This is a genomic window from Viridibacillus arenosi, from assembly GCF_001955655.1.
GTDB lineage: Bacteria > Bacillota > Bacilli > Bacillales_A > Planococcaceae > Viridibacillus > Viridibacillus arenosi.
In genome coordinates, this window is sequence record NZ_MSPW01000014.1 from 1 (window position 1) to 57671 (window position 57671).

General features: G+C 33.1%; 60 protein-coding genes (1 of these 60 running past the window's edge). 49 read left to right on the top strand and 11 right to left on the bottom strand.

The window, feature by feature from the left end:
* Positions 1–325 precede the first annotated feature (325 nt).
* The 13 genes from BK137_RS19050 to resA all read left to right on the top strand — a co-directional run bounded on the left by BK137_RS19050 (position 326) and on the right by resA (position 14766).
* Positions 326–1258 (top strand): 3-oxoacyl-[acyl-carrier-protein] synthase III C-terminal domain-containing protein, encoded by a 933-nt coding sequence (locus BK137_RS19050; RefSeq protein ID WP_038182932.1) that lies wholly within the window; start codon positions 326–328, stop codon positions 1256–1258.
* Positions 1259–1270: 12 nt separating this feature from the next.
* Positions 1271–2647, top strand: a complete 1377-nt coding sequence (locus BK137_RS19055; protein ID WP_038182930.1) for an ATP-binding protein — start codon at positions 1271–1273, stop codon at positions 2645–2647.
* Positions 2648–2665: 18 nt separating this feature from the next.
* The gene (lysA, locus tag BK137_RS19060) at positions 2666–3943 is read left to right on the top strand and encodes a diaminopimelate decarboxylase (protein WP_038182929.1); all 1278 of its coding nucleotides are present in this window, start codon (positions 2666–2668) and stop codon (positions 3941–3943) included.
* A gap of 28 nt (positions 3944–3971) precedes the next feature.
* A complete protein-coding gene (locus BK137_RS19065) occupies positions 3972–4226 on the top strand; it encodes a phosphopantetheine-binding protein (protein WP_038182926.1) in 255 nt (84 codons plus the stop codon).
* A 14-nt stretch (positions 4227–4240) separates the two neighbouring features.
* The gene (locus BK137_RS19070; protein ID WP_076035218.1) at positions 4241–5062 is read left to right on the top strand and encodes a hypothetical protein; all 822 of its coding nucleotides are present in this window, start codon (positions 4241–4243) and stop codon (positions 5060–5062) included.
* A gap of 2 nt (positions 5063–5064) precedes the next feature.
* The gene (locus tag BK137_RS19075; protein WP_038182922.1) at positions 5065–5991 is read left to right on the top strand and encodes a 3-oxoacyl-[acyl-carrier-protein] synthase III C-terminal domain-containing protein; all 927 of its coding nucleotides are present in this window, start codon (positions 5065–5067) and stop codon (positions 5989–5991) included.
* 26 nt (positions 5992–6017) lie between these two features.
* Entirely contained in the window at positions 6018–6713 is a 696-nt protein-coding gene (locus tag BK137_RS19080) for a hypothetical protein (RefSeq protein WP_038182918.1), read from the top strand.
* A gap of 5 nt (positions 6714–6718) precedes the next feature.
* Complete coding sequence (locus tag BK137_RS19085) at positions 6719–7876, top strand: acyl-CoA dehydrogenase family protein (protein WP_051448669.1); 1158 nt, start codon at positions 6719–6721, stop codon at positions 7874–7876.
* Positions 7877–7922: 46 nt separating this feature from the next.
* Complete coding sequence (locus BK137_RS19090) at positions 7923–8804, top strand: hypothetical protein (protein WP_143691257.1); 882 nt, start codon at positions 7923–7925, stop codon at positions 8802–8804.
* Positions 8805–8816: 12 nt separating this feature from the next.
* Entirely contained in the window at positions 8817–10208 is a 1392-nt protein-coding gene (locus BK137_RS19095) for an MATE family efflux transporter (protein ID WP_038182910.1), read from the top strand.
* Between the two features lie 212 nt (positions 10209–10420).
* Positions 10421–12646 carry a M16 family metallopeptidase gene (locus BK137_RS19100; protein WP_038182907.1) on the top strand — a complete coding sequence of 742 codons (2226 nt, stop codon included), beginning with the start codon at positions 10421–10423 and terminating at the stop codon, positions 12644–12646.
* Positions 12647–13948, top strand: coding sequence for an EF-P 5-aminopentanol modification-associated protein YfmH (yfmH, locus tag BK137_RS19105; protein WP_038182904.1), 1302 nt, complete (start codon positions 12647–12649; stop codon positions 13946–13948).
* A gap of 296 nt (positions 13949–14244) precedes the next feature.
* Positions 14245–14766 (top strand): thiol-disulfide oxidoreductase ResA, encoded by a 522-nt coding sequence (gene resA / locus BK137_RS19110; protein WP_038182901.1) that lies wholly within the window; start codon positions 14245–14247, stop codon positions 14764–14766.
* A 178-nt stretch (positions 14767–14944) separates the two neighbouring features.
* Here the strand turns inward: resA and BK137_RS19115 are convergent, their stop codons facing one another.
* Positions 14945–15382, bottom strand: coding sequence for a hypothetical protein (locus BK137_RS19115; RefSeq protein ID WP_038182898.1), 438 nt, complete (start codon positions 15380–15382; stop codon positions 14945–14947).
* 389 nt (positions 15383–15771) lie between these two features.
* Between BK137_RS19115 and BK137_RS19120 the strand changes: the two genes are divergently transcribed.
* Positions 15772–16455 carry a response regulator transcription factor gene (locus tag BK137_RS19120; protein ID WP_038182894.1) on the top strand — a complete coding sequence of 228 codons (684 nt, stop codon included), beginning with the start codon at positions 15772–15774 and terminating at the stop codon, positions 16453–16455.
* A gap of 43 nt (positions 16456–16498) precedes the next feature.
* On the opposite strand, the gene BK137_RS19125 is transcribed toward BK137_RS19120, so the two are convergent.
* Both BK137_RS19125 and BK137_RS19130 read right to left on the bottom strand, forming a co-directional pair.
* On the bottom strand, positions 16499–17800 hold the full coding sequence (locus BK137_RS19125) for an ABC transporter permease (protein WP_051448668.1): 1302 nt from the start codon (positions 17798–17800) through the stop codon (positions 16499–16501).
* Positions 17787–18554, bottom strand: coding sequence for an ABC transporter ATP-binding protein (locus BK137_RS19130; protein WP_038182892.1), 768 nt, complete (start codon positions 18552–18554; stop codon positions 17787–17789). The genes BK137_RS19125 and BK137_RS19130 overlap by 14 nt, the downstream gene beginning before the upstream one ends.
* A 288-nt stretch (positions 18555–18842) precedes the next feature.
* On the opposite strand from BK137_RS19130, the gene BK137_RS19135 reads away from it, so the two are divergent.
* The 6 genes from BK137_RS19135 to BK137_RS19160 all read left to right on the top strand — a co-directional run bounded on the left by BK137_RS19135 (position 18843) and on the right by BK137_RS19160 (position 23059).
* Positions 18843–19289, top strand: coding sequence for a GNAT family N-acetyltransferase (locus BK137_RS19135; RefSeq protein WP_038182890.1), 447 nt, complete (start codon positions 18843–18845; stop codon positions 19287–19289).
* Between the two features lie 62 nt (positions 19290–19351).
* Positions 19352–20344: a serine hydrolase domain-containing protein gene (locus tag BK137_RS19140; RefSeq protein WP_038182888.1), complete on the top strand. Its 993-nt coding sequence runs from the start codon at positions 19352–19354 to the stop codon at positions 20342–20344.
* Between the two features lie 439 nt (positions 20345–20783).
* Entirely contained in the window at positions 20784–21221 is a 438-nt protein-coding gene (locus BK137_RS19145) for a HEAT repeat domain-containing protein (protein WP_038182887.1), read from the top strand.
* 188 nt (positions 21222–21409) lie between these two features.
* Positions 21410–21712, top strand: a complete 303-nt coding sequence (locus BK137_RS19150; RefSeq protein ID WP_038182886.1) for a hypothetical protein — start codon at positions 21410–21412, stop codon at positions 21710–21712.
* A gap of 57 nt (positions 21713–21769) precedes the next feature.
* A complete protein-coding gene (locus BK137_RS19155; protein WP_038182885.1) occupies positions 21770–22147 on the top strand; it encodes a hypothetical protein in 378 nt (125 codons plus the stop codon).
* 291 nt (positions 22148–22438) lie between these two features.
* Positions 22439–23059 (top strand): class I SAM-dependent methyltransferase, encoded by a 621-nt coding sequence (locus BK137_RS19160; protein WP_038182884.1) that lies wholly within the window; start codon positions 22439–22441, stop codon positions 23057–23059.
* A 286-nt stretch (positions 23060–23345) separates the two neighbouring features.
* On the opposite strand, the gene BK137_RS19165 is transcribed toward BK137_RS19160, so the two are convergent.
* Positions 23346–25010, bottom strand: a complete 1665-nt coding sequence (locus tag BK137_RS19165) for a ribonuclease J (RefSeq protein WP_038182883.1) — start codon at positions 25008–25010, stop codon at positions 23346–23348.
* 186 nt (positions 25011–25196) lie between these two features.
* Here BK137_RS19165 and BK137_RS19170 point away from each other — a divergent pair, with 186 nt between their 5' ends.
* The 6 genes from BK137_RS19170 to BK137_RS19195 all read left to right on the top strand — a co-directional run bounded on the left by BK137_RS19170 (position 25197) and on the right by BK137_RS19195 (position 29081).
* Positions 25197–25535, top strand: a complete 339-nt coding sequence (locus tag BK137_RS19170) for a hypothetical protein (RefSeq protein ID WP_051448667.1) — start codon at positions 25197–25199, stop codon at positions 25533–25535.
* Between the two features lie 185 nt (positions 25536–25720).
* On the top strand, positions 25721–25975 hold the full coding sequence (locus BK137_RS19175; protein ID WP_038182882.1) for a hypothetical protein: 255 nt from the start codon (positions 25721–25723) through the stop codon (positions 25973–25975).
* A gap of 686 nt (positions 25976–26661) precedes the next feature.
* Positions 26662–26982, top strand: a complete 321-nt coding sequence (locus tag BK137_RS19180) for a PadR family transcriptional regulator (protein WP_038182880.1) — start codon at positions 26662–26664, stop codon at positions 26980–26982.
* Between the two features lie 71 nt (positions 26983–27053).
* Entirely contained in the window at positions 27054–27398 is a 345-nt protein-coding gene (locus BK137_RS19185) for a DUF1048 domain-containing protein (protein ID WP_038182879.1), read from the top strand.
* Between the two features lie 171 nt (positions 27399–27569).
* Positions 27570–28331 (top strand): ABC transporter ATP-binding protein, encoded by a 762-nt coding sequence (locus BK137_RS19190; RefSeq protein ID WP_038182878.1) that lies wholly within the window; start codon positions 27570–27572, stop codon positions 28329–28331.
* Positions 28332–29081: an ABC transporter permease gene (locus BK137_RS19195; protein WP_038182877.1), complete on the top strand. Its 750-nt coding sequence runs from the start codon at positions 28332–28334 to the stop codon at positions 29079–29081.
* Between the two features lie 460 nt (positions 29082–29541).
* Here BK137_RS19195 and BK137_RS19200 read toward each other — a convergent pair whose 3' ends face one another.
* Positions 29542–30393, bottom strand: a complete 852-nt coding sequence (locus BK137_RS19200; protein ID WP_038182876.1) for a DegV family protein — start codon at positions 30391–30393, stop codon at positions 29542–29544.
* Between the two features lie 469 nt (positions 30394–30862).
* Complete coding sequence (locus BK137_RS19205) at positions 30863–31315, bottom strand: hypothetical protein (protein WP_038182875.1); 453 nt, start codon at positions 31313–31315, stop codon at positions 30863–30865.
* Between the two features lie 969 nt (positions 31316–32284).
* Between BK137_RS19205 and BK137_RS19210 the strand changes: the two genes are divergently transcribed.
* The 10 genes from BK137_RS19210 (at position 32285) to BK137_RS19255 (ending at position 40424) form a co-directional block, all read left to right on the top strand.
* Positions 32285–33163, top strand: a complete 879-nt coding sequence (locus BK137_RS19210) for a helix-turn-helix domain-containing protein (protein ID WP_038182874.1) — start codon at positions 32285–32287, stop codon at positions 33161–33163.
* A 207-nt stretch (positions 33164–33370) separates the two neighbouring features.
* The gene (locus BK137_RS19215; RefSeq protein WP_038182872.1) at positions 33371–33664 is read left to right on the top strand and encodes a CD3324 family protein; all 294 of its coding nucleotides are present in this window, start codon (positions 33371–33373) and stop codon (positions 33662–33664) included.
* 101 nt (positions 33665–33765) lie between these two features.
* Positions 33766–34677 (top strand): GNAT family N-acetyltransferase, encoded by a 912-nt coding sequence (locus BK137_RS19220; RefSeq protein ID WP_038182870.1) that lies wholly within the window; start codon positions 33766–33768, stop codon positions 34675–34677.
* A gap of 113 nt (positions 34678–34790) precedes the next feature.
* A complete protein-coding gene (locus BK137_RS19225; protein WP_038182867.1) occupies positions 34791–35354 on the top strand; it encodes a GNAT family N-acetyltransferase in 564 nt (187 codons plus the stop codon).
* 85 nt (positions 35355–35439) lie between these two features.
* Positions 35440–36273, top strand: coding sequence for an MBL fold metallo-hydrolase (locus tag BK137_RS19230; RefSeq protein ID WP_038182864.1), 834 nt, complete (start codon positions 35440–35442; stop codon positions 36271–36273).
* A gap of 244 nt (positions 36274–36517) precedes the next feature.
* On the top strand, positions 36518–37081 hold the full coding sequence (locus BK137_RS19235; RefSeq protein ID WP_038182860.1) for a nucleotidyltransferase family protein: 564 nt from the start codon (positions 36518–36520) through the stop codon (positions 37079–37081).
* Between the two features lie 135 nt (positions 37082–37216).
* A complete protein-coding gene (locus tag BK137_RS19240; protein WP_038182858.1) occupies positions 37217–37663 on the top strand; it encodes an ASCH domain-containing protein in 447 nt (148 codons plus the stop codon).
* A 135-nt stretch (positions 37664–37798) separates the two neighbouring features.
* The gene (locus BK137_RS19245) at positions 37799–38728 is read left to right on the top strand and encodes a GNAT family N-acetyltransferase (protein ID WP_038182857.1); all 930 of its coding nucleotides are present in this window, start codon (positions 37799–37801) and stop codon (positions 38726–38728) included.
* A 304-nt stretch (positions 38729–39032) separates the two neighbouring features.
* Positions 39033–39434, top strand: a complete 402-nt coding sequence (locus BK137_RS22730; RefSeq protein WP_038182856.1) for a hypothetical protein — start codon at positions 39033–39035, stop codon at positions 39432–39434.
* 153 nt (positions 39435–39587) lie between these two features.
* Positions 39588–40424 (top strand): DUF6612 family protein, encoded by an 837-nt coding sequence (locus BK137_RS19255; protein ID WP_038182855.1) that lies wholly within the window; start codon positions 39588–39590, stop codon positions 40422–40424.
* Between the two features lie 70 nt (positions 40425–40494).
* On the opposite strand, the gene BK137_RS19260 is transcribed toward BK137_RS19255, so the two are convergent.
* On the bottom strand, positions 40495–40872 hold the full coding sequence (locus BK137_RS19260) for an NUDIX hydrolase (protein WP_051448666.1): 378 nt from the start codon (positions 40870–40872) through the stop codon (positions 40495–40497).
* A gap of 237 nt (positions 40873–41109) precedes the next feature.
* Here BK137_RS19260 and BK137_RS19265 point away from each other — a divergent pair, with 237 nt between their 5' ends.
* The 3 genes from BK137_RS19265 (at position 41110) to BK137_RS19275 (ending at position 43328) form a co-directional block, all read left to right on the top strand.
* Positions 41110–41652 (top strand): DJ-1/PfpI family protein, encoded by a 543-nt coding sequence (locus tag BK137_RS19265; RefSeq protein WP_038182854.1) that lies wholly within the window; start codon positions 41110–41112, stop codon positions 41650–41652.
* Between the two features lie 57 nt (positions 41653–41709).
* On the top strand, positions 41710–42744 hold the full coding sequence (locus BK137_RS19270) for a phosphotransferase family protein (protein WP_038182851.1): 1035 nt from the start codon (positions 41710–41712) through the stop codon (positions 42742–42744).
* A 257-nt stretch (positions 42745–43001) separates the two neighbouring features.
* Positions 43002–43328, top strand: a complete 327-nt coding sequence (locus BK137_RS19275) for a YnfA family protein (RefSeq protein ID WP_038182847.1) — start codon at positions 43002–43004, stop codon at positions 43326–43328.
* 169 nt (positions 43329–43497) lie between these two features.
* On the opposite strand, the gene BK137_RS19280 is transcribed toward BK137_RS19275, so the two are convergent.
* Positions 43498–44133 carry a DUF4352 domain-containing protein gene (locus BK137_RS19280; protein WP_038182844.1) on the bottom strand — a complete coding sequence of 212 codons (636 nt, stop codon included), beginning with the start codon at positions 44131–44133 and terminating at the stop codon, positions 43498–43500.
* Positions 44134–44200: 67 nt separating this feature from the next.
* Positions 44201–45589, bottom strand: coding sequence for an alkaline phosphatase (locus tag BK137_RS19285; RefSeq protein WP_038182843.1), 1389 nt, complete (start codon positions 45587–45589; stop codon positions 44201–44203).
* A gap of 583 nt (positions 45590–46172) precedes the next feature.
* Between BK137_RS19285 and BK137_RS19290 the strand changes: the two genes are divergently transcribed.
* The 8 genes from BK137_RS19290 (at position 46173) to BK137_RS19325 (ending at position 53130) form a co-directional block, all read left to right on the top strand.
* Positions 46173–46688, top strand: coding sequence for a GNAT family N-acetyltransferase (locus BK137_RS19290; RefSeq protein ID WP_038183267.1), 516 nt, complete (start codon positions 46173–46175; stop codon positions 46686–46688).
* Between the two features lie 66 nt (positions 46689–46754).
* Complete coding sequence (locus BK137_RS19295; RefSeq protein WP_038182842.1) at positions 46755–47180, top strand: HIT family protein; 426 nt, start codon at positions 46755–46757, stop codon at positions 47178–47180.
* Between the two features lie 395 nt (positions 47181–47575).
* Positions 47576–47962: a hypothetical protein gene (locus BK137_RS19300; protein WP_038182840.1), complete on the top strand. Its 387-nt coding sequence runs from the start codon at positions 47576–47578 to the stop codon at positions 47960–47962.
* Positions 47963–48205: 243 nt separating this feature from the next.
* On the top strand, positions 48206–48625 hold the full coding sequence (locus tag BK137_RS19305; protein ID WP_038182837.1) for a hypothetical protein: 420 nt from the start codon (positions 48206–48208) through the stop codon (positions 48623–48625).
* A 212-nt stretch (positions 48626–48837) separates the two neighbouring features.
* On the top strand, positions 48838–49821 hold the full coding sequence (locus BK137_RS19310; protein WP_038182829.1) for a glycerophosphodiester phosphodiesterase family protein: 984 nt from the start codon (positions 48838–48840) through the stop codon (positions 49819–49821).
* A gap of 188 nt (positions 49822–50009) precedes the next feature.
* Complete coding sequence (locus BK137_RS19315; protein ID WP_051448665.1) at positions 50010–51020, top strand: hypothetical protein; 1011 nt, start codon at positions 50010–50012, stop codon at positions 51018–51020.
* Between the two features lie 226 nt (positions 51021–51246).
* The gene (locus BK137_RS19320; RefSeq protein WP_038182827.1) at positions 51247–52032 is read left to right on the top strand and encodes a GNAT family N-acetyltransferase; all 786 of its coding nucleotides are present in this window, start codon (positions 51247–51249) and stop codon (positions 52030–52032) included.
* A 441-nt stretch (positions 52033–52473) separates the two neighbouring features.
* Positions 52474–53130 carry a uridine kinase family protein gene (locus tag BK137_RS19325; RefSeq protein WP_038182824.1) on the top strand — a complete coding sequence of 219 codons (657 nt, stop codon included), beginning with the start codon at positions 52474–52476 and terminating at the stop codon, positions 53128–53130.
* An 86-nt stretch (positions 53131–53216) separates the two neighbouring features.
* Here BK137_RS19325 and BK137_RS19330 read toward each other — a convergent pair whose 3' ends face one another.
* Positions 53217–54692: a response regulator transcription factor gene (locus BK137_RS19330; RefSeq protein ID WP_038182821.1), complete on the bottom strand. Its 1476-nt coding sequence runs from the start codon at positions 54690–54692 to the stop codon at positions 53217–53219.
* A 657-nt stretch (positions 54693–55349) separates the two neighbouring features.
* Between BK137_RS19330 and BK137_RS19335 the strand changes: the two genes are divergently transcribed.
* On the top strand, positions 55350–56558 hold the full coding sequence (locus tag BK137_RS19335; RefSeq protein ID WP_051448664.1) for a pyocin knob domain-containing protein: 1209 nt from the start codon (positions 55350–55352) through the stop codon (positions 56556–56558).
* The gene (locus BK137_RS19340) at positions 56559–57236 is read left to right on the top strand and encodes a hypothetical protein (protein WP_038182820.1); all 678 of its coding nucleotides are present in this window, start codon (positions 56559–56561) and stop codon (positions 57234–57236) included.
* Between the two features lie 254 nt (positions 57237–57490).
* On the opposite strand, the gene BK137_RS19345 is transcribed toward BK137_RS19340, so the two are convergent.
* Positions 57491–57671, bottom strand: the final stretch of a protein-coding gene (locus BK137_RS19345; RefSeq protein ID WP_051448663.1) for a sigma-54 interaction domain-containing protein. It continues 1508 nt past the right edge of the window; the window shows 181 of its 1689 coding nt (coding positions 1509–1689); its start codon lies off the right edge, out of view; its stop codon occupies positions 57491–57493.

Genomic DNA, 57671 nt, shown 5'->3' on the forward strand with positions numbered 1-57671 from the left:
ATTAAAAGGAGGTGAAAACAAATGAAAATTAAAGCGAAACCAATGCAAATTAAGAATCTTAAAAATGTAGCACGTTACGGCGGTTCATGTAAATGCTAAATCGATTGGTAGTTAACATGTCGAAAACTAATGAATAGTTTTCGACATGTTAAAAGGAGGTGAAAACAAATGAAAATTAAAGCGAAACCAATGCAAATTAAGAATCTTAAAAATATAGTTCGTTACGGCGGTGCATGCGGTAAATGCTAAAAGTGGATATAAAAGAAATTCCCCTTCCCTAGATGGGGTTTCTTTTATAACTTAAAATAAAAGGGTGACCAATACATTGATATACATTGATTATATTGAAAACTATATTCCTGAAAAAGTAATAGACATATCAGAATTACAGGATTACTTAAATTTAAAAAATTATCAAATTAAAGTTTTTAAAAAAATCCACGGATTAAAAGAAATCAGGAAAGAAGAAGGTTCATTAACAAAATTATTAAGTACGCCAATATTAAATATATTTGAGCGAAACAGTAGTTTTAGACAGGAAATTAAATACATTATTTATTGTCATACTATTCAGAATGTTCACCCATTTCCGTTGGATATGTTTAAAGAAATAAGTGAAATTTGCAATATACATAATACGATAAATTTTTCAATAAATCAACAAAATTGCGCTTCAAGTCTAGTCGCATTAGAAATTGCAGACAGCTTATTAAATAGTACAGATAAAAATGATAAGGTGCTCTTGTTAATGGGGGAAAAGGTTTTCAATCCAATTATGCAATTAATTAATAATACCACTATTTTAGGAGAGGCATCAACAGCAGTCATCTTATCTAGAAATAGTAATAAAAATATTAAGTTTATTAAAACAAAAACTAAAATATTAGGGAAATATGCTGAAGGAATCGGCATTAGTCAGGAAGAACAAAAACAATTCGAAAAAAATTATGTACCAACCTTGTCAGCATTAATAATAGAAACGGTTAATGATCTTGATTTAGAATTGTCAAAAATATCTCTAATCTTACCGCATAATGTGAATGTATCTTCTTGGAAACAGATATCTAAATCCTTAGAGTTTCCTATCCAAAAAATATATTTAAAAAATGTGGAGAAATATGGACATTGCTTTTGCTCTGATCCATTTTTAAATTTAGATTGTGCAATCAGTGATGGCCTGTTAAAAAAAGGTGATTATTTCTTGATGGTTTCAGTTGGCTTAGGTGCAACGTTTGCTGTGAGCCTATTTCAATTTTAATGGAGGTGTGAGATGGAAAATATAGGTTGTAATTTAAGTGCTCATCTAAAAAAAGCACTAGTAGACGACGAAAAAGCAAAATTTATATATATTAATAACTTTGAAGTTGAACAGTATTGGAAACCGCCAGAAACGGTAGGTATTCCTTCGGTTTCCATTGGTAATGCAAGGTTGATGGTCAATAGATTGGAAGAACAAGGTGTATTACTTGCCAGCCCAACAGATATTGTAATTCTAAAACGACCTGTCAGTACTCACTTCTTGCAGTATTTACAAAGTTTACTAGAGTGTCCGGGTATTATCTATGTTGAGAACAGTAATCCAAACTTAAATATTACGAAGGACATTCTAAATTGCCAAAAAACAATTCAACATCTAAAAGAACTGAAAAATACGAATAATAACATTTACTTTATGCCTTATGGATGTTCTGAGTACGAAGAACAGCTCTCAGAATTAACAGGTATTCCTCTTGCAGTGCCAAGTAGTCATGTTTTTAGCAAAGTAAACACTAAAGTATATAGTCGTGTTCTGAATCAAAAAGTAAATATCAGGCAGATTCCTGGAGGGGAGTGTGATTCCGTAGATAGTTTGTTAGAGACATATCAAAACTTGAAGCATTATCTAATAAGTGGAGAAAGATTAGTCTTAAAGGAATCTCTGGGTGTGTCAGGAAAAGGATTAATTATTATTGATTCGGAAGAAAAATTTAATAAAGCAATTAAGATGATAGAAAAAGGGCTTAATAAAAAAAACAATGGAAAAGTGAGCTTTGTTTTAGAAAAATGGATTAGGAAAACAGCTGATATTAATTATCAAATACTAATTGAAAGAAACGGCAAAGTTATTTATTACGGTGCAAAGGAATGCATTGTAGAAGATGGAGTTCATCGTGGACATCTTTATCCAACTTACATCACAAGAAAGCTGGATGAAGAACTGCGTAAAGCTGGAGAAAAAATAGGTAGACAATTATATCAAGACGGTTATTACGGAATAGTTGGAATCGATGCGATATATGATCAGGAGGATATGCTTTGGCCAAACCTTGAAATCAATGCACGATTTAATATGGCCTCCTACCAAATGAGAATACAAGAAAATTTTTTACAAAATCAAGGGCACGCATTAGCAAAATATTATGAATTAAAGTTGAGTCGTCAAATATCATTTAATGAAATATTTACTTTACTTGAAAACTTTATGATTACTACCAATGGACAAGAAGGTTTCTTAATTAACAATTTTGCGACTGTTAACTCCGGTTTCAGTAAAGAAGGTAAGTTTTTCAAGGGGAGATTGTACGGAGTTTTAATGGCAAGTAATATGGGTTCACTGTTTGATTTGGATCGTAGAATACAGATTCAATTAAATAAAATTCAAGAATGAGGGGAGGAAACAAGATAAATGGTATATGAAATACAAGGAATACCTATAAGTGATTTAGCAGAAAAATATGGTACACCTCTTTATATATATGACGGGCAAGAAATTTCTAATATATTTTTAGAGTTGAAAAGCAATATTACAAAGCATCTTGAAGTATTTTTTTCTTTAAAATCGAACCCTAATATTTCTGTCTATAACTTGCTAAAATCATTGGGAGCAAAAGCTGAAGTTTCTTCATTGACAGAATTAAAAACGGTCCTAATGGCAAATACAGATCCAGAAAATATTATTTTTTTAGGGCCGGGAAAAAGTGAAGAAGAAATTACAAGTTGTATCGATCATTCTATTTATGCAATCGTATGCGAATCTTTTCAAGAATTAGAATTAATCAATAAAATTGCTTCTATTCGCAAAAAGAGAGCACGTGTGGCAATTAGAGTGAATCCAACATTTTCAATTAAAGGTTCTAGGCTTGCAATGGGAGGAAAGCCTCGGCAATTCGGAATAGATGAAGAAATAGTATTTCAAAATTTAGCCTTGCTAAAGTCATATGAAAATGTGGATATTATTGGAATTCAAGTATACATGGGGACAAGAATTTTAGATGAGAATGTGATCTGCCAAAACACAATTAACATTTTAAAGTTGGCAGTACGGTTTAGTGAACAAACGGGTCTAGCATTACAATTTGTCGATATTGGTGGAGGATTAGGCGTACCTTATTTTAGTAATGAAGAGGATCTTAATATACAAAAATTAGGTGAACAACTATCTCCTATTATTAATGATTTTAAAGACTCTTTTCCGAATACAAAGCTGGCGATGGAAGTAGGAAGATATCTCGTTGCTAAATCTGGCATGTTTGTATCCAAAGTCAATTATATAAAAAAATCTAGAGAAGAAAATTTCATTATAACAGATGGTGGAACAAATTGTCATATGGCTGCAGTCGGAATAGGTAGTTTTGTTAAAAGAAATTTTCCTATGAAGAATTTAACGAATTTAGATGAGGCGGACATTGATACTTATAATGTAACGGGTCCACTATGTACTCCAAATGATGTGGTTGGAAAAAATGTTGAACTCTCAAAGGTCCAAAGAGGGGATCTTATTGGGATTTTACAATCAGGTGCATACGGTCCAAGTGCATCACCTGGTCTGTTTTTAAGTCATGGTTTTCCTGCTGAAGTGTTGATTCATAGTGGGAAACACTATCTGGTTAGAAGACGTGATAATTCAGAGGATATTATAGGCAAACAAATACTAGTTAATGAAAAGATATTTCATTTAGTTTAATACAATAATAGAAAGGAATTGATAAATAATGAGTAAGAATACTTTTGAGGTGGCTATAGCAGCATTAAGAGAAGTGTTGGATATTGATGAGATGGAGGAAATACTACCTGAAACAACATTAGAATCATTAAGTCTTGATTCTACATCGATTTTTGAACTTTTAATGGTTTTGGAAGACAATATTGAGGGATTATCTATAGATCCCGAAGACATTGAACCGGAATATTTTGAATCCGTAGAGACAATTGTTGATTATATTGATAAATCTTTAGTAAATGCATGAATGAATGAATGAGTATGATAAAAATTAATTCGTATGTATGTAAACGGTTCTTGGAAAAGAGGTCATATACTCATAGTATTGGGGAAATTCAATTTCAAACAGATTTAGCAGATATGTATGGACTTAAGGTGGATGAATCTCTATTGAATTCGGGGTTGAATAATTCATTTAGTTTTATGGGAACTAGCTTAATAGATCAATTATTAAAAACCGGGAATAAAATCGATGATGTAGATTTAGTCGTTTTAGTTTATTGTATCCCTGATATCAATCCGTCCATTTCAACTGTCAATTACTTAATTGAAAAATATAATCTAAATGCAAAAGGTTTTGCTGTTTCAGCAGTAGATACTTATGCTCCTTTTGCAGCAGTAAAAATCATCAAAGAGTTATTTTTTACAAAGAAGTGTAAAAAGGCACTTTTGTTAATGCTCGATCAATCTACATTATCATATTATGCTCCAGGTGTTAAAGATATTGAAGATACAGCAATTGCTTGTCTATTTGAAAAAAATGGAACTGGTCCTTGTCTTGAACTGAATGAGTGGGGTTATGAATCCAATACTAATCTGCATGAATGGATGAAAAAAATGAATCTAAATCAAAGTGATGATCAGTATATTATTTCGTCCAATCTAGAAGAGAAATATACAGAAATGCCATCCGAAATCACCTTTATTGCTTCCTCTAAGCAATTATGCACGTCCTTGTTTGCAAAGTTATTAAAATTAATACAAAAGGGCAAGATTCAGGGAGATTCATCTATTTATTTGTTAGATGGAAGCTTAAAGGAAAATGAACTGTATTATATGAAATTTAGCATACTTGGAGGTTGAATGTGAGTTTTGGAATTGCAAAAATTGGCACATATATCCCGAGCCTAAGGCAAAAGATTGATGAAGTATTAGAGTACTCTGGCTGCAATGAAAGAGAAATAAAATTAATGAAAAGATTACACAATATCCATCAAGTTCCCATTGTTGAAAATGGACAAAGATTGGAAGAGACCCTTCGTTATGCATTACTAGACCTTCATTTAGATATAAAAGTTGATTTAGTCTTGTATGCTCATTCGTTACTGGCGCAAGTTCCACATGATTATGGGTTGTTAAATAAAGTCTTAATGCCATTTGATTTATTAAGCACAAAAAAATTCGGGATTGCTCAAGAGGCATGTGCTTCTTCCTTTTATGCAATGGAGCTCGCAGACTTGTATTTTGCAAAGAAAAAAAATGTAAATACGATTCTATTAATCTTGGGAGACCAATCCAATATGACTACTAGATTAAGATATATAGAAAATTCTACCGTTATTGGAGATTCGGCAGTGGCAGTTCTGTTACAGAAAAAAAACGAAACAAATAAAGTACTGTCCATCGGTGTTTATAGGGATACTCGTTTTAATCAAGGGTTTTACGAAAATCCCCAAAAAACAGCTTTATTTAACGAAGAATACGTTTCCATTATTATTAAGGCGATACATGAAACATTGACAAAGGCGAATGTAGTTCTCGATGAAATTCAATATATTCTTCCCTACAATGTGAATAAAATGACTTGGAGAAAGTTTTCAAAACTTACCCATTTTCCTTTAGAAAACATCATTTTGGATTTACTTCCCGAGATTGGCCATACGTATACAACAGATTGCTTTATAAATTTAGATTATTTACAATCTCAAAATAGATTAAAAAAGGGAGATAAGATTTTAATGGTAAGTGTAGGATTAGGTTGTTTTGTGGGATCTGCTGTCATTGAACATTAAGAATTTATTATAAAAGGAGATAAATAATGTCAACACTTTTATCATCAAAAAATGAGAATTTATTGAACTATATAAATCGATTTTTAGAAGAGACCCGTGGTTTGAGCCTTTTTGAAGCTTTTGAATGGATTTTCAAAGCCTTTGAAAATCCAATTATTATATCATCCAATAATTATTTTCTTGCTCCTCACTCTGTTCTAGAGAATCCGAATACGCATATTCTTAGAGGTAATAATCTCTATCAATTGACCGAACTAAAATTTAATAAGGTTAATAATCATTTCATGGAACATGAAATGATTAGCTTATTTAAAATGGATGACATACCTGAGAAGGGGTCCAACCAGATAGAAAATATTCCTTTAACAAAAAATGACTTTGCTTTATTCATACGGACGTGGATTGCATTGGAATGCCTTGCTTATGATAAAAAGCTTTTGAGCAACCGTTATTCAGGAAAATTACCGATTATTCAATACCAAATGGTGAAAGGGCAGTTTTCGGAGGCCATTATTAAAATATATTCAATTATTAACAACTATATCAATGGAAATAGCACATTAGAGAATAAGTCTTTCAATGTATTTATTCACAATGAAATAGATGATTGTATGAATACTCTGATTAACCTAACTGGTGGTCATGGTGTCCTGACGGAAACAGTGAGCAGAAAAATTTATTTGTCTTTTGTCATCAAAAACCTGTTTGTAGAATCGGAGTGAATATTTTGAATATAGAAAAATTAAATGCTTTTGAAGAAGCTATTAAATCGTACTCGCAAGAATTTCGGGATATTGGACTAATCATAGATGAACAGCCTGATCGGCTACATGAATTTACGGATTTGGCCAGTGTTCAATTGTTATCACGAATGATGATTCCTTCTGAATATAATGATCATCCATTTATCATTAATAATACAAAATTTTATGGTTTAACTTGCATTGAGAGAGTCATTGGGACTGAATGGCTTTCCTATGGGGATGCGGGAGTCGTTGTGGGGTGTCCAGGGCCTTCATTATCTGGAATCATTATTCAAGATTTTGCCGATGGGCAGCAAAAGGAACAGTATTACAGCAAATTGCTATCCAAACCTTGTTGGACTTTTTTTGCCTTAACTGAGCCTAATAAGGGATCGGATGCCATGCATATTGAAACAAATATGAAGAAAGTAAATGCATGCGATGGGCAAAGGTTATTAAACGGTGAGAAATATTTCATTGGGAACGGTACTCGGGCGGAAATCGGAGTTGTCTTTGCGCGTACCACAACCGGTCCAATAGGAATTGAAATGTGCTTGATTGAAAAGGACTCAGATGGTTTTTCTGCCGAAGCACTTGATACATTAGGTCTTCGCGCTCCGAAACTTAGTAGATTAACGTTCCAAAATGTTCGCATAAATGAAGAACAGATTATTGGAAGGCATTTAAGCCCTTTAAAAAGAGGAATGCATGGAGCCATTACTGTTTTTAATAAAATGCGTCCTACAGTAGCTGCTATGGCACTGGGTGTTTCACAAGCAACTTATGATTACATGATTACCAATAAGAAGAATTTATCCTTAGATCAACAACAGAAACTGGAGAATTTTCAAAATGAGCTAATAACTACTAGGAATCTCATTCGTCAAGCTGCATTGGAAGTGGATATTAATCCGCGGAATGGTTATGTCGGATCAATTGCAAAAGTGAGAGCTACCTCATTAGTGAAGCAGATCACTCAATATGCGCTAGATTTATTTGGTGAAGGAGCCTTTTTTGAACATCCATATTTAAACAAATGGTTCAGAGATGCATTTGCGTTTGAAAACATGGAAGGTACTTCAAATATATTAAAATTAAATATTTTTCAAAGCTACATGAATGGAAAGATTTCGTATGTATAACCTATGTGATTTAAATGTATCATTATCATCTTTGGCAATTCTACATATGGATCGAAAAAATTATTATTTAGATGGAAAAGAGCCTTCTGATTTTTTTAGGTTAGAACCACATTTGGAAATAGATGCATATTATCATAACATTCCAATAGAAACGGTCGAGTCCTATTCTATCAAAATTGACAATCAGCAAGTGACCTTGTCGGAAATGTTACACAAATGCCATACGGAACTATTACCAGTAGTGAACAACTATCAGTGTTTATTAATTTCAAATTCGTTTTCAGATCGCCAGCCGGAAATACAGCCGCTGCCAAGAATTTTAGAATGGTCCGATAAGAAACCAAAAAATTATTTTGGTGTTTCTCATTTAGGCTCATTAGCTTCTATAGATTGTCTAGAAATTCTGGAACTTTGTTTAAATGAAGGAGAAGAAGGAATTCTTCTATTAGGAGAACAATTATTTATTGAGCAAAACCGGTACAGGACAGGCTATCTTCCCTTATCAGATTTTGCAATGGGCATGCATTTTTCTAAAGGACACGGATCGATTCAAATTCTTCAAATTGGAAATTATCCCTTAGCTGAATATCAATCAAATATAGAAAGTAGTAAAATTCACTTTTCTAATATCATTAAGCAAATCTATGAATTGGTGTCACATCAACATCAACCGAAGTGGGTTATTGTCCAAAATTTATTTGGTCGAATGGATTTCCTGGAATCCGATTTGTTTTTTATCCGAAAGACAAATGTTGCTCAGAATTATCAAAGTAGTGATGTCTGGTACACGTTTACCGAATTACTGTTATCAGGAAAATTGAAAAAAGAAGAGAAGATACTTATAATATCGGCAAACCGGGATTTGAGTACTTCATTTGCAGTTCTTCAGTTTAATGGGATGCCTCTAGTTTCCAGTTTTAAGTGGTAAGGAGGAGAAATTTTGCCAAGAAATATAGATTATTTAAATGATCGAATTATTCCGTTGATTTATAAAACCTTTATTCCAATGGTATTGGCTTCTTCAGTTTCGATTGTTACGCAACTGGCCAATACTTTTTTTATGGGGCATGAGCATAAGGAAGCTCTGTATATTGTTGGTTTATATATTCCGTTTTCTTTTTTTATGACTGCATTGATTGAAGGTTTTCAAATTTCGAATGCCTCTTCCGTTGCATTTGAAAAAGGAAGGGAAAATACCGAGCAAATACCTAAGTTGATTAATAATTACCTTCTATATGGAATCTTAACCAGTTTAATTATTGCGATTTTCATTAGTTTATTAACACCGATGTTCGCCGATTATTTTAACGTTCGTAATGAATCAATCAATTTATTTAGGAAGTATACTCGGTTAATGGTCTTTCTTACAATATTCTCAGTAGTAAATGCCATACTGTTATCCAGTATAAGGGGATATGGCCTTGTAAAGATTTCTTCAGGAATAAGTACGTTTACCTCAGTGTCCAATATCTTATTAGTTTATATTTTTGTAGAATATTACCTTCTTGGCGTTTATAGTATTGTCCTTGCTAATTTTATTGTAAGTAGTATCTCAATAATCATCAGTCTATTTTTCCTATTAAAATATAAAATTGTAAAATTTCAAATTTTACCTTTTTCATTGAAAAGATTTAAATTAGAGGAAATTGCCAAACGTAAAATCTTGAATATTGGTATTCCAGTGGCTATTTCGTATATTTTAATCTTTATTAGTACATTTTTCTTCAATAAAATCCTAATGCCATTTGGAAATGAGGTGGTAGCGGGTTTTGGAGCTGCATATCGATTACAAACAATAGTCCTTCTAATCGCGATATCTTCTGGTAATACATTAGGTCTTCTTATGAATCAGAATATGGGTGGCAATAATTTAGAACGTTCCTTTGAAATCTATAAGAAAGGAATGATCAATATAGTAGGAATCTACATTATCATTGGCACGGCCATTTTTTTAGGTAAAGACCTAATCGCTTCTTTTTTAATTGCTGACGGGGAAGTGAGCGTACATACAGCAAATTATTTAAAGATTGTTGCTTTATCCTATATTATCATGGGACCCATGATGTCATCATTATTGGTGCTTGAACAAATTGGCAAAGGATTTCAGGCGTTCTTTTTAAACTTTTTATATTTCTTTTTTATCGTTGTAATCGGATGGTTTTTAACAAACCATTACCAGGAAGAGAGTTTATTCTACTGGACAATCAGCTTATTGAATGTTTTCGCCATAACCGGTATTTTATATAGTTATTTTGTCATCAGGAATAGTTTTCAATTGAAACAAACACAATTGAATAAAGAAATAAAAAGGGCAGTTGAAATGAATGGATAAAAACCAATCTTTTTATATCGTTGAACCGTATTTTGACGAGTATTTAGAGACAGACTTGTATTTCCCCAGTTTTATTAAATTTTAAATAATGAGTATTTAGCGCCGAGGTATCTAATTTTACTGTTATTAATAATTTGTTTAGCTAAATGTATAGTCGATTTAGATGGCAGTAATTTTTTAAGATTTCTATTTATGAAAGCGAGGAAAAATGATTGAATAATTTTTCAAAACAATACGAGGAATTTATATCGGAAGAAGAAATGCTAAGAAGCTACTATAAGGAGCATGGCCTAACAACGGACCAGTTTTTTCCGTTAATGAATATGGTTATGGAACTATCTCCTCTTAAAATAAATGAATCATACGAGAAAATATGGATGAAGTATTTGGCTCATAACAGAATGATTAATCGAGAAAGGGTAAATCCAAATTTTGAAATCGACAACTACGATGAAATCATCGGCGAAGAATACATGATGGAAACACTCAATGAAGGAGGCGCTTTTCTCTCCTGGCATTTTGGTGATTATCGGCATAATGTTGACCAAATCATCAAAGCTTTAAGATTTAAATTTCAAAATAAGAATCGGAAATTTTATGTTGTCGTAGACCAAGAATCCTTTGAATCAGAAGGGAAACTGGATTCTTGGGAAAAAATTAGGGAAGAAGCGGGAGTAAAGCTATTAGTCGCAGAATCAAATCTAATAGCTATCAAATTATTTTATATTTTAAAAGAAAATGACTCCTTCCTATTGTTTCTGGATGGACAAGCAGGATTTAATGAAGATAATACAGATATACGGACGAACTTTTTGTCTTCAGAAATAAAAGTGAGAAGCGGTATCTTTAGGATTCTTGAAAGGGCAAAGAAAAAAATATGTATTCTGCTTACGACTCTGTCCGAAGATGGAAAAAAGCAAATTATCTTTCATAAGCCTTTTGCAGTAGAACCCAACAAGATAGATGAAGCAGTTAACAAAGCTTTCTCCATTTTCACATCAGAACTGATGAAAAAGCCTGAATTATGGAGATTGTGGTATAGGCACGATGAACAAGTTGTAGAATGGCATCCATCTGTAAATATTCAAGATGGGAAGCCAATTCAAATTGATTGGAAAACAAAAAGTCAAAATAGTAGTCAAATATTAGGTCTGGATACCAATCATGCTCGGTTATATGAGCTTGAAACTGAAGCATTATCATTTGATATTCAGCGAAATTCTGGCATCAATTTTTTTGTTCATACTAATGATAAATACATGAATACAAGTATTAGATTAACCTTTTTATATCCATTAAGAAAAGAAATGGCATGTTCTATTGCTATCTTTTCAGAATTATTAATACCCGTCAATATACAGACGAAGTTAGATCATTTGTATGGGGCAATTTTAAAAAGCAACGTATCGAGAAAAGGGGATTATCATGTCTTAGAATTTGAAATGTCGATTATGCAAAATAATCAACTTGATTCGGATATGATTTCAAAATCTTTAAAACTATTATCAGAAATCATTAATAGTCCACTGGAAAAAGGATTTGAGTATGAGCGGATAGAAAAAGAATTTACCAGTCACTATTATCGCATTAAAGAAATGAATGAAAATGTGGAATATGCCGCCCAAGAAATTTGCTTGGCTACTATGACGGAAGGGGAACCATTCAGTATTCCGATTTATGGTGATTTGGACACTCTGGAGGAATTAAACGAAGAAATATTGTTACAACATTATCAAGAATTCATATCATCCTCTAAAAAATACATTCATGTAATTGGTCCAAACATTGATGAAGATAAGATACAAAATGATGCTTGTAGTTATTTTCAACAGGAAGAAGAAAATAATCTTTGTCCACATGGCGACATGCTTTCTCCAGTTCATCAAGAGATTAAGTATATCGAGCAAGATTTACATGCCAATCAAGGAAGATTGTTGATAGGATTTAAAACAGGTATCAACTTCTCATCATTGGAATATATTCCTTTACTTGTCTTCAATACTATATTCGGAAATTTACCCGAATCAAAATTACAAACTGAAATCAGACATAATAGAGGAATGGCCTATTATCTAAGTTCTGAAATAGATGATTTAAAGGGAATATTATTAGTTCATGTTGCTTTACAAGAAGAAAATTATGAAACAGTGACTGAGATTATCTTAAATGAACTAAACAAAATTCAAGATGGGCAAGTGAGCGAAGAAGAAATTCAAACCGGTATAAATGCAGTGAAACATTATGTGAAAACTGGCTTAGAAACTCCAGCTATCTTAATAGATATTAGCTTAACAGGGGATTTATTGGGTTTTCAAGATGATGAAGAGAAGGTTTTTTCTGTGCTGGAAAATATTTCGAAACGTGATATCGTCGATATTGCAAAAAAGATAACGTTAGATACGGTATTCAAATCGGTTAAAAAGGTGGCGAAAATATAAATGGAATGTCTTCAAAATGAAAAATTAGGCCACTCCGTTTTTTGTGAAACCTTTAGTAATGGGATGGAAGTACATATGATTCCTCTCAAAGGAATGTCGCAAACATTTGCTGTGTTAAATGTGGATTTTGGTGCTAATGATACAGCTTTTATCAGTACTACTACAAAGGAAAAGATGGAATTGCCGTATGGGACAGCTCACTTTATGGAACATTTAATTTTCAATCAGAGAAATATGCATGACATGAAAAAAGTCTTTTCTGAAAACGGGGCATCTATTTCTGCCAAAACTGGCTATAATAATACGGATTTTCTAGTTTCTAGTTCTGGTAATATGGCAGAACTTATTTCCAAATTGCTTGCCTCCATTTTAAGTCAAGAATTTACAACAATTGAAATTGAAAATGAAAAAAAAGTGATTAGAGAAGAAATATTAATGTATCAAGATAAACCAAACTGGGTAGTTTACAGAAACCTATTAATGCAAATGTATCCTGATCTGCCAATTTGTACAGATGTGGCCGGTACGATAGAAAGTATTAACAGGATAGACAAAGGATTATTGGTGCAGGCTCATGACATTTATTATAGACCTAACAATATGAAATTGGTGGTTGTAGGTGATGTTCATCCAATTGAACTGTGTGAAAGTATCTATCATACAGTAGTCCGTGATGAAAATTATGCTGAAAAGAAAAGACATGAATTTGAACTATTTTATCCCAATGCTAAAAATCAATCCTATAAAAATATATCAATTATGAAAAATTGCTCCCATGATTTATTTTCGATTGGTTTAAGGCATGAAAAACAAGATGGGAATTATTATGAAAATCATTTAGCAAAACTCGCAATTACTGAGGCCCTTTTTGGGTTGGGATCTACATTAACAATGGATTTGTATAGGGAGAACTTAATCAATAATCAATGGGGTTATTCTAATTACAATGGTCCAAATTATGACTTTACTGTTGTCAGTGGTTCAACGGTGAATATACTTCCGGTAAAAGAAAAGCTATATGAAAAACTTCAAGAGGTAAGAAGGAGCGGTTTGAACCCATTTGAAATTGAACGTGTAACAAAAAAAATGATTGGTCAGAAAATGATGCAGATGGAAAATATGAAGGAATTCGCTTTAGCTTATTCCGAAGACTTATCCAATGGCTTGAATTACTTTAAAACCTTTGAACATTTATTAAAGATGGACGCCCATCTCGTAAATAGCAGATTAGAATCTATTATTAATTTTGATAACTTCTTAAAAACTGATCTTTCTTCGCTACCAATGATTGTGAAGAGATGAGTTTATCGTAGAATTTAGACAGTGAGTTTATAGGTATAGAAAAAGTTGCAATCATCTCATTAATTTGATTTTTATATAAATATGTATTTATCACTACATATGTATTAATTATGGAATGGTGACTTTTTTGAGTCATAGGCAACATTTCAATCCATTTTTTCAGACCTATGATTTTGAAATGGGCAGTATTGTTTTGATGATTGTTGGAGTAGTCTTATCTTTTGATTCAATGAACATTTTAAACAGAATTTCAATACCCTTTTGAGGATATCATTGGATTTAAAGGAGGACAATAGATGAAAAAAAGAATGATTGTGCGAACTTTATTTTTAGTAATTATCTTTAGTGCCATTACTTACACCGTCTATAGTAACTTCATAAAAGAAACATATGAAATGGTGAAAATAGGAGATGTTGCACCTGATTTTATTCTTGAGGATTTAAATGGGGAGAAGCATAAATTATCAGACTATAAAGGTAAAGGAGTTGTACTAAATTTTTGGGCAACTTATTGTGATCCATGTAAAGAAGAAATGCCTGATTTAGAAGAAAACTATATTAAATATAAATCTAAGGGAGTGGAAATCCTTGCAATTAATAATGCACAAACAACTTTTGAAGTTAAAAAGTTCACTAAAAACATTAGTTTTCCGATATTGATAGATCACTCAATAGTTGTTTTTAAAAGTTATAATATAGATGCTATACCAACATCGATATTCATCGACTCCGAGGGCACAGTAAAAAAAATATCAGTGGGTGGTTTGACCAATAAAGCAATTCAGGAAGATATAGAATTGATTATACCTAATATATAATCATAAGGCTGAATTTTATGAATCAAGATTAACCTAGTTAAAATCACATTTTTAAAAAGTAATAGTGCATCTATTATACTGAAGAACAGATAGCCCATTCCCCCAAAAATAGAATGGGCTAATTTATTAATTTTTATGGACTTTCAATGGCCATCTTAAAGAACGGTCTGTTAGGTATCTATGGATCAATGACTATTTCATTTTCACGATCTTTTATTAAACTATCTAATAATACGTAGCCGAAAATAATTCCACCAATTGTTATCAATAATGTACTTTGTGAAACAATTAATTCATTTGCAAAGTAAAAATACTGGCCTATAAATGTGTAAGTCAAGAATGGGGACACAGCTATAAATAATGCTGGTAAAGCAATTACTACAATCTTAATCCAATCAAAAGTCCATTGTTTCTTTTCTTTAATTTCAATAATTAATTTAGGTAAACGAAGTAATATGCCTATAATAATAGGGAATGCGAAAGAAAACCTTATCAAGGGAAGAATAATATATGTTGTGGAAGCTTCCTTTTCTAAATGTAATTTATAACTAAGTCCAAGGTAAATCATCACACCTATAATTATTAACGAAATGAAATAACGTGAAAAGCGTTTCACCCTCAACTCCTCCTTAGAAATTTTGATATTCTCCAATTGTCTAATTATACACTTTTATAACAATATATCCCTTTTAATTGTAGTGGAAAGAAAATATATCTTTCATTACATACGGTTAAAGTGGATAACCCATTATGGACAGTATATTAACATATGCTCCGAGTTGTTATTCATGACCAAGAATACACTTGAAACAATTAATTTATTAATTAAATGAAATTCTTGTAGAGACTCGTTTATCTCAGAACAAGAAAAGGATGGTTGTTAGAACAATGAGCTTGGAAGATAATACTTAATCAACTTTAACGTGGTTCAAATCTTCTATAGGAATGGTTATAATAATTGCATAGAGTGGATAAAAATCAATTAATTGGTAGGAGTAATGAAAGATGGATGACAAATTTAACATTATGATTGTCGAAGATGAACAAAAGATTGCTCAAATGATTGAAGAAAACTTAATCAAATGGGGATATGATGTATTTTCGATAAAGGATTTTCAAAAAGTAGAAGAAGAATTCTTGTCAGTAAAACCTCATTTAGTGTTGTTAGATATTAATTTACCTTATTATGATGGATTTTATTGGTGCGAGAAAATTAGGAAGTACTCTAATGTGCCCATTGTATTTGTGTCGTCTCGTAATGAGAAGATGGATGTTATGATGGCCATAAATATGGGCGGGGATGATTTTATCCAGAAGCCATTCTCAATGGATATACTCGTGACGAAGATTAATGCGATAGTGCGTAGAACGTATACATATCTTTCACCTAGTTTAGATGTTCTCAAACATAATGATTTGACTTTAAACTTAAAGAATTCAACAGTTAAGTTTGGCGAGCAAGAAAGTGAGCTCACTAAAAATGAATTTAAAATATTGACTGTTCTTTTTGAAAATAAGAATGAAATTATTAGTCGTGATGAGCTAATGCGTGCATTATGGGAGGATGAGAGTTTTATTGATGATAATACATTGACGGTTAATATAAATCGATTACGTCGTAAACTAACAGATATGGGTGTGGAAGATTATATCCAAACGAAGAAAGGGCAAGGGTATATGCTAATATGAGTATTTGGAAGCATTTGTTCTTTCAGAGGCGACTAATCTTAACCTATAACGAAACCGATTTGTTTATATTTGATTGCTGGTCTTGTGATCCAATGAAATTGTTGATAATTGTTAGACCTTCTGTTTTCTTTAAAGGTGCAATTGTATCTAAATCTAATTTATCAGCTAGCTGATTGAAAGTTGTATTGGATATAACAGCAAATGATTCGTCAAAGTATAAGTACCCCCCAGGAACTTTCTTAAGCTCTGAAGCATCGCCTTTTACCATTGTGTACTCCCAGTCATGTTCAAAGATAAGGGAATGATCATTGTCCGTGGCAATTAATTCACGAATTTTTGCATCTACTTCAGAAGAAGTACTTTCATATTGATAACTATATGGAACAAAACTTTTCACCTGATCCAGAGTATTGTAATAAATACTATAACCAAATCCAAAAGCGATAAGTGTTACTGCGTTCAGTATAGAAATAATAGTGAACATAAAGGCGTTGCTCTTTAATCGATTTGTTAATTGCGTAAAAGTTAAAAGATTAGACCACTTAAAATAGAATGACTTATTCTTCTGTAATAATACAAAGATAAAGGCACTTAAGGAGTGGAATAACAAAAACGAACCAACAAGCATGGAGATAATTATAATAATGATAGTACGGTTAAAGTTCTGATCCCAATTTCTCGATTCTGGAGACAGTTGTAATAACCAGTAGCTACCTCCAATCATTGCAATGGCAAGAAGTGCTAACAACAAAGAAGGTTTATTTATTTTCTCGCCTTTTTTAGTGGCTTGGAATAGCTCGATTAATTTAAAACGATAAATAATAAAGTAACCTTGTAATGATGTAAGAAAAATTATTACACTGAATACAAGTAAAGTCTGTATGATTGCTCTTGAATTAAACGTAAATGTAATAGCAATAGAAAAGCCCATTAATTTCACCAAAATCATACTGAAGAAAACAGAGAATAATTCCCCGATTCCAAGCCCTATTAAGAGTGCAAGTATGCCCATAATAAAGTTCTCATAAAATAGCATTCTGCCAATTTGTTTTTTCTCGACGCCTAGTAACGAATATAAACCAATATCTTTTTTACGTCTTTTAACAAAGAAGTTATTCGAATACCAGATGAAGATGGATACAAATAGTAGTAAAAGAATAGAAGAAGCACCAAAAGCTGATGCGAGTTTTTCTGTATCCGTTAGAGCTTGGCTAATTTGTTTATTGTACTGTAGTGATGAAAAAGTAAAGTAAATCGTAATACTGAGTGTCATTGATGCAATATAAAGAAAGTACTGATAGAAATTGTGTTTGATATTTTTCCTTACAATATTAAACATGTTCATAGGTTCCACCCCCTATAGTAGAAAGCGTGTTTAATAATAGGTTAAGGAATTCTTTTCTGTCTTTGTCTCCCCGTACAATTTCTGTGAAAAGGCGTCCATCTTTCATAAATAATACTCGGTTACAATAACTAGCCGCGAAAGCATCATGTGTGACCATTAAGATAGTCGAACCGTAGTCCTTGTTCAATACATTGAATGTATTTAGAAGATCTGTCGATGATTTAGAATCTAATGCCCCAGTTGGCTCGTCTGCTAACACTAAACTTGGATTTGTAATAATTGCTCTTGCAACAGCAGCACGTTGCTTTTGTCCTCCAGAAACTTGGTAAGGGTAAGAGTTTAAGATTGTTTCAATTCCAAGAATGTTAGCAATTTCTAGAACTTTAACTTCCATCTTCTGAGCTGGCCAATTGGCTAGTGAGAGTGGTAGTAGAATATTTTCTTGTATTGTTAAGGAATCAAGCAAATTATAGTCTTGAAAGATAAAGCCCAAATGCTTTCTGCGGAATTTAGCTAAATCCTTCTCCTTCATTGAGTCTACTGATTCACCCCCAATGACAATACTGCCTGATGTTGGTTTATCAATTGTTGAAAGGATATTCAGTAATGTAGTTTTACCAGCTCCAGATGGTCCCATAATGCCAACGAATTCCCCTTTATTAATCGTTACATCTACATGTTGTAGAGCAGTATATATATTATTTTTTGCTCCAAAAACTTTATGTATCGAATTTCCTTTTAAAATTGCTTCCATGTTAAAACTCCTTTCAAGAGTTAGTTTGTACTTTAACAATACGTTGAAATCTAAGGCTACTCCATCGATTTTTCAAACAAATAGTTCCTATAACTTACATTTTTGTCACAATAGCAGCATTTAATATAGATTGACTTTGCGAGACTACATATTTATATAATAATTAGAAAGTGGAGTTAAAAATAGGTGTATGTTGAAATTAATGGTGTTATTTGAAGAATTAATACATCTACAATCCTATAGAATAGATTATAAATAATTCAAATTACAAATAAAGGCGGGGGAAATATGAAACTAATAGAAATAGATAAATCAAATTGGCTGAAAGTTATTTATTTAACAACAAATAAAGAGAGTATGCCAACAATATGCGAAGAATTCGTCGCATCAAATGCATTATCAATTGTGCAAGCGCTATTCGAGAAAACATGGATTACAAAGGCAATTGAAGTGGAAGACCAATTAATTGGTTTTACTATGTATGGTTTCTCTGAAGAGCAGAACTTTTTTGAATTATGCAGAATAATGATTGATCGAAAGTTTCAAGGAAGCGGCTATGGTCCTAAAGCAATTTTACTTGTAATAGAAGAGATGAAGAAACTAGAAGGATGCAACGAAATCTACTTATCAACTGAACCCAACAATAAGCGCGGGAAGAAAATATATGAGAAATTAGGCTTTAAGAATACGGGGCGCATTGTTGATGGTGAGGAATTGTATTGTTTGAAGCTTTGATTAAATAGTTCTAAGTTGTACTTAAAGAGAGTGTGTTACTATCAAAAAGTGAGGGGAATTGAATGAATCAATTTACACCAGTTTGGGAAAACGTTTTGAATACTTTTCAACAAGTAGATGCTTCGGGTGCTGCCTTAATAGTTATGAAAGAAGGCCAAGTTGTTGCAGAATCTTACACTGGTTTTCAAAGTAAAACCTTTGGAGCAAGAACTATGCAAAAGGATACATTCTTTCATCTAGCTTCAGTTCGAAAGACATTTATCGGTTTTTCCGCAGCTTACTTAATCCAGGAGGGGGCAATTAAATCACTTGAGCAACAGATTGCACCGATATTCCCTGAAATAGATAGTGGTATATTAAAGGGTGTAAGCATTCGCCATTTAATCACTCATACGCATGGGTTAAGACTAGTAAATGGAGAACTTGAAAAAGAGTTTCAAGCAGGGACAAGTTGGGCTTATCGAAATATTGGTGTAGAATTATTGTCTGAAATCATTAAGAAGGTTTCAGGTAGAACGATTGCTAATATTGTTGAAACTGAAGTGTTAGTTCCTTGTGGTCTGACAGAGATTGGTTGGTATGGTGAACTGGATTCTAGACATGTTGAAGTGATTCGAAAAGAAAACGATCCACATTGGTATACAAGTAACAATGTAGATGGCAGTCAAATGAATATGTATGCTTCTGTTAGAGATTTAGTTAGATGGGGAGCACTACATTTATCTAAAGGAAAAGTAGACGGTAAACAATTAATACCTCAAGAGATATTTGAGTACTGTACTTCTGTTCAAAGCCCAAATACTCTACCTTTGGACTATCCAAGGAACGGTTTCTTTTGGTTTGTCCAAGGAGCCTCTTGTGGTCGAACAGAAATAGGTGAAGTCGTATCTAATGATGCTTATCAAATTCTCGGCTATACAAATGTTACTTTGTTAGTCATTCCAGAGCATGAGATAGTTGCGGTACGTGCTTTTAATAACTTCGGTTCACCAGTTGGATATGATTACTTAAAAGACGTTCGTGGTTTTGGAAATTGTGTGATGGAATGTTTGTAATAGTGACATGATGACTAAATAGCTACTATCAAGAAAAGCAGTAATTTCTTGATAGTGACTATTTTATTCCAGAAAATCTCGAATCTATAATTAAGATTTTTCTGATTTGATCTATTCAGCTCTTTATTTGACGCACTCAGAGAATGATTTAACCTACTGAGGGGAGCATTTAACTTACTCGAGTAATGATTTAACCGATTCAAATAGTATAGGAATTTAATCTGATCAATTCATAACCGAATTTGACTCACTTAGTACGTGATTGTATTCTTATTTAGTGATAAAATAACTATTTTTAAAATTAAAGTTCTAATAAGTAAGAGCTAGCCGTCGATTTCGTATATAATGGTAAGATAGAGAAGAATTGATATTCCACAGACCAATTGTCGAAGAAAGCTTGAATCATCTCAATTATAATTTTAAAGGAGTTTGACATAACTTGAGTAAAAAGTTTGAAACAGAATTACCAGAAGACTATGCAGAACTAAAAAAAGAAGCGAATTACACGTCTAGCTGGAGAGATCGTCTTTCAGCGGTAAATGAGTTAAGCACTTGTAAACACCCTAAAGTAATCGATCTTCTTAAAAACCGTATGGAAAATGATACAGTATACAAAGTACAAGAGGCTGCTTACAAAGCACTAATTGCATTTGGTGAAAATATAGAGCCACCTAAAGTACAAAAATTTGATATTATCAAAGGTACTGATAAAATCCTAATCCGTGTGAAGAAAAGCTTACCAGCTGATCACACATTTGAAGACTTCGCTGGAAAACTTGAACGTATGCGCTTAGATGTATACGATGCATACGAAGGTCATAAAGGTAAAGAATTCAAAACATGGCTTGAACAAAAATGGACAAGCTTAAATAAATAATTTATTTAAAACCAACTAGTTGCGTAGTACATGGAAAAACTAACGCAACGAAAATTTCATACAAAAAGGCGACATGGCGTTCATTTCTAGCCATGTCGCTTTTATTGTTTTACTGCAAATTCACCATCAGCCTATAGCTCCTTCATCTTTTTGCAAAATCATAATAAAGCATAAGGTTTTTCTGTAAAATGATGATTTCCTCCCTACAAAAAACCTATAATACGGTAAATAGTTTGACTGATGCAACAACAATTGCCTCTAACATTTCTGCGGGTATTCAAACATATGTTGATAACGTTTTTCCAAGTAGCGCTATTCTTGTATATTACTACTTTATTGAAGCTACAAACGGTACCCAAATTGTCTCTTCGAATAGTATTGAGGTAAAAACTGTACCTGATATAAAGAATGCTTTTAGTGAGAATTACCGCACAGATAATACAAATAGTTTCTTGTACAATGTTGTCACGGATTCATATGAATTGGTTTGAAATTAATCCGTGAAAAGTCTAATTAATTTTGGGTTTATTAGTTGAAGAGGTGAAGATATGTTTGAAGTTTTGGAAGTAAATCATTTTAATTTTTATAGTTTTAATAAGCTTTTACTACCAGCATATTTTAAACAACTAGAAAAATTCGGAAATGATATTATGGGTGTAGGGGCCATTTCTCATACTGAACCAGTTGGTTTATTATTGGTGAATTTAGATACTAGCTCAAAAATTGCAAGCATCATTCACTTTGTAGTAAATGCGGAAAACAATGAAATAGATATTATAGAATTGTTACTGGACAAAGTAGAAGAGCTTTTAGAAGTAGGGGGTTTTTATACAACTGATTTGACGATATCCATTAATCAATCAGTAGAAGGGGTTCAAAAAATACTTTTACAAAGAGCAGAATACAAGTTCGGCAATTACCCATAAATATGTTGCTAAAACACAACGGGTACAACACAAAGATTGGACAACTCTCTTTAATAGGCAAGATAATCTAAAAGTTGTACATTATAGAAAAGATTAATTATACAATATATTAGAACCTTGTGCTAGCGGGCTGCGTTACTTCAATAATGTATAGAGCATATTTCCGCTCCAAGAAACGTGGCAGAATAGTCAATTGAAAATATTAATATGTCGGAAAATATGAAAGTGATTTAAAAAATTTAAGAATGTTATTGATTGATAGAATTAAAAATGAACTGGGAGTGTAGGGGTTTGAATAATTCTTGGAACAAATTTATTTATAAAATCGGATCGCCAATTTATGATAAGATTTTTAATTCGGGTATATTCTTAAATGCTCGAAAACAAATATTCCAATCGATACCATTCGATAGCAAACACAAAATTTTGTTTGTTGGTGTAGGGACGGGTGCTGATTTAGAGTTAATCAATTGCTCTGACGTAGATATCACTGCAATTGATTATTCACCTTATATGCTTGGAAAGGCAAAAACAAAATTCAAGGATACTAGGATTAGATTTTTAGAAATGGATGCTCAAAATATGGTTTTTGAGGATGAAACTTTCGACTATGTAGTAGCAAGTCTAATACTTTCAGTTGTACCAGATGCCAATAAATGTTTTCAAGAAATATCGAGAGTTTTAAAGCACGAAGGAAAAGTAATTATTTTTGATAAATTTGCTCCTAAAAATAAAAAGCTCTCGTTACCAAAATTACTATTAAGACCAATTATTAGCGCATTAGGAACTGATATTGGCAGAAGTTTTGAAGAATTAATTCCAAAAAATAATAAACATTTAAAAATAGAAGAAGATACACCAATTATGATGAATGGAATGTATAGGAAGATAATAATTGCTAAAATTCATTAATGTTCATCAACTAGGGGGACATTAGTTGATGATAGAATGTAGAGAACTTTATCAAAATAAATTTCTCTCTATTTATTCGCAAAAATCTTTGAGTTAATAGCTTTTAAAACAAAAAACCTTCTTGAGCATCCATTAAAAACAGGTAGAAAGAAAATAAGATAGTACATAATAAAAAGCCCATAAACGTTATTAGATAACATTTATGAGCGATGATTCCTTTAATTTTCGAATCCGCGGACTCTAACTCTATCTTGTCGAGATAAATCATATTGAAAAATTCTTTTGCTTAAACCTCAATAATAACAGGCAAAATCATCGGCTTTCTTTTTGTCTCAGTATTTATATACTGTCCTACAGATTTTTTTATCTTTTTCTTCATTTTATTAATGCTACCATCTAAAGATTCATTTACTGTTGTTTTAACAATGTCATTTACGTTTCTAATAAGCTCTGCGGAATCTTTTGCATAAACGAATCCGCGGGAAATGGTGTTAGGTTCATAAACAAGTGTACCTTCTGTTTTAATAATTGTTACAACAATGACAAGCATACCGTCTTCAGATAGTTGTTTTCGATCTCGTAATACAATGTCCTCTACTTCGCCAATACCGATTCCATCAACGTAAGTATCGCCAGCAGGGACTTTTCTAGTTTGACGTGCTAGTGCGTTTTCAATATCGACCACATCTCCGTTTTTAATGATGAAGGTATTGTCTTTTTCAATGCCAACGGATTCAGCTAACAAGCGATGTAGGTATAACATCCTATATTCACCGTGAATAGGAATAAAATATTTTGGTTTCATTAATGTTAACATAAGTTTTAGGTCCTCTTGATAGCCGTGTCCCGATACGTGCATTCCCGTTTTGCTAGCGGATCCATAAATAACTTTGGCTCCCATTTGAAAGAAGCTATCTACTATCCGCGATACATCTTTTTCATTCCCAGGAATAGGGGATGCTGCAAAAATAACCGTGTCATCAGGTAACACTTTTACTTCCCGGTGATTCGAAGTCGATAAGCGAGAAAGGACCGCTAGTGGTTCTCCTTGACTGCCTGTACATAAAATCACGACATCTTCAGGAGGTAAATACTTTACGTCTCGTGACTCAATTAGCAAGCCATCTGGTAAATCTAAATATCCGCGTTCTACAGCAACTGATACGACATTCACCATGCTACGACCAAGCAATGCAAGCTTTCGATTGGTTTTTAAGGTTGCATGGACTATTTGCTGAATACGATTTACATTTGAAGCAAAGGTCGAAATAATAATCTTACGCTTAGCTTTCATAAAGGCGGCTTCAATATGTTCACCTACCAATTGCTCAGAAGGAGTAGAGCCAGGGCGTTCTGCATTTGTACTTTCGGATATGAGGAGTAATACCCCCTGTGTACCAATCTCACTCATTTTATGAATATCAGAATATTGATCATTCATTGGTGTTAGATCGAATTTAAAGTCTCCTGTATGAACGACCTTTCCTTCAGGTGTGTCAAAGACAATGCCTAAACAATCGGGTATACTGTGGCTTGTTCTAAAAAAACTTACAGCGATTTCACCAAAATCTAAATTTGAATCCGAGTTGATTTGTACCAATTCTGTAGTCCTAAATAGTTTATGTTCTTTTAATTTTAGTTCAATTAATCCGAGTGTAAAACGAGTAGCATATATCGGAACATTTAATTTCTTCAAAAAGTATGGAATTCCACCAATATGGTCTTCATGGCCATGTGTTACCACTAAAGCCCTGATTTTTTCCTTGTTTTCTTGTAAATAATCGATATCAGGGATGATAAGATCAATCCCTAATAAACTTTCATCCGGAAATTTAGCTCCACAATCGACGATTATAATATCATCTGCGTATTGTATAACATACATATTTTTACCTATTTCATTGATACCACCTAAGGCGAAAATAGATAATGTTTTATTACTTAGAGTCAAAATAATGTCCTCCTACTCGACTATTCTTTTTTATTATTGCAATGCAATTTAGGCTGTTTTGAATTCATTCTTCAGTATTGCTTTTGAGTCATCGTTCTATACGAAATCACTGAATATTGAAGGTTCTAGTAGTAGCATTAAGAAATTTACATCTGAAAGAGCAGTTTAAATAGTGGGGAGAATACTATGAAACGATTAGTACTATTGATAGTTGCTCTTGCTCTCTTAGTAGGAGTAGGTAGCTTTTATTATGCAAATGTAGATAAAAATTATTTTGAGTTACAAAAATTCTATGATTTCCCTGTTCCTAATAGTGCTACATTAGAAAGTGAAAATCAGAATGCTAAAAATTATATATGGGAACCATCGACAGGTACTGATGTTCCACTTACTTATCAGTTAATGATTAAAAAGAGTGGGTGGAAACAAGTGGAAATTGATGGGCATAGTGTTATTTACAAAAAAGGTGACGAGTTTATACAACTCGTTCTTGCACCAGATTATATTGGTATCTTAAAAGAATAGAAATAAACTTACTTAGTATTAATTAATGTAAATATAAAGTGACAAGAGATTTGTTCAATTTACAATAAAGTTGTTTAAAAAGGGTAATATAACTGGGATTAATTTCAATTTCTTTATATAATAAAAAATGAATATTTCCATATTCGATTCGTTAGAAAAAAAGCAGTTAGTTAGGATGTGAAAAAATGAAATTAAAACTGAAAGGCTTTTTTGTGGGGGTTATGAGTTTTATAGTTTTAACTATTGCTTTAGTTTTTATTGGGCATGAGTTTTCGATTTCGTGGCTAACTTTAGCTTATACTCATCAAAATAGCGAAAGTGGAATTTATGTATCTATTGAACCGCTGATGCCCGTTATGATTGCTTTGTTAGCATCTTTAATTTTGGAATACGTGTATGTTAGACATAATTCTAAAAAGATAAGTAATAAAGGATTTTAGGCTTAAGGGAGGAAACACTGCATATTTCATGAGTATAAGTGGTGCAAACTTATTGGTTTTTGAAAAAGATAATTTGCAATATAGGGTTGGTGTAGATAGTTGAAGAAGAAAAATTTTTGATTCGATGCAATAATCAATAGAATTAGCTATTTGAACTAAAATTTCTGAAGTAATCTTTTCGAATGTAATACTAATGAACAGCAAATTTCTAAATCTATTCGGTGTGTTCATTGAAACAGAAGTCGGCTTTTTACTAAAAAAATTAATGAGCAAGTAGTGAATAAGATAATCGAAAAATAATGAAGGGATAGAATTTCCATATTCTCATGTACAGCTGCTGGATGGGAATGATCCAGGGTGTAATCATTGTGAAAGAAGCATAGGAGGAAGTAAAAGCAATGGTTATAGAAATATTTAGAAAATCCAGTTGAAATTCCCTCTGCTAGGTATTACGATATACCTGTAATAAGTAACACTGGATACCAACACCATAGAATAGTGAGGTCACAAAAATAATTTAAGAAAAACAGTTGACAGCCTCGCTACTCGGTGTTACGATGTACCTGTAATAAGTAATACTTAATAGCTCGATTTCCTAAAAGCTATTAAGTAAAAAATTTTACTTAGTACTAAGTTATACTGAATATAAGTCAGACAAAATAGAGGAGGTAAAGGAGGCTTTGAACATGGAAAATTTAACTGAAATGCTTAAGGGTTCGCTGGAAGGCTGCGTGTTGGAAATCATCAGCCGCCATGAAACCTATGGATACGAGATTACCCGCCGCCTGAACGAGCTTGGGTTTACCGAAGTCGTAGAAGGGACGGTCTACACCATCCTAGTGCGATTAGAAAAGAAAAAACTGGTGAACATAGAAAAGAAACCGTCAGATATGGGACCGCCCCGCAAGTTTTACTCACTTAATGAGGCTGGTCGCCAGGAACTTGAATTGTTTTGGGAAAAATGGGATTTTGTATCATCAAAAATCAATGTCTTGAAGTCAACTTAGCATCATAAGATATTCTATCCGATATTTTTGGAGTGCCTTGTTCAGCTTTATAAAAAAGGAGGAAAAATAACATGATGGAAATGTTCAAAAAAATGATTGGTGATAAAAAAGAATACAAGATGATGATGGCACGGGTTGAAGCCCTGCCAGAGGACTACCAGTTTGTATTTAAGAAAATTCAAAACTACATGTGGAATTTCTCAGCGGGAGGCAGCGGGATGGATATGCTGCACATACAGTATGAATTAATCGAGTTGTTCGAATCTAGTGCGGCGGAAGGCAGACAAGTGCTGGAAATCACTGGGGACGACGTGGCGTCATTTGCTGACGAACTAGTGGCAAACGCTAAAACCTATGTCGCCAAGTATCGTGAAGATTTGAATCAGAGTATCTTGAATCGATTAGGAAAAAAATAAATTCAATAGATAATACCGACTGAATAGCTGATTACAAATGTGAAATTCCACCTTCGTTATTCAGTTTTATTTTATACCCGGTAGTAAGTAATACTTATTATCAGTCATACTATATAGAAGGGTATATGCAATCTAGCTCCGCAAGACGCTTATTAAAAGGAGGATAAAAGTATGAGCAATGCAACGATATCTGTAAAAGGGTTAAAAAAATCCTTTAAAGACAAGGAAGTCTTAATGGGGGTGGATTTTGAGGTGCGTCGTGGCGAAATTTTCGCACTGCTTGGTTCAAATGGAGCGGGCAAGACGACGACGGTCAACATCCTCTCGACACTGATGAAGGCCGATGGCGGTGAAGTAGGTATTTGCGGCTTTGACGTCAAGCGACAACCGGATCATGTTCGCCAGAGCATCAGCCTGACAGGGCAGTTCTCAGCTTTAGATGGCATGCTCACCGGGCGGGAAAACCTGATGATGATCGCCAAGTTGCGGGGAGTTCCCAATCCTGCTCAAGTCGCCGACAATCTGCTTGCAAGATTCAGCCTGACCGATGCGGCCAACCGCCGGGCCGACAAATATTCCGGCGGGATGAAGCGCCGGCTTGACATCGCCATGAGCCTGATCGGTACGCCAGCAGTTATTTTTCTCGACGAACCGACGACAGGGCTTGACCCCGAAGCGCGGATTGAAGTCTGGGATACTGTCAAGGAGCTTGCCGGCGGCGGCACGACCATCTTGCTGACGACACAGTACCTGGAGGAAGCCGAACAACTGGCGGATCGTATCGCCATCCTGCATGGTGGAAAAATCATCACGACCGGTACCCTTACCGAACTTAAAGAGATGTTCCCGCCAGCGAAAGTGGAATACTTCGAGAAGCAACCGACATTGGAGGAAGTTTTCCTCGCGATCATTGGCAAAAAGGAGGAGATGTAAATGAAAAGCAAAACAGGGGTATTACTAGGGCGTTTAATGCGCAACATCATGCGCAGCCCGGATACGATTATCACGGTGGCGATTACGCCGATTATGATGATGCTGCTGTTTGTCTACGTATTTGGAGGTGCAATAGAGACAGGTACGGACAACTACGTCAATTATTTATTGCCGGGAATCTTGCTGATGGCTATCGCATCCGGCGTTGCTTACACTTCCGTGCGGCTGTTTACGGATGTAAAGAGCGGGCTGATGGCGCGTTTCATTACCATGCCCATCAAGCGCTCGTCTGTATTATGGGCTCACGTTTTGACCTCGCTTGTTTCCAATGCGCTTACTGTCGTGGTGGTTATCCTCTTCGCGATCTTGATGGGCTTTCGGTCCAGCGCTGATATCCTGGATTGGCTCGCCGTAGCTGGGATCCTCGCGATGTTTACGCTAGCGCTGACATGGCTGGCTGTCATTCCAGGATTGACAGCGAAATCTATGGAAGGGGCAACAGCCTACTCGTACCCGTTGATTTTCTTACCGTTTATTAGTTCGGCCTTTGTTCCCACAGAAACCATGCCTAAAATTGTCCGTGCGTTCGCTGAGAACCAGCCCGTGACTTCAATTGTGAATGCGATTCGTGCCCTTTTGTATGAAGGGTCTGTTGGCAACGGAATCTGGATCGCGCTTGCCTGGTGCGTCGGCATCACGGTTATCTCTTACTTCTTCGCCAGTAATGCATTTAAACGTCAGTTAGGATAAGTACACCATCGGTTCGGTGTCTCGTAGCAACTAAATCTTCCGAATTAAAATATATGTTTGGAAAATGCAAGGAAAAATTTTCCATTATTTAATTATTTGTCATGTTCTCATGGTAACTATTGTCTATAAAACACCTTCATGTTATTCAACAATCGGGCGCAATTCTGGAATAAGAATTGTGCTTTTATTTTTATATTTGACCATTTCATGAAATAGGACTTTAAAAAAAGGACTTAAAAAGGTTTATTAGTGTGAGATTGTGAAGAAATGTACTTAAACTAACGGGGGCTTTAGTTGAACAAGGAACTGACAGAGGTAGGTACTTTTTGTTGGTTGAAACTTCCTTATTAATGTAAATCCGCATTTTCATGACGCTATGCCTAAAAAAAATGGTATAAAACAAAAGGCTTCTTCTTATCGATGAAGCCTTTTTAGATTTTCAATATACTGTATACAAGATTTAAACTTCTAATCCTGCAATCCCAAATCCTCCAGGACCAGAATGAGTAGAAATCATAGCACCGGCTTGAATCCAAGTTGTATTTTTGAATCCAGTTTCATTTGCAATTTCATTTATCCGTTGCTTGATATTTCCACTGAGTCCGATTGAGTATATAAAATAAATTTGTTGTCTATCAATGTCATATTGATTTAAATAATCACGCATTAATTTTTCAGCAACATTGCTCATATTTCCACGATATTTTTTAGTTGAAACAAGCTTTCCTTCTACTAATTCAATGCATGGTTTTATTTTCAACAAAGCACCTCCGAGATAAGCTAAATTACTTACTCGTCCACCTGCTCTTAAAAAATCTAAGCTACCAGGAATGAAAGCAAGCCTTGATTTAGGAACCTTTGATTCAATTTTTTCTATTAAGTGAACAGGATCAATCCTAGGTTCTTTCTCTAGCAAAGTAACAGCATACATCACAACTGCAGTTAATCCACCTGTAACGTTCAAAGCATCAATTAAAAAAAGATCCTTTAAATCTTCCGCTGCTATTAACGCATTTTGAAAGGAAGCAGATGCCTTTGACGTATAACCAATATGAATAATGACACTATCAGGAAAATCCTTTCTAATTTTCTTGAAAAACTCATGATACTCATGGACATTAGTGGCAGATGTAGATGGTATCTTTTTTGTGCGATCATAAAAATCATAAATTTCATTTACGGATAGATGACCGTCTAAATAATCCTGACCATCCATGATTACATGCATCGGTATCACTTGTACATCATGTTTGTCCGCTAAAACTTCCGGTAAATCGGCCCCGCTCTCAGTCGATAAAATAATTCTTCTCACTGTACATCTCCTCCAACTTATATTCTATTAGTGCTTAGCTTTTAAAATTCACTCTAACTATACATTAAAAATGTAGGATATATGTTGAAATGATTTAAACTTGTAAAGTAATTGTAGATTTGAAATAATGATGCGATGGTTTTAAATAATGATTGATAATTTATATTAAAGTTTGAGTAAAACTTAAGGTTGAAATTGGCGAATACAGTATTATCAGTGGTTTGATTCGCCTTTTTAATCAATCTTTTTTATAAAGGTAAAATTTAGGTGAGTTATTAAATCAAGCTTTGCAGAATACTTTTGATCAATCTTTATTTCAAACCAACAGATAAAATTAGTAAGTGAATTAGAACGATAAAAGCCTACATCCCGATTAAGGATGTAGGCTTTTATTGAAATAAATATTATTGAATTACTTTAAATGTATAAGTTATTTTTTATCACTCGATTGAGTGGTTTAAAACATCTATTATTTATATCCCCATGGTGCCCATGACAAATCATAGGTAATTTTCTTTTTTGTTCCTTGATTCACCAGGTGAAATCTATATCCATCATTATCCGAGAATTTTGGAGACTCAAACTTGGTAGTTCCGTTTTTCTTAGCGTTAATAGTTTTGATTGTCTTCCAACTTCCCTTATTATTTTTCTTAATTTGTATGTATACTTTGTAAGTTCCACTTGCGGAGCTACTAGATTTAATAGAACCATTAAGTAAAGCAATTTTTGAAGTGCTACTCCACTTCTCGTAGTAATTTTTTGAATCTACATAGTTAGTAAAATAGCCACTTTTATATTTAAATACCTCAAAGCCAGCAGCTTCCGTTTGTTTTGGCGCTACACTTGCAGTAGTGACCCCACCTACAAGTAATACTGAAGCCATTCCCAATGACACTAGTACTTTTTTGATTCTTTTTTTCATATGTATTCCCTACCTTTCTAATTTTAGACATTATTATTCTAACACAACTGCACAATATAATATATATTTCATATCTATTATAATTATTTGATGGATACGAATATTTATAAATAGTTTTTTATTGTTTTTCATAGATTTTCACAAAGTAAAAAAAGCCTCTATATAGGACGACCTTTTTGACTCCATTCGATGAGTTTCTTCAATTTCATTTGTGTAATTTAGTTTAATAAACTCTTTTACATCTTAAATAATCCATCACACGGCCTTAGTTAGCTATTGATATAGGAAAAAACTTAAGCTTCACTTCTCCCTTCACTGCATTTTTGAAATAAAGCCAAACCGCTTGTTTAAAAAAGATAGTTTGAATTGGATTTTCATACCATCTTTTCTTTGTATCCTATATAATATATGTAAGAATATACCAATGTCCGTATAGTTAAGAAAGGGTGAAAGTTAAATAGTATTTTTCAAAAAAATTTATATATATATACTGTCAACAATTATTGCTTTGTTTGGAATTTTAGTGAATTACGAAACAACATGGGCTGTTGCTCTCTTAGGAATTAGTTTCGTAGGCTACTTATTTTTAATCTATGTGGATAGAGGGAAAGCTAAACATAATAATTAAAAGGGGGCGAATCTTCATTATTCGCTAACCGAATTAAACAACATTATTATTTGTTAAAGTAACAATTCTAAAGCAACTAACCGATTTTTCATAAACTATAATATCCTCCTAGCGTTTAAGAACACCGAATAATCAAATGGAAATTATTTAAGGGGAAGATAATGTTTTTATCGAATTTAGGTGTAACGGAATAATAAATTCGATAAAAACAGTCTTAATGATTTTTAAATACTGTACAATTTTTTGCTGAACAGTATTTAAACAAACGGGCAGTAAACTTTAGCAAGATTTATCAAAAAAATATTCTCTATATTCGGTATGATAATTTTGAGGTGAGCAAGATGTATTACAGCGAAGTAACGCAAAAAACAATTTCTTATATTGAAAGCAATCTGACGGAAGAGATTCAACTTGATACTTTCCCATCAGTTATCGGATATTCGAAGTATCATTTACTTCGGATTTTTAAACAAGAAACAGGGAAATCAATTGGCGAATATATCCGTTTACGTAGGACTGCGATGGCTGCATTGATACTATTGCACTCAGATGAATCAATTTTAACGATTGCTTTCCTATTTCAATTTCAATCTCAAGAGGCGTTTACAAGAGCATTTAAAGATGTTTACTCCTTGCCACCAGGGAAATATCGAAAGCTTATGCAGGCTGTACGAATGATGGAGGAGGAGAAAAAAATGAATAAAAGTGAACAAATTACAGGCTGGAGCTTAAGCGGATCTAATCCAGAGTTGTATGATTTCGTAGTGGACGGAGATGTATTTCACACAGGAACAAAATCAGGTTTACTCTTTGCAATAGGGGAAGCAAACGCTCAGCAGTTTGCCACAATTATGCAAGGTTTCCAAGCAAATAATTATAAAGGGAAACGTCTAAAGCTTTCATGTTATTTAAAAACAGAAAGCGTTTTAAAATGCGGTGCATGGCTTCGGATTGATAACACTACTGGCGATACTATTCAATTTGATAATATGGATAACCGCTCCATTCAAGGCACAACAGATTGGAATCACTATTCAATTATTCTAGATGTTCCAGAAGAAAGTGCTTCTATTCACTTTGGTGTATTACTTATTGGAACGGGGAAAGTATGGGCTGATGGATTTTGTTTTGAAGAAGTGAATGAAAAAGTAGCTACGACAAATATGCTTACACAGGAGCATTTGCCAAAACAACCGAGTAATTTGGATTTTAGTGAGTAGTTCATGTTCAGCTTTTTCACTGTAAAATGTGGTATGATATGACATATACTTGAAACAGTAATGTAAGCAATACAACATAAGGAGGGATGCAGTTTATGAGAAGAGGTACTATTAATTTTGCATAGTAAAGGCTATTGCAAAATATTATAAACAAAATAATAGCCTTTGCTATTCCTAAAAGAACTATTAAAATTTAGGAGTGCAAAAATGAGCTATAAAAGAGCAAATAATCTTCTGCCAGCAGAGCTAGTAGAGTTAATACAGAAATATGTCGATGGTGAATATATTTATATCCCAAGAAGAGAAGAAAATAAAAAGTCTTGGGGATCAGGTACTGCTACAAGGAGAGAATTGGATTTAAGGAATTCTAATATTTACAACGATTTCTTATCGGGAATAGATACAACTACTTTAGCAGAAAAATATTATTTATCTTCAAAAAGTATCCAAAGAATCATACTAAAAGAAAAGAAAGCAAATAATAAGTCAATGTGGTTATAAACTACATTGGCTTATTTTCATTTATGAAAAAAGGATGAGGTATTTTCCAGTTATGTAGTTAAGTTATACTTTACTTAGATAGAAATCAGGAGGAAATTCAAATGAAGAACGTAATGATTAACGGCAAAAACTATAAATTGATTTCCCGCTACCAGGATGATAATGAACTACGAAACAGTTTTAATTTGCTAACTAAACAAACTTATAATTTCGATTTTGAAAAGTGGTATAAAAGTGGTTATTGGAAAGAGAATTGTATTTTGTATTCACTGTTAGACAACGATAAAATGGTTTCTCATATTACAGTCAGTGTCATTGATTTTATCGTCTTAGGGGAGAAAAAACGATTTGTTCAGTTGGGTACAGTAATGACAGATGAACAATACCGCAACCAAGGCCTAAGCCGAGTGCTAATGGATACGGTTATAGAGGAGTGGGAAAATAAATGTGATATGTTCTATCTTTTCGCTAATGACAGTGTTCTTGATTTTTATCCTAAGTTCGGATTTATATCTGTTGATGAATATCAAGCTTCAAAACAAATTTCAATAATTGAAAGTCCTTATTCTGTCCGAAAAATGGACATCGATAATGTTATCGATCTTAATCTGCTTTATGAAACAGCAAAGAATGCTGCAGCACAATTTGCACTTTCAATGGTGGATAACGCTGGGCTAGTCATGTTCTATTGTAACTATTTTGAATTGTTCAGTTTTAAGTATAATCTTTTCTATATACAAGACTTAAATGCAATTGCTGTAGCAGATTATGAAGAAGATACATTGATTCTATATGATATTTTGGCAACCAAGAAAATAGAAATTGAAAATGTACTAAATGCCTTGGCAACAGAACAGACAAAGAGAGCTATACTGAATTTTATGCCTATCAACAGTGAAAACTATGAAGTAAGTCTTTATAAAGAAGAGGATTCTACACTTATGGTAATGGGGGATAAAGAAAAACTATTTAAAAATAACAAGTTGATGTTTCCAATGTTATCACATACATGAAAAAATGATTTGATCTACTCGGCCCTTGATTTAACGCATTCAGAAGATGATTTAACCTATTCGAACATATAGCACAAAGTTTTAACCAATTAGCATTTTATGGGGGAATAAAAATGGATTTTGCAAAAATATTAAAAGAGTTTCCAGTAATAGAAACTCAAAAAATTCGTTTAAGGAAATTAAGATTGGAAGATGCTCCTGCATTATTAAAATATTATTCAAATGAAAATGTATATCGAAATCTTGATTGGAATGGACCAGAAACAATAGAAAGAAGTTATGAAGTTATCAAACTATGGAACAAAGGTTATGATGCAGGTTGGATTATTCGTTTTGCAATTGCAGACAAAGTCACAGATGAAATTATAGGAACAATATTTTTAAGTGAATTTGAAGGGAAAAGGGCTGAAATTGGTTATGAACTATCAGAGCAATATTGGCGTCGTGGAATAATGGCCGAAGCAGTACATGAGGTTTTATCAATAGGATTTGACCATTTAGGCTTAGTAAGAATTCAAGCCTTTGTTAGTGATGAAAATATAGCATCAAAGGTGTTATTAAAAAAATTCAACTTCAAAGAAGAAGGTTACTTAAGGAAGTTTGAATGCCATAGTGTTACTGGAGAATGTAAAAACATGTGGTTATATAGTTTGTTAAATACAGAGTTTCAGAACTGAGAGGTGATTGTATATACATCTCAGCATATTTCGACTGAATTTGTTACGCAAAGACTTCAATAAAAAATTAGGAGTAGTGATAATAATGTTAGAAAAAATAACTGATAGAATCTATTATATGAAAAATAGTGATGAAACGGATAGACCCGTGTTAGGACTTGTGATAGGTGACGACTTTTGTTTAATTGTTGATGCAGGAAATTCTCCCAAACATGCAAATGAATTTAAAATAGAAATAGATAAAATGGGCCTGCCATCGGTGAAGTTTTTGGTGTTAACACATCATCACTGGGATCATACTTTTGGTTTAAAAGAATGGGATTTGATTTCAATTGCAAATATCAAAACAAGTAATTATTTGAAAATGTATCAAGGTATTAAATATGATGAAAAATCATTAGAATTAGCAAAAGCTAAAGGTGTTTTTAATGATTTTTCAATAGAATGTATTAAGGCAGAAATTACGGATAGAGAGAATTTTTCACCTAAAAATGTGAATCTATCTTTTGATGGTGAAATGAAAATTGACTTAGGTGGGGTTACATGTGAGATACGCCAAATTGTAAGTCCACATACTGATGATTCAACAATTTTATATATACCTGAAGAGAAGACTTTATTTTTAGGTGACTGTATTTATGGGCGAACAATACAGGGAAGCAACCATTTTGATGCTAAACAACTATTTCCGATGATACAAATAATCGAAGAGTATGACGCTGACTACTATATATGTTCTCATGAGTCAGTTTGCAGTAGAGAAGAAATAGTATCCTATTGGGAGCAATTAAATATTAGTTTTGCTATTTCTGAAAAATGTTCAAGCTTAGAAGAGGGAGTAGTAGCATACAAAAAGCAGTTTGATATAGAACCTTCAAATGATATGGTCTTTTTCATGAAAAGCTTCGGACTTAGATAAATCCATGTTTTCATTTACCTTTTTCCAAAACGCTTTTTTACTAACGTTTATATAGATAATTTAATCATGTTTTAAAATTTTGAATCTCTCATTATATTTCTGTATTTGACATAGAAGGATTTTATTAGCAATAATTAACTGTGTATTTCAACTGATGAAACATTCAATTAACTCATTGAAAAACTGCAATTACTAGAATAGAATATTTCCGATTATTAAAATATAGAAAGGTAGTGTATTCTCATTGGTTTTACATAATGAACTTGGTCTTATAGAAGCGATAAAAAAAGATAAATGGATGATGGAGATTTTACAAGCTGTAGAACAGTTGAATTTGCCAGACTGTTGGGTTTGTGCTGGCTTTGTTCGGAGTAAGGCTTGGGATCTACTGCATAACTATGGTGAAAGAACGCCATTAGCAGATATTGATGTCATTTACTTCAATGCTGAAGAGGTAGATGAACAAATAGAAAAAAGTCTCGAGCAGCAATTATTAAGTATGAAGCCTGACGAGCCTTGGTCGGTGAAAAATCAAGCAAGAATGCATGTGATAAATGGAGTTGCACCTTACATTTCTTCTAAAGATGGAATCGCTCACTTTTCAGAAATTCCAACTGCTATTGGTATACGCTTAAATAATTCTAAAGTTGAGTTATGTGCTCCATACGGAGTAGAGGATTTGTTATCTTGTGTAGTAAAACCAACTCCAGAATTCAAGAAAGGCATGCCTATGCATGATATTTATGTAAGAAGAATTGAGACAAAGAACTGGGATAAGATTTGGCCTAAATTGAAGTTGAAATTCTGAATCCAACTACTTTATGAAGAATAAATATTTTATTAACGATTCCCATATTATACTGCTTCGAGCATAAGTAAAGAGTCTTCACACTATAGATGAAAATAAAATCAGATCAATAAAGAAGGTATAGGAGGTTCTAAAATGAATAAAGAAGCACAAACATATTGGAACGAATATTGGGGAGAACAGAATAAGCCAACATCAGTAAGTACTTGGAAGTTCGGTGACACGGCTGATAGGCTAGCCGAACAAGTAGTTAGTGGAGAGAAAACAGCAACATGTTCTGGTCATGCTTTCTATGAGTTGAAAAATATGCCGTTACCTATGATTAATGACTACGGGGTTATTTTGAATAGCGAAGAGCAACCTGTTGCAATTGTCAAAACAGTTGAAGTTTCATTAGTACCTATGAATGAGGTAACTGAAGAATTTGCAATTGCTGAAGGTGATGGTACATATGAGAAATGGAAAGATATACATGTAAATTTCTTCAGTTCAGAATTACAAAAATACGGTTTAACATTTACAGAGGATATGCTTCTTGTATGTGAGAGATTTAAACTCATCGATATAAAAAATAGATTATGATGCTTCGATTTATTAGAATTTTAGATTTCGAATAAGATGTTTGGAATAGAAATTATGGTGATTCATTATTACTTTCATAATTCTTTCTATCTTTCTAAAATAAAAATGGTTATTTTCAAAAAGGAGCACATTTATATGTCCACATTAACGATAGAAAAAGCAACAATGAATGATGCAAAGATTTTAACTGAAATTATGAAGAAAACTTTTGACAGAGAAGCGAAAAAGTGGTTGTCAGAAGAGGAAGCCTATGCAGATTATAATATTCAACCTCCAGGATATGCATCTATAGAAATGAACAAATATATGATTAAAGAGTTGAATTATTATAAGGTTATTATAGATGAAATCATTGTTGGAGGTATTATTGTTACAGTATCGGGGAGATCTTTTGGGAGAATTGACCGTATATTCATAGACCCTATTTATCAAGGTAAAGGATTTGGTTCAAGAGCGATAAGTTTAGTGGAAAAAGAGTTTTATGATGTAAGGAAATGGGAATTTGAAACGTCTAGCCGGCAAATCAATAATCATTACTTTTACAAAAAGAAGGGGTATGAAAAAACCTTCGAAACGAAAGATGAATACTATTATACAAAGCAAATAAAAATACCTGTTGAAGAAGAAAATATAGTTGAAAATAAAGAACTTTCAAGAATACAGTACGACAATTGTGATATGTCTAAAGCCGAATATTATCAAGTAAATTTAAAAGGCAGTTCATTTAGTAATAGTAATTTGATGAATAGCTATATTAGCAATTGCAATCTTAGCCATTCAAAATTTCAAAATATAAATTTTAGAAATTCACTTATTGCGGATTTAAATCTTGCAAACAGCGAAATCCTTTTGGCTTCTTTAGGAGGAGTTCATTTTAAAGACACAGATCTTGGAAAAGAAAATAATCCTATATTATTTGAGAGATGTGATTTGAAAGGAAGCAAATTGAGTCATTGCAATCTCAAAGATGTAGAAATACAGAATAGCGAAATCACAGGTATGAAAATAGATAACATCCTAGTCGAAGAACTGCTCGAAGCTTACTATCAAGTGATTAAAGGGTAATTATCAAATGGTATTGATGAAATTAAAACGAACATTTTTTAACTAATTCACATATAATGCAAAATGTGTTTTTTATAGCTGATTAAAGTGTTTTGAATTTAATACCCTTTTGTATATACACTATGTTGTAAAAAAATGAAGTTAGGCAAATAAATACTAAATTTCCAGAAGAATTTCTTTCGGTGTATGATAAACTTAATCTAACTAATGTAGAAAATTAGGCAAAATCACTCTAGAGTATGTGCCGTTTCATTAGACATTGTATTGAGTTATTTGAATATATGTCTGAAAGGAATTGATCATGATGTTGTCACAAAAACTATTCGTAGCGACTTTAACTGCCTTGTTCACTTTTTTTATTCTTCCATTATTTTTTATTGAAGTAAATGCTAATGACTATTTCATCATTGGATTTGTTGTCAGTTCAGTAACAATTCCATTCATTTTCACATTTGGATTACTTTCCTCAATGTTTATTGAAAATTTTTGTTACAAATATCATCTAAAGAAAATCATAAGTTTTCTGCTTCACATCGTTAGTGGCGTAATATGTTTAATGATTTTCGCAGTCTATAATTTCATTGCAGGTGGTTCACCTGAAGGATATATTCAAACGGGATTAATGATTGCATTGTTATGTGTAACAGTTTTCTTTTGTATTGATATTGTCATGAAGAAAATATCAAAAAGAGCGGATTCACTATAATTATACTAAAATATTCTTATATACATAAAATAGTAAAATATGAAACTTTTTATTCTTAGATTCGTACTATACTATTAATAGATAAATTTAACAAAATTTCCTTTAAGGATTAAAGTTAATATCTATTTAAAAGTTAAAAGGTGGGGTTTATTAATGAAAAAATGGTTTTTGCCATTCGTCATGCTTCTAGTAGTGGGCGTACTTGGCGCATGTAATGCAAATGAAAAGGTCGGAGATTCAGATGTAACTGCGAAAGAACTTTATGAGAAAACTTTAAAACAGCAAGAATCTCTAAAAAGCTATTCTGCAAATGGTGATATCAAGCAAAGCATGGTATTTAAAGACGGTGAAGAAGAAATGTCGATTGATCTGGTTAGTGATATGAAAATGGATATCATTGCTGATCCACTAAGTTCATATTTTACTTCAACAACTAAGATGCAAGATGTTGGTGCGGAAGAAGCAATGGATATTAAAATGGAAGGGTATATGACAGATAAAGGCTTCTATATGAAAGAATCAACAGTGAATCAATGGATGAAGATGCCAAAAGAGCAATATGATCTAGTTTTAGGTTCTTATAAAGAGCAATCTGATCCTTCAGAACAACTGAAAAAACTTAGTGAATTTGTAGAGGACTTTAAAGTTGATACGGAAGGTGACAAATACGTGTTAACTTTAAAAGCTGAAGGTGAGAAATTTACAAAGTTCATTAAAACTGAAGTAGAAGCTCAACTTGAGCAAATGGCACAAGGTGCTGAAAAACCAGCAATTGATGACATGAAATTTGATGATGTTGAGTATGTAATCTACATTAACAAAGATGACTACAATATCGAGCATATGAAAACAATTATGAATATGACGATGAAAGTAGAAGGCAATGAAATGAAGATGAAAACAGACACTGACTTAAAACTGAGCAACTTCAATAGTGTTAAACCGATTACAGTACCAAAAGAAGTAACTGAAAAAGCACAAGAAATGTAATAGAAACCGGTTGTAGCTGAAAAGCTATGACCGGTTTTTTTGTCCATAGTGTCTCAATGTTAAGAATGATTTAGACAGTTCTGTTCAATTTGATTTCAAACTCAGGATCTGTGATATATTCCATATATTTAATATTTCCATCGAAATTCAAATAAGCTTCATAACGAGTTCGAAAAGCAGTTTTCGTAAAATACTCCAGTACTGTATCCTTAGCAACCCAGCAGCTTTCTGATGTTTCTTCTGAAATAGCTAACTCCCCACCAACTGGTTTGCACCTATAATCTAGCATTAATTTTGTAGGAACGTCAGTGATACCGTCGTACCATTTATGAGTGCTTGTATTTGAATAAACACCGATTAAGTTTGATACAGTAATGTCAATTCCACTTTCTTCTTTTACTACTCTAATTAATGCATCCACAGCAACAATATGAGTTGGCATTTCCATTTTTTTCGCCTCCATATGTAATAAATATAATACTTATAAATTCTACATTTTGAGTATATATGAACGTTTACATATGTGTAAAATTTTATAAAAAGTTATAAATTAGATAATATGATAAAATTATGTATAAAGCTTAAGTAATACTTCTGTTATTCTCCTTTTATATTAGTAATATCATTTAGTGAAAAACAAGATTTTAGAACTTTTAGAGAAACTTGAAAAAGAGGTGAATATTCTATGAAAAAAACGGCGGTTTTATTATATCCACAATTTAGCGAGTATGAATTGACGACTGCTTTATCCATTCTAATGCAAGGTGGAAAATCAATTTCTGTAATTGCACTAACAAAGGAAGGAGTAAAAGGGGAGGCAGGTCTAACTTGTGTTGCTGATGAAACAATAGATCAAGTAAACTACCAAGAATTTGATAGTCTATTACTTACTGGATGTATGGACATTGCAAGTGTTGTTGAAAATGAAAAATATATAGAGTTTGTTCAAAAGATTGCTAACCAAGCAAACTTTGTTATTGCAAGTATTTCAAGTTCCCCGATGTTACTAGCAAAAGCAGGATTATTAAAAGGAAAAAAATACACAGTTGGATTGTTGGCAGAACATAGAGAACAATGCGGATTATTTGATGATGCGAACTATGTAGAAGATCTAGTGGTTCAAGATGGAAATGTAATAACAGCTTGGGGTTCTGGATTTATTCAGTGGGGAGCACTATTTGGTAAGGTGGTTAAAGTTGAATTTGAAGAGGCATGGTATAGAGATTAAAATATTTTTTCAGAATATTAATTTCACATCCAATTCAAATACTATGGGGGCTAATTTATGACAACAAAAATTCTTTTCGCTTCAAATAAATTAGGTGTTATTACGAATGAGCAATTACAACAAATGCTTAATCAACACAATTTAGGTAAACTTATTTCCTCTAAAAAAACTGATAATGGTGCAATGGGTCAGACAATGTTTGTTCATTCCTCTAAAGGTGAGTTTGTTTTAAAAGGGAATCCACTATTTCCTGGGCAATTTGAGGAGGAACATTTTTTTGTGAATAACATTTCGGGAATTAGTGATGTACCTGTTCCCACGCCGTATTTCATTGGTGCAACTAATTCGTATTTTAGTTGGAGTTATGCTATTATGCCACGACTAAAAGGTAAGCATTTGAACGATATAGAAGTAGCGGATAAGTTAATGAGTGAAGATAAAATACAGATTGCAGAAAGTATGGCGAACACGCTATTGCAATTACATAGTTGGAAAGTAGATGTATGCGGAGAATTTAATCCTAACACGAAGAACTTAAGTGAATTTAAAGAGGGTTTTACAATTTGGCTTTTTAATAGAATTCGTTATTGGGTGGAGGATGCAAAAAAATATTCTAAAATAACACTAGGTGATGTGAACTGGGTAGAAAACGTCCTACAAGAATCTCTTGATGCTTTTGATCAATTTGATACACCAACATTTGTTATGGGTGATTTTAAGCCTGGTAATTTTTTGATTCTGTATGAAGGGCACGAGTGGAAAATAAGTGGAGTATTTGATTTTACCAATGCCTATTTTGGTGACCCTTTAGCTGATTTGATAAAAATGTTAACAATGTATATAGATCATAACGAATTAGATGTGGCGAAGCATTTTTTTAAGATATATATGACTAGAACTGATGAAAAAGAGCAAATCATACAACGTTTAAAAGTACATATGCTTATGCAAAGAACATTAGATTGGGGCTGTGCAAAAGCTATCGGTGCAGTTACTTGGGATGAGGATATGTCATTTTCTGTTTGGGTAGAACATTATTTGAAAACGATGGAGGAGCTTATTAGAGAGATTGAACAATGGGAGTTTATATAATCAGTATTACCAGTTACTTTTCATTGTTAGGAAGTATGATGAAAAAATTAAGAACGACGCCAAATAGCAGCAATAGTCCAATTAATAAAGTCTGCTGCTATGACAGCTTTTCTTGTTCAATTGCCGAAGGCTTTTTAGGAAAAGATCTTTAAGCTGTTCAGACGGCCCCTTTTTTTTCTACAACAAATGGGACAGGCAATTGAATAAGTATAAGTTATAATTTGTTTTATAGAATACTTTTTTAGGAAGTGGTCTAAATTTTTTATGCAATTGTTTTGTTTATACTTGCAGGTATAGCTGAAATTGGCGGAGGATATTTGATATGGCTATGGTTAAGAGAAGGTAAACCATATTATTGGGGTATAGGTGGAGGAATAGCCTTAGCCTTATACGGTGTTATTGCTACATTTCAATCGTTTCCATCGTTCGGTAGAGTATATGCTGCATACGGAGGAGTATTTATCGTTCTTTCTGTCCTGTGGGGATGGGGGATTGATAAAAAAGCACCCGATTTGTACGATTGGGTAGGTGCAGGAATTTGCTTAGTTGGTGTAGCCGTAATGTTATTAGCACCGCGTCAATAGTAATAGTAACTGTACATGGCATATTCAAGTATTGGAGGCTTTAGTTTAATAAAAAGGAAAGGGCATTACATATTAGGTAGATATAATATGTAATGCCCTTTTATTTATCCTTTTTAAATTTAAGTCTGGATAATTTAAAGGTTTAAATTTCTTTTAAATAGCTTTTTTATCAAAAATAAATTCTAAACTTTTTAGCGTTAGCAACCTTTGCTTCATTTCCATCAAATACATCACTTGTTGTAATTTCAATCCATTCAAGGTTCGTTTTTGTATCAACGATGAATCCCAAATTGCCTTTCTTAGATGCACTACCTTCAATTTCTTCGTTTAAGTTTTCTAAGTAAATGTCTTGATCCCAAGTGATTTTCTGACCAGTATTTGTTTCAATCATAGCGATTGGTGCGAAGTTTACTTTTTGGGTGGAACTGTTTTTGATTTCCACAAAGAGTTTCACATAATCAAATTCTTCGTCATGGGTGAGGCTGTGGAAATAGTCGGTTAGACTGTAATCGGGGAACAGGTGAATTAGCTTTGTATCTTTCACTGTTAATTTAATATCCCCGACTTTAACTGTTTGTTCTTTTAAGTTTATTTTCTGTAATGTTGCTTCGCCTTTCGCATCTTTGATGGATTGTCCGACAGTGAGTAATGTGCGGTCATCAGGTACTTGTGGATTTGCTCCATACCCATCGAGGTAATTGCTTTCTATTTCTTGAGCCAAAGCAGGGGAGCTAGTACTGAAATCTTTGTCGGAGCAGCCAAATAATAAGGATGGTAAAAGTAAAAAGCCGAGTGATTTTTTCATTTATTAACCTCCATTTAATAGAATAAAGGGCTAACGGTAGGAGTGTCAGCCCTTTATTAAAATTATGTTATTTATCTTTGATGACTGTTTTGTTTTTCTTTTTATTTTGCTCTAAAATTTTGAAGATGATTTTAGCGTTGTCAGTGTTGTCAATTTGGCCAGCAAATTTGCTTGATGACGGACCGTAAGCGTATACAGGAACATCTTCTCCAGTATGACCACCTGTTGTCCAACCTGTGTTTGAACGCGTATCGAAGATTTTCTCGATTGCATTGTCGATATCAATTTCTTTTTTAGCTGTTGCATCTTTTACCGATTGAATTTCTTCAGCTGTTAAATCAAGATTAATATATTGTTTTAAAGTTTGTTCAACATCGGCACCATTCGCAATTTTGTTTGCCATGAAATCGGGTGTGCGTTTAGCAGCTTTGATTGGAGTGGCAAACCAGTTGTAATCGCCATTTGCACCAATTGTGAAACCGCCAGTAGAGTGGTCAGCTGTTGCAACGACTAATGTATGCTTGTCTTTTTTAGCAAAGTCGATGGCTGCTTTGAATGCCTTTTCGAAATCTTCCATTTCACTCATTGCTCCAACGATGTCGTTGTCATGACCTGCCCAATCGATTTGGCTACCTTCAACCATTAAGAAAAATCCGTTTTTATTTTGTTTTAAGCTAGAGATGGCAGAGTTCGTCATATCTGCTAGGGAAGGTGTCTCAGCTTTGCGGTCAATCATTTTATCCATACCACCAGTTGCGAATAAGCCAAGAACCTGTTTATTTTTATTTTTATGTAACTCTTTTTTTGTTGTCACATAGTTAAAGCCATCTTTTTTAAATTCTTTCACAAGGTCTCGGTCCTCGCGGATAAATAGTGATGAACCGCCACCAAGCAGAACATCGACTTTGTGCTTGCCGTTAATGAGTTCATCGTAATAGTCATCTGCAATGCCGTTCATGTTTTTTCGACTTGGATCGTGAGCGCCAAATGCAGCTGGCGTTGCATGTGTAATCTCAGATGTTGCTACAAGTCCTGTAGCTTTGCCCATTTCTTTTGCAGATTCTAGGACAGTCTTCACTTCTGATTCATCATTATCTACTGCTATAGCATTGTTATATGTTTTAATACCTGCTGACATTGCTGTTGCAGCAGATGCAGAGTCTGTTACGTTTTCTTTTGTGTCTTCTGGATACGTCATTTGTTGCCCAACTAGATATTTATCAAACACTGTAGGACTGACAAATTTTGAGTTAGGGCTGCTTTTTAAGTAGCGATAGGCTGAAGTGTAAGAAACACCCATGCCATCTCCAATAAGGAAGATAATATTTTTAATTTCGGGTTCTTTTGGTGCTGTTGATTTTGCTTGCGCCTCAGAAAAAGGTACTCCTAGGCTACTAATCGCCAGAGTAGATACAGCTGCAAACGCAAGTAATTTCTTCTTGAAATTCTTGTTCATCAATATAATTCCTCCTAAACTTTGGTATATCTAAAATATACAGAAACAGTTTTATGGAAGTGTTATCGCCATGTAAGAGATATGTAAATCATTGTAAAGAAAAGATTAACTATCATCGCAAAACTGTTAATTTTTTTTATAGTATGTTCAAAATCGGGTTATTTATTTTTAGAAATTCAATTGTAATATCAGTGCCACATCTATTTTTAGCGTTTTTATTTTGAGAATCAACGCATAATAAAGAAATTAAATGTTAGTTTTGTAGTTGGTGCGGCAATAGCTGGCGGATTAGCGTTATACTTTGGCTGTGAATCACAAGCTCCTCATGGTGGAATGTAGTTTCACTTCTAATTGGTTGTATTGTAACAGCGTTAATGGTTGGATTCTGGAAATAACCAATTGAAGAAAAAATGTAAAGTATTACAGGGCTGCCTTATTTTGTTGAACGGTCAATCGGTCAATTTAAAAGAATTAAACAACTGGTAATTACAAATTAGAGTTATGTTGTATAATTAAGGAAGTTAGTGTGGTCTGAAGGAAGATATTTGATGCAATTTAGAATTGGAGGATGATGACAATGGAAGTGTTGATAAATACTGAAAGACTACTAATCAGAAATTTTAAAGAAGATGATTGGTTAAATTTATATGCATATACATCTAACCCAAACGTAATGGAGTATATGCCATCAGGAGTGTTAAATGAAGATGAAGCAAAGCAGTTAGTGAATAATAATTTGCACGATAAAGCTGAGAAATTCGCAATTATACTAAAAGAAGAAAATCTCCTGATAGGTCATATTGAATTTTTTAAATACTTTGGTGAACATACTTATGAAATAGGTTGGGTGTTTAATCCGGACTATTGTAATAAGGGTTTTGCTACTGAAGCGGCCAAAGCATTTGTAGACTATGGATTTATAGATTTAAAGTTACATAGAATAATTGCCACTTGTCAGCCCGAGAATATTCCATCCTATCGAGTTATGGAGAAAATAGGTATGAGAAGAGAAGGATACTTCAAAAAATGTATACCTCATGGAGATACATGGTGGGATGAATATTACTATGCAGTGTTAAGAGAAGAATATTTAAAATGAAAAATAATAGATAATTTATATGTAAATTACTTCTCAAATTTAATGTACTAATGGAGGAAGTTTAAAATGGACTGTTTAGGATGTAGTCTAGCTAATAAAAATGATCAAGTTCATGTTGTTTTCGAGGATGATTACGTATGTTGTTTCTTGGACCATGATCCATACAACGAAGGCCACGTTTTAATATTGCCTAAAAAGCACATTTATGATGTTGAAGATCTTGATGAAAATACTGCTAATGCAATAATGAAGGCATCTATGCTTTTATCTAAAGCAATAAAAAGACTGTTTAACCCTGATGGTATTACCATTTGCCAAAACGGTGGCATTTTCAATGAATTAACTCATTATCATATGCATGTTGTACCTAGATACAAAGATCAATCATTCGCCACTTTCTATTCAGGTGAGGATAATTATATAGAAGAAGATATTAATTTAGTGGAGACAAAAAGAAAACTTATCGATGTAGTTAATGAAATAATTAACTAAATAATAGTGAATGTAAAAGGAACTTCCGGTCACGTGGAGTTCCTTTATTTTTTTAAAAAACATTTTGAAAGCTTGATTAAAAAGTAAATGACTCATTTGGCACAAAAATGCTACTCAGGCATAGACTAGTGTACGGTGTAGAAAGCGTGTATGAATTAACAATGCTACATACTAAAATTCTGATTAGCAGCATTTTTTCACAATTCTAATATCAAACAAGTATTGAATGTAATATTGGGCATTTGTGAAAGGAGTAGTTCTGCAATTGCCGTTTTTTACACTGTTATTTAAGTTAATAGAAAAAGGTAAAGTACAGTTTCAAAGAAGATGATATATGCTCAATTTTTGTGAAGGCGCCGTAATATAATAATAAATTTTCTGGAAAGGATGAAAAGATGAATTTCGTAAAGCAAATTGTGAGTTCAGCGTTTATAGGATTCGTCTTATTTTATTTAGCGTATGTTATAGATATGGGCAGCTTTAAAATGGAAAGTGAATTTGTCATGGTAGCTGCTATTATAAGTATTGTATTTTTAATCTTATTTATATTAGATGGAATAGTGTTCACCGATGAGACTAGTAGAATCATTCCGTATCAAACTGTATTTGGAAGCGTTTTATTTTTCCCGATTTATATAAATATCATGGATAATTTAGCGGATTCTGAAGCAAATTATGCTGTTCGTTTTATTATCAGTATGAGTGCTGTTTTTTTCATCCTCATTGTAGCTGTCTCATGCTCAATTCGCCATCATTATAATAAGAAGAAACTTATTGGTTAGAAAAAATATAGTAGCTTTGAAAAATTATATTTCATTTAAAAGAACTACCACTTCAAATGTGAAGCAGCAGTTCTTTTTTTGTTTGCTTATTATCTATCATTAATTTTAGTAATAAAAAAGTTCATAGTTGTTGAGCTTTTCTATATCAATCAGTAATATCTACAAATCTGGTGAATATTAATGGAAAGAGGTAGTAGACAAGTTTAAGGAATTTGAAACTTAATCTAGAAGGAGATGAACAGGATGAAATATATACTAGGCTTAATTTTGATCGTTTTTCCAGGCATCTATGGATACTTAGCTCATCAATCAATGATTCCATTTTATCCTCTGATCGCGCAAATTGTTTTTTTAGTATATTGGTTATGGGTTGGTTACATAATCGGGCGATTTAGTAAGAGCTCTATGAAAGGATTGATTTTAGGGAATAGTGTATGGCTGATTTCGTTGGTATTATTCATCTGGCAATTTGTCCTAACAGATGAAGTGGGAAGATTTGGAAACGTCGCTGCCATCCCACAGTACTATATTCTTCCGTTTGTATGGTTAGCGAGTAAATTAGCAGGACTATTAACTATGATTGATGGTTCAACAATTATCATTCTTACTTTTATTTGTATGTTAGTTGTATTTGTTTCCGGATTTAGACTAGGGAAAAAGTGATGTACGGTTTTCTTAGATATTATATACAATATATAGCCATTTGCTAATTGGATTTGCCACATCTACCATTCTCCTGAAAATTTACTTTATTATTAGAGTATTAAATATGATCCATTGAATATGTATTACTTTTTTCGGATAATAATAAATATTGTATCTTCCGTTTATAAGTATTAAACAACTTCCAAATGGATCATCAGAAGGAGAGACAAATGAAAAAAATTAAGAGGCTATTTAAACGTAAATCAATTTGGTTCCTTCTTGTCCTTTTTGTATTTATATATGTAAACAATAGTTCTTTGTTTGCAAAACGGGGAGAGGGAGCTCCACTACTTCTCGCGCATAGAGGACTTGCCCAAACGTTTTCGATGGAAGGTATAGAAAACGATACTTGTACAGCAGAGCGTATTAACCAACCAGAATATCCTTATTTGGAAAATACGATTCCTTCTATGGAAGCGGCAATTAAAGCTGGAGCAGATTTGGTGGAGATTGATGTGCAACCTACGAAAGATCATAATTTTGTGATTTTCCATGATTGGACACTAGATTGTCGGACAAATGGACAAGGTGTGACAAGAGATTATACAACTAGTGAATTACAGGCATTAGACATCGGATACGGTTATACGGCAGATGAAGGAAAAACATTTCCTTTCCGAGGTAAAGGAATAGATCTAATGCCAACACTTGATGAAGTATTGAATTACTTTCCAAAGACTTCTTTCCTGATTCACATCAAAAGTGATGATGAAAATGAAGGAATACAAATGGCGAATTATCTAGAAAAGCTGCCAGCGAATCGCCTCGAACAATTAACTGTGTATGGCGGCGATCAACCAATAGCTACACTAAGAGAGCGTTTACCAAGTTTACGTACAATGTCAAAAGCTACATTAAAAAAAGACCTTATAATATATATGGCTATAGGGTGGACAGGTTATTTGCCTACAAATCTTAAGCACGGTCAATTACATATTCCAGAAAAAGTAGCACCGTGGCTTTGGGGATGGCCAAACCGTTTTCTAAAACGAATGGATAATGCAGATACGAGGGTTATTGTTGTTGGAGGCAATGGGTCCGGCTTTTCAAGTGGTTTTGATACGCCAGCAGATATCAAACGTCTTCCTGAAGATTATTCAGGGGGTATTTGGACGAATCGTATTGATAAAATTGCACCTTTATATAACAAGTAAAGCTTAGTAAGCAAAAAGACAAACCTGGTTCCATAGAAAAATAGGACACAGGGTTGTTTTTTAGTTTAGAATTACTATTTTTGAACACCATTTCATTAGCGAATGGTGTTTTTTGTCAGTGAATTTTTAAATTTAGAAGGAAAAGAATAGAAATTAATAGAATAGAGTTAGAGAGTGGAGAAAATGTGATGAAAAAGCATAGTTTTTTCTTAATTATAGAAGATAAATATCAATTTGGACTGTATAGGACAGAGGTGAGCGAATTGAAAGTAACGGAAGAAATGAAGCAAAGAATACAAGAAGTATTAATTCATGATCCATTATTTACGGTCGTACGTGATACACCTATGGAAGAGATATTATACAGCGATTCTTATTTAGCAGAAATAATTGAAAAGAAGTTCTATTCAATTACGGAAGTCGCTGTGTGGTTTGGCATATCGGATGCGAAGCTAAGATACTATATCAAACCATTTAAGGAATATATTTTTCTCGACCAAGAATTGACCCCCTCCACGTCAACGGTAATACGTTTATCATTCTTAGCCATATTAAAGCTGAGAATGATTATGTTGTTAAAAGATGAGTATCGAGTGAAAGGTTTAAAAGAACTTTTAGGCATAGATGATGTAGGCCGTGTAAATCCACGACCACATTTTTCTGAAGAAACAGCAGTCACAGTTCCAGACCATTTAGGTGAGAAAGTAGATATTCTTAGTAATGTACTAAATCAAATGCTTCAAACAGGCTTATTTGAATTTAAAAAGAAGGATGAATCAGAAACTCAAATAGTAGTGAATGAAGATTTCTTCAAGCAAAGATTGGTTGCTTTTCCTAATGATTCGAATGAACAGATGGAAGAGATAAAAGCACAAACAGAGAAGTTGATAAAGGACAATGAGATATTAAAAGATCAAATTCAAGACATTACGGCTCATAAAGTGAAGGATATTGCTGTGAAGTTGAGAGAACGCCACATTGAGAATGTGGTTGTTTCTGAGTTACGAGCTGAAGCATTAAGTCAGTTTGAAAGTCAAAATAAAATTGGGCTTTTCAAAAAACTCTTTTATTCATCAACAATTGAAAAAGAGAAAGAACAATTTGTATCTAATTATCTGAAAGTACATTTGTATGACAGATTAGAATTGGAGCTAGCCGATTATTATCAGGCCAATCAGCTGCAAAAAGTGCAAAAATAACATCTTGAACTTTTTAAAAGTTATCTATTTTAGAATTGATTATACTAAAGAAAACCAAAACATAAGAGAAGTAATTAATGAATCTATAAGAAATTGGCACATTGATATGTATCAAACTTCATAGCCGACACTTTAGGTTTGGACTCTGTATTGCACAGGATTCAATCCTTTTGTTTGTGACTGAATGTTTTCAATGGAGGGGGAGTTAGGGGAAGGTTTAAATAGGATGATAACACTAAGTGTTAAAGATTTTGATAAAGCGATAAAAGTAATAGAAAGTAATTTGAAAACTGTACCAACTTTTGTCTATTCAATATTAAATAATTATATTAATGGAATTGTTTATGTAGACTCAAAAAATGTTGAGACATTGCTCATTGGAACAGAATCCGGTATTTATTTCATTGCTGGGGAAGAAGATAATCATCAGTTTAATGATTTTCTTTTTGAATTGTATTGTAATAGAAAAAGTGAGGGACTACGATTTACTTTATTTTCTGCATCTGAAAACTGGGATTGTGTAATTAACGTACTTTTTAAAGACAAATTAAAGCAGAGAGGCTGGTATACTTTTACGTATGACCATAAGAAACAGTTTCAAGATGAAAGTCCTCTTGCCAGTGAATATTCTATAAAAAGAATAGATGAAGAGTTAATTAATAGTAGCTCTGAATATAATGGAAATTACTATAAAGAATATTGGGGTTCTGTGTCAAACTTTATTGAAAAGGGTTTCGGTTATTGTATTCTACATAAAGGGAGAGTGGTTAGTGAATGTACTTCGATTTTTTCCTCACTTCAATTCTCAGAAATGGATATTGAAACACACGAAGATTATAGGGGACAAGGATTAGCCGCTATTAATGCAAAAGCATTTATAAATCACTGTTTAGAAAATAATATAATGCCTCGCTGGGATTGTGACATATTAAATAATGCATCTATTAAATTAGCTGGAAAATTAGGATTTAGACAACCTAATAAATATTCAATATTTATAAAAAATAGCTAAATGTTTATCAGAAAACACTAATTAAAGAGAAAAAATAAATGAAACTATAAAAAATTGGCACAAATTATTATACCTAACCAACTATCTCTTGGAGAACCACCTCTATTAGGCTTTGATTTACAGTCCTAACAGTGAAGTTATTGAATTTATAGAAGATGTTAATTTTGATTTAACTACTAAATCAGCAACTTAAGCAATAGGGGAGGATACTAAGTAAAAGAAGGAGCTGTGATTAGCTTCTTTTTTTATGCAATAAAAGTGACAGTACTCATCATACCTTCAAAAAAGGGCACGATTGTAGACTAAAATAGATAGAGAATAATGTTAATAAATATCAAAGCATTATAAAAATAGTGATATGATGGGGGTTATACCATCTTTTTGAATTTCAAGTCTAATGCAAAGAAGGAGCATTATTTCATTAGTAATAGGGGGAGAATAATGGATAAGATTTTACAAGAAATCATAAATTGGGCCAAAATGAGCGATAAACAAATTGTTATTGGTATTTCAGGACATGGTGCTGCTGGAAAAACAACATTTGCCAATAGATTTTTAAAGCTACTAGATTCAGACGAAGTGAATTATATTAATACTGATCCATATATTGTTAGTTCGAACATACGGAAGCATGCAATTATCGATTATACATATCAAAATGAAAATCATCGTTATAAAATGACTGCTTGCCATCCATCCGCGCATCATTTGTCTTCCTTAGAACGAGATGTTCAGATGGTTAGAAATGGTTTAGATTTGTATACGATAGATTCACACTATATGAAAAGTGAGTTAATTTCTTCGAAAAACAAAGTAACGATTGTAGAAGGAATGAGTGTCGCATTTATTAATGCAGATTTATTTGATTTAAAAATTTTCTTTTATACAGATAGTGAAACAGAATTAATGAGAAGATCAAGCCGTGATATTGTTGAAAGGGGAACAGATATCAATTATTTAAGGCAGTCTCATGATGAACGTCGGATTCAGTACGAAGTGTTTATGCATCCGTACAGTCAGCATTTTGATATTATTATCAAAACTTCTGATGAAACAATATGTCTAGAAAAAAATACATTTGAATTTAAAGTGAAATGAAGGGAATCCATTTTGAATAGGTATTTTTCAAAATGGATTCTTTTTTGTGTACAACCATATTCAAATAAGGTATTAAAAACTAGCACTCAATCAACTACAGATTTCATTTGCTGGCGATATGATATAGGGCTAGTCGTAAATTTCGATTTAAATACTTTTGAAAAATAATTTGCATCATTAAAGCCAGTAGTTGTGGCGATCTCACTAATTGGCAAGTTTGTTTCTCTAAGCAGTTGAATAGCATGGGTAAGACGTTTTTCATTTAAGTATTGTTTAAAAGTAACTCCTTTAGTTGTTGAAAATAACATGCTTAAGTAACTTGTGCTAATGCCTAAGAAGTCGGCGAGTATTTTAAGGTTCAACGTGTTATCGGAGTAATAAAGGTCAATGTAATCTAGTGCTCCATTTACATAATCAAACTGGCCGTGTTCTTTTTGGTGTACTGCCTGATTCATTACATCTTGGCAAAAAAGGACGAATTCTTGGATGATGGTGTAGAGTACTGGATGATTCAAAATCATATCAAACAATAAGTCGTATTTTTTTTCCACTTCAATCATTTTATCCATTTGGTATTTCAGCATAAATCGTCTTACTTGAGCTAATATGCTTGTAAGATGAATGCGGATGGCATCTGGTTGATAGTAAATCTCCAAATTAGAAATGTTATACAAAAATATCTTAATAGTTTGGACATCATTTTGCTCTAAGCTTTTAATCCAAAGGCGCTGTTGTTCAATTGTTAAAAAGTGATCGAATTTTTTGTAGACAGGCATTTGACTAACATGAAAAATTTGAGAAAACCCATTTTGAAAACGTAAACTCAATGCTTGTTTTAATGCATTATACATCGTTTTTATGGATTTATTAGGCAAATCATAAATAGCCATATTTAAATAAGCATTATTGGATTTAGTCCACTCTCGCATAATTGATTTTCCCTTTTTAATTAACTCTTCTAGATTTTTATCATTTGAAAAGCAGATAATTCTTTTGGATAATGGATAAAAGGTAAAGTGCTGTGAAAATGGTAGGGATTGTAGCCAATGAAAGAGTAACTCATTTTGCTCTGAAAACTCAGTTTCTATCATAAAGCAAAAAACATTGTCTTCTATTGGAGTAGGAGAATCATCTATAAAGAACGCTGGATACATTGATTTCTCTTGTACATAGGAAAGCGTATCGTTAAAAGTATTCAATACTTGCCTCGATGCAAGTGTTAAATACTGTTTTAACAAATTCAAATCGATTGGTTTTACTAGCAAAGTTAAAGCGCGTAAAGAAAGAGCTTCTTGTGCATTCTTAAATAAGGGTTCAGCAGTTATTGTGATTAAATGATGAGGTTGAATCGATAAAGCCCTCTTTAATCCATTTTTTTTATCTTGCATTAATATTTCAAGTTCTAGCAAAATAATTTCGGGATTCTCCATTTCAAGATAATTTATAGCATCTTCAGCAGTTCCTGCTTCGTAAACAGTTGTAATATCCAACTGATAGTGTTTTATAAACCATTGAATGCCCGTTCTTTCGGTCAGATCTCTATCGATGATTAATAGTTTCATCCTGCTCACCACCACGCCATTATTTATGATTAATACGTTATTGATATAAAATCTAATAAAAGTCCCTGTTTAATCTAATATAATTCTATACAATCTAAAATAATTCCTCTTTTTGTTATATTACCTATTCAAAGCTATTGTCTAAATGATACCTAGATTGCCAACAGTTTATTGAAATGTTTTATATGATTTAAAGACAATTATTTAAACAACTGCAAATGAATTCGTGGGATAAACTGTATTAGCATATGATGTTTTGAAACAATGATTTCTGGAAACGGCTATATGGAAATTAGTGAGATTGAAAAGACTTTAAAATTTCCATAGACCTAAGCCACCATATGGCTGAACGTTTAGAAGAAGTCATTGAACGAATCTGAGGATATTATGAGGTGATAATTGGAATTTCATAAAACATTGTCGATAAGTTTTAGAAATACAGATCACACAATAAGTGTTGAAGTAAACCATCCACTAAAAAATCAATCTAAAAGTAGGAAACCTAAATAAATGAACTAATTACTAAGATTCGTTTATTTGATGAGGGACATTTTACCACTTGATTTTGATATAGGTAAAGAGAATTAAGACCGAGAGTCTGATTATGAAGTGAAGTTCCGTTAAGGGGTTTAAAATTTAAATTAGTGGAGGTTCCGAATGAGTGAATCCAAAACACAGGTGTTTGTCAGTGACTTTACAGGGGCGACGGATGCCATCAAAATTCAAGCGGCGTTAGATTTTGCGTTTGCTAATAAGCAAAAAGTCGTCATTGCAGAAGAACGTAAATACCAACTAAACGCAACAATTAAAATCCGTGAAGGTGTAGAGTTACGAGGAGAACGTGCAACTCATTACTCATTAGATGCAAATTTGAGAGGTTTTGAGTTGGAACAAGGAGCTTCTTTTTGTGGTGGTACGATTAGTATAGGAATTAATAATTACGCGAAGGAAGTTGTCTATTTAGACGGAAAATATAGGTATGATAGTACTAGTGTCAAAACAGTTATACGTGATTTAGTCATGTGGAACTGGACGTCAACGACTAGCGGGATAGGTTTATCTTTATTCTCGGGTGGAGACACACATCAAATTCAATTTCTAAATATTGAACGACTGGTGATATGGAATTTTGACATAGGAATTCGATTAAACGCAACGGAACCAACTAAGGGCCAAACGTGGATCAATGCAAACCGATTCGATAAGATCACATTGTCAGAGTGTAATCAAATGATCGTGATTGAATCAAATATTAGTGTTCCATTTGAATGTTCAGGTAACATCTTTACTAATCTGCAGATTCAACCAAGCACAACTACGAAGCAAATTCTGAAAATTTCGGGTATGGGAAATACATTCACGGGCGTTCTATGGGATACACATATGATTCAACATCAAGGACCCATTGCGGAATTTACCTCTACCAGCTCTATGAACAATATAAATATGATGTTCTTTCCTGAGGAACGTTATGTCAACAATGGTGAGCACACTAACAGAATCGGTGTAGGTGGATTGTCCTCAGAAGGTGAATTAGTGGGGCGTGACTGGAATACGGTTCAAAAAATGGGAACGTATCGTATCATTGAGCCATCTGGATTAACAGCAGCTCTTCATCAGCCAGTAGGTGCCTATGAATATGGAATTATGACCGTTTTCACAACGGGCGACAACGTAGCGCAATTTTATGTTCCACATCAAGGAACTGAGAATTTCTATATTAGATCAAAGTTCGGTTTAACCGACTGGACACCATGGAAATTGAGTGGAAAAGGTAGTGTTAATGGTCCTGCAATCATCGAAGTATTATCAGCAGACCCAGTGAATCCTGCGATTGGTAAGGTATGGATTAGGAGTGATCTATAGATGGGTACGCCTATTGCCTATCAACGCATCCAAACAGCAAAAGGGACATTTGAAATTCCATTGTACTCAATGAAAGATGCGACTATCCTGGATAAATCTCTAAAGATGATGACGCATAAAGGTCTAGCTTGCTATGAACTAGTCGATGCGAAGGTGGGTGGGGTTGAAAATTCTTCCTTCCTTAGAATTCAAACCCACAAGGGACTGAAAGCCATTAAGGGTGTTGTGAACATCATCAAGCCGATTAACACGGCAAAAGCAAGGGCAAATGACAAGGCATCAATTATTATAGAAAATACACCAGATTATTTCCATGTTTCAACTCCTTGGGCGGGGACGGGGCTTGTTATACCGATTGGACTATTAGTTCCAAATCATTATTATGATTTTACAATGTCTATAGAAATTTCATATTCCTTAACCAAAGCAGACTTTGTACTAGTGAATGTATGGAACGCTACTCAAAAAAAGTATTTAGTTAATGGAATGGCTATTATGTTTAGCACTCCAAGCGTTGGAGTTAAACAGGATTTGAAAAGTATTCGGTTAAACACGGATTCAATCTTGGCGACAGATCAGATTGAGTTAAAAATATTTGCTGCAAATGGTGACAAAAGCACGGATGATTCGTTAAACTTTAAAGTCTATAAAGCAGGTATGACGATTAAATTAGTGTAAAAACACAAGGGGGACATACAGTGCCCCTTTTTGTTCGTTTTGTTGATAAACGTGAAGTTATGTCCCTTATCCATAACAGATAGGAAAATATGTAGTGTAGGTGTAAAGTATCTTAGTACATAGTTGAAAAATATATAATAAAAAACAAACCTAATCACCAATATAAGTTGGTAGATAGGTTTGTTTTTTTAGTTACTATAACTAATTTTTTGATCTATATATCAATCGAGTATCTATATTTCTCACATCATACTCTAAAATACTTCTTCAGATTTAACCAGACCTAATTTTTTTATGTGGTATTGTAACGATTGTCTTGAAATATTTAATTGTTTTGCTGCAACTGTTATATTCCATTTATTGCGTACAAGTATGTTTTCTATATAATTAGCTTGATTAGATTCTAGGATGGACTTAAGTGGCCTTGCTATTTCT

Excerpts from the sequence above, each read along its gene's own strand:
- BK137_RS19125 (WP_051448668.1), bottom strand. The coding sequence starts at position 17,800 with ATGAACATGTTTAATATTGTAAGGAAAAATATCAAACACAATTTCTAT.
- BK137_RS22730 (WP_038182856.1), top strand. The coding sequence starts at position 39,033 with ATGTTGTCACAAAAACTATTCGTAGCGACTTTAACTGCCTTGTTCACT.
- BK137_RS19215 (WP_038182872.1), top strand. The coding sequence starts at position 33,371 with ATGAGCTATAAAAGAGCAAATAATCTTCTGCCAGCAGAGCTAGTAGAG.
- BK137_RS19330 (WP_038182821.1), bottom strand. The coding sequence starts at position 54,692 with ATGAAACTATTAATCATCGATAGAGATCTGACCGAAAGAACGGGCATT.
- BK137_RS19150 (WP_038182886.1), top strand. The coding sequence starts at position 21,410 with ATGATGATTTCCTCCCTACAAAAAACCTATAATACGGTAAATAGTTTG.
- BK137_RS19325 (WP_038182824.1), top strand. The coding sequence starts at position 52,474 with ATGGATAAGATTTTACAAGAAATCATAAATTGGGCCAAAATGAGCGAT.
- BK137_RS19070 (WP_076035218.1), top strand. The coding sequence starts at position 4,241 with ATGATAAAAATTAATTCGTATGTATGTAAACGGTTCTTGGAAAAGAGG.
- BK137_RS19180 (WP_038182880.1), top strand. The coding sequence starts at position 26,662 with ATGGAAAATTTAACTGAAATGCTTAAGGGTTCGCTGGAAGGCTGCGTG.
- BK137_RS19170 (WP_051448667.1), top strand. The coding sequence starts at position 25,197 with ATGAAACGATTAGTACTATTGATAGTTGCTCTTGCTCTCTTAGTAGGA.
- BK137_RS19240 (WP_038182858.1), top strand. The coding sequence starts at position 37,217 with ATGAATAAAGAAGCACAAACATATTGGAACGAATATTGGGGAGAACAG.
- BK137_RS19285 (WP_038182843.1), bottom strand. The coding sequence starts at position 45,589 with ATGAACAAGAATTTCAAGAAGAAATTACTTGCGTTTGCAGCTGTATCT.
- BK137_RS19315 (WP_051448665.1), top strand. The coding sequence starts at position 50,010 with ATGAAAAAGCATAGTTTTTTCTTAATTATAGAAGATAAATATCAATTT.
- BK137_RS19210 (WP_038182874.1), top strand. The coding sequence starts at position 32,285 with ATGTATTACAGCGAAGTAACGCAAAAAACAATTTCTTATATTGAAAGC.
- BK137_RS19265 (WP_038182854.1), top strand. The coding sequence starts at position 41,110 with ATGAAAAAAACGGCGGTTTTATTATATCCACAATTTAGCGAGTATGAA.
- BK137_RS19245 (WP_038182857.1), top strand. The coding sequence starts at position 37,799 with ATGTCCACATTAACGATAGAAAAAGCAACAATGAATGATGCAAAGATT.
- BK137_RS19055 (WP_038182930.1), top strand. The coding sequence starts at position 1,271 with ATGGAAAATATAGGTTGTAATTTAAGTGCTCATCTAAAAAAAGCACTA.
- BK137_RS19175 (WP_038182882.1), top strand. The coding sequence starts at position 25,721 with ATGAAATTAAAACTGAAAGGCTTTTTTGTGGGGGTTATGAGTTTTATA.
- BK137_RS19320 (WP_038182827.1), top strand. The coding sequence starts at position 51,247 with ATGATAACACTAAGTGTTAAAGATTTTGATAAAGCGATAAAAGTAATA.
- BK137_RS19340 (WP_038182820.1), top strand. The coding sequence starts at position 56,559 with ATGGGTACGCCTATTGCCTATCAACGCATCCAAACAGCAAAAGGGACA.
- BK137_RS19130 (WP_038182892.1), bottom strand. The coding sequence starts at position 18,554 with ATGGAAGCAATTTTAAAAGGAAATTCGATACATAAAGTTTTTGGAGCA.
- yfmH (WP_038182904.1), top strand. The coding sequence starts at position 12,647 with ATGGAATGTCTTCAAAATGAAAAATTAGGCCACTCCGTTTTTTGTGAA.
- BK137_RS19260 (WP_051448666.1), bottom strand. The coding sequence starts at position 40,872 with ATGGAAATGCCAACTCATATTGTTGCTGTGGATGCATTAATTAGAGTA.
- BK137_RS19090 (WP_143691257.1), top strand. The coding sequence starts at position 7,923 with ATGGATCGAAAAAATTATTATTTAGATGGAAAAGAGCCTTCTGATTTT.
- resA (WP_038182901.1), top strand. The coding sequence starts at position 14,245 with ATGAAAAAAAGAATGATTGTGCGAACTTTATTTTTAGTAATTATCTTT.
- BK137_RS19280 (WP_038182844.1), bottom strand. The coding sequence starts at position 44,133 with ATGAAAAAATCACTCGGCTTTTTACTTTTACCATCCTTATTATTTGGC.
- BK137_RS19270 (WP_038182851.1), top strand. The coding sequence starts at position 41,710 with ATGACAACAAAAATTCTTTTCGCTTCAAATAAATTAGGTGTTATTACG.
- BK137_RS19205 (WP_038182875.1), bottom strand. The coding sequence starts at position 31,315 with ATGAAAAAAAGAATCAAAAAAGTACTAGTGTCATTGGGAATGGCTTCA.
- BK137_RS19135 (WP_038182890.1), top strand. The coding sequence starts at position 18,843 with ATGAAACTAATAGAAATAGATAAATCAAATTGGCTGAAAGTTATTTAT.
- BK137_RS19220 (WP_038182870.1), top strand. The coding sequence starts at position 33,766 with ATGAAGAACGTAATGATTAACGGCAAAAACTATAAATTGATTTCCCGC.
- BK137_RS19080 (WP_038182918.1), top strand. The coding sequence starts at position 6,018 with ATGTCAACACTTTTATCATCAAAAAATGAGAATTTATTGAACTATATA.
- BK137_RS19065 (WP_038182926.1), top strand. The coding sequence starts at position 3,972 with ATGAGTAAGAATACTTTTGAGGTGGCTATAGCAGCATTAAGAGAAGTG.
- lysA (WP_038182929.1), top strand. The coding sequence starts at position 2,666 with ATGGTATATGAAATACAAGGAATACCTATAAGTGATTTAGCAGAAAAA.
- BK137_RS19310 (WP_038182829.1), top strand. The coding sequence starts at position 48,838 with ATGAAAAAAATTAAGAGGCTATTTAAACGTAAATCAATTTGGTTCCTT.
- BK137_RS19185 (WP_038182879.1), top strand. The coding sequence starts at position 27,054 with ATGATGGAAATGTTCAAAAAAATGATTGGTGATAAAAAAGAATACAAG.
- BK137_RS19155 (WP_038182885.1), top strand. The coding sequence starts at position 21,770 with ATGTTTGAAGTTTTGGAAGTAAATCATTTTAATTTTTATAGTTTTAAT.
- BK137_RS19120 (WP_038182894.1), top strand. The coding sequence starts at position 15,772 with ATGGATGACAAATTTAACATTATGATTGTCGAAGATGAACAAAAGATT.
- BK137_RS19305 (WP_038182837.1), top strand. The coding sequence starts at position 48,206 with ATGAAATATATACTAGGCTTAATTTTGATCGTTTTTCCAGGCATCTAT.
- BK137_RS19255 (WP_038182855.1), top strand. The coding sequence starts at position 39,588 with ATGAAAAAATGGTTTTTGCCATTCGTCATGCTTCTAGTAGTGGGCGTA.
- BK137_RS19190 (WP_038182878.1), top strand. The coding sequence starts at position 27,570 with ATGAGCAATGCAACGATATCTGTAAAAGGGTTAAAAAAATCCTTTAAA.
- BK137_RS19225 (WP_038182867.1), top strand. The coding sequence starts at position 34,791 with ATGGATTTTGCAAAAATATTAAAAGAGTTTCCAGTAATAGAAACTCAA.
- BK137_RS19335 (WP_051448664.1), top strand. The coding sequence starts at position 55,350 with ATGAGTGAATCCAAAACACAGGTGTTTGTCAGTGACTTTACAGGGGCG.
- BK137_RS19295 (WP_038182842.1), top strand. The coding sequence starts at position 46,755 with ATGGACTGTTTAGGATGTAGTCTAGCTAATAAAAATGATCAAGTTCAT.
- BK137_RS19300 (WP_038182840.1), top strand. The coding sequence starts at position 47,576 with ATGAATTTCGTAAAGCAAATTGTGAGTTCAGCGTTTATAGGATTCGTC.
- BK137_RS19140 (WP_038182888.1), top strand. The coding sequence starts at position 19,352 with ATGAATCAATTTACACCAGTTTGGGAAAACGTTTTGAATACTTTTCAA.
- BK137_RS19195 (WP_038182877.1), top strand. The coding sequence starts at position 28,332 with ATGAAAAGCAAAACAGGGGTATTACTAGGGCGTTTAATGCGCAACATC.
- BK137_RS19230 (WP_038182864.1), top strand. The coding sequence starts at position 35,440 with ATGTTAGAAAAAATAACTGATAGAATCTATTATATGAAAAATAGTGAT.